Consider the following 56,675-nt stretch of genomic DNA (forward strand, 5'->3'; position numbering starts at 1 on the left):
TGGCGGTGACAGCGGGTCCAGTCGCCGGGGGTACCCCAACGGATCTTCGCGGAGCCTTCGCCGGCCTTCCAGTAGCTCTCAAGGCTGTTGGTCACGGTCGCGCTCCTTCACTGGCCGTGCGGGCCGCGCGGGATCTGGCGCATGAGGCGTTCGTACTCGCGGCGGCTGAGGTGGTAGCGCGGGTCCAGCTTGGGCTCGGTGCGTTGGGTGGTGGTCGTGGCAGTCACGTGGTGGCCTTCCTCGGCGGTGCCGGTTGGCCGGGTGCGGGGAGTTCGCGGAGGTCGTAGCGGACGTTCCCGCGGCCGGTGCCGTGCTGGGTGATGCGGCCCTCGTGTGCCCACCGGTAGACGGTGGCGGCGGGGCGGCGGCAGTAGGAGGCGGCTTCGTCGGGCCGTACGAGGATGGGGGCGCTCAACGCGCGGAACCTCCTTTGGGAAAGGCGAATGGACCGCCTCTCGGGGGTAGAGGCGGCCCATTCTGGTCTGCGCGCGATGGGACGGTGTGCCGCTGTGCGGTGACACGTCTTGCGCTCGTATCCGAAGCTATTTTCACAGGGGCTGGATTGTCAACCCATTACGCCGCCTCGGCGCCGATAGCCGGTTTCCTCATGGCGTCGGCGAGTTCGGCGAGTTGCGGTCCGCGCCATTGGGTGAAGCATGCACTGCAACGCGCGGTGAGGGTTGCTGGATTAGCCGTGATGCGTCCGCCGCACTCGCACGCGCCGAGCGGGACGCGAGGCGTGTCACCGTCGATGACGCGTTGGGCGCGGCTGTGAAGCCATGCGATCTCGTGGGCGAAGTCCCCGGCCGCCGGGTGGCGTTCGGCCGCCCATGGGAGGTTCACACGGAGCCGCTGAGCTGCGGTTGTAACGCGGTCGTGGGCGGTGCCCCACTGAGGCTGGTACCAGCCGAGGAGGTCGTACCAGTCGGTGACCCATGAGACGAGGATGTCGGGGATTCCGCCCGTGGCGGTGAGGTTGAGCGCGTCAATATTGCACGGCGCGGGAGCTTCTACGGCGGCGCTCTTTCCGGTGCTAGTCGGCTTTACGCCGATGATGCCCTCTAGCGTTCTGTAGAGCACGGGAATTTCGTCCAGTTGCTTACCCAAACGCTCTTCGCAGATATGGCACAGGCAGCGTTCACCGCGCACGCTCCTTGGACAGTTCTGGCAATCACTCATCACTCGTCACCCTTCGGCCATCCGTATTCGGTGATATCTGCGTAGTCCCCTTCAGTGAAGGGCTCGCCGACGTCGGGAAGCGCGGAGACGGAGCCCGAGCCGAAGTCACGCCGCGCTCCTCAACTGGCGCCGGAGGTCTGGGCCGTCGAGACGGACGATGCTGGCAGTCTGCGCGAGGCGGGATGCGAGACGGTCACCGAGACGGCTGACCAGGTCGGGCCCGCTCGGCCGGCCGGTCTCGTCGGGCGCGGCCCGGACGGGGAAGTTCGTGGTGACAACGAGCGGGAGGCACTGGTTGTAGCGCTCGTTGATGAGCCGGTAGGTGGCTTCCTCGGTCCACTCGGAGAGCTTCTCGGTGCCGAGGTCGTCGAGGAGCAGGAGCGGGACGCGGCAGAGCCGTTTCAGTTCGTGCTCGGTGCCGTGTGCGCTGCCGCCGGGACGAAGCCGCCCGTACATGTCGGGGGCGGTGGTCGCGATCATCTCGAAGCGACGGGGTCCAGCCTCGGCGATGCGGCGCAGGGCGCCGTAGGCCTGGTGGGTCTTGCCGGTGCCGATGCTGCCGGTGAGGACGAGGAATCCGGCGTCACGGATGTCGGTGGCGGCGCGATCAGCCCAGGCGAGCACATCGGGGTGGGTGGCGGTGGCCTCGCGGTAGCGGTGCGGGACGGCGGTACGCCAGCGGTTGAAAGCGAACGTGGCGCGCTGCCGGCGGTGGTACTCGGGGTGGCCGGGCTCGTCCGGAGTGGGCTCGTCCGAGAGCGGCGCGGCGGTGACGTCGGGGCAGTGCTCGGCGATGCCGGCCATGAGACGGGCGAGCAGGGAGGGCCGGTTCTGGGCGAGAGTCTGGGGTTCGGTCATGGGACGGGCTCCTCAGAATCCGAGGTCGTTTGCGTAGGCGGAGGGAGGCGGGCACGTAAAGGGCTGGTAGCCGCCGGAGATGGCGTTCGGCGGCTTGCTGGTGCCGGGCGTCGTCAGGGGCGGGAGTTCGCTCCAGCCGCGCAGGAAGTACCGGGCTGAGGCGACATCAGCGCGGGCGGCGGCTTTGGCGGCGTGGTCGACCATGGCCGGGATGCCAGCCTTCTCGATGAGGGCGAGGACCGGGAACCACTGGTCGCCTTGGAAGGGCCAGCGGACGATGACGCCCGCGGCGGTGAGCTGGTCGACGAGGGGGCGTGCTGCTTGGGGGATGCCGTACGCGTGACGGTCGGCAGCAGGGGTCTCTTGCTTGCTGGCTGAGGGGGTAGTTGGTGAGGGGTTAGGAGGGGTAGGGGTCCCGGTTTCCGGGACACTGGCGTCCCGGTTTTCGGGACACTGAGATGGTGCAGTGTTCTGGGTTCCGGGACGCTGAGCGGGGGTGTCAGTGTCCGCGTTTCCGGGATGCTGAGAGCAGTCAGTGTCCCGGGAACCGGCACTCTGAGACCGAGCGTCAGCGTCCCGGTCTTCGGGACGCTGAGGCGCGGCAGAGAACGTGGGAATCCGGTACTTTGCGGCGCCGTTCTTCTGGCCGGCGGCAACCCGTTCCAACGCGCCCTTGGCCGTGAGCGACTTCAGGACTACGTACATCTGCGACCGGGATACACAGGTGCGGTGCAGCATCTCGGGGCACTCGACGCTGTTCCAGGTGGTCCGGGTCTCGTCGTTGGCATCCTCGGCAAGCGCGACCAGGACGCGCGCCTCGCGGTGCGTGAGATCCCGCGGTGCGCGGTCCAGGACATCGACGATCAGACGGATTCCCACGTGCCTGCTTCTCTCCCTGTTCTGCTTACGACGCTGCGGTGGTCGCGCTGCGGTCGAGGAGCAACCGCAGCGCGGCGGCGGCCTGCTGCGGCACGACGCTATTGCCGAGCGCCTTGAGCTGCGCGGCCCGCGATAGGTCGGGGACAGCGGTCACGTGGCCGTCGGGGAGTCCCATGAGCCATTCGACGAGGGCGGGGTTCAGTCGTCCGCGGTCGTCCACGGGCTGTGGAGCAGACCGGGTGAACTCTTCCCATCTCTTGACGGCAGCGGCGTACGGTCCCCAGTCGATGCCGCAGCTCTGTGGCTCCATCGCGGCCGGCGGGGAGGTCAGCGACGTCATGACGTTCGACAGATACGCCTGATGTCCGGCGGCCTTCCGCTCCTCTGCCGTTGCGTAGTGCGAACCGTGTTCGCTGGCCGTCGGAGTCGGGAGCAGCCGCGCCGTCGCGCTGGAGAGGGTGAGATCTCCCTTACTGCCGCGCTGGTTGGGTCCACCCTTCTCGCCGTCCGAGGCGCGTGGCGTCGGCAGCAGACCGGCCACCGTGGTCAATGACGGGCCGCCCTTCCGGCCTGGCGCGTCGTGGCCTCGGTCGTCCGATGCCGTCGGCGTCGGGAGCAGCGACACCGCCGTACGAAGGTCTGGGCCGCCGTGGCCGTGTGTCCCGGCACCGTTGGTGTCCGAGTTGCGTGGTGTGGGCAGCAGGCGCACGGCGAGGCCGAGCGGTAGACCCATGTCACCCATACCGGGGTTTCTGGCCTTCGCGCGTTCACGACGCGCCTGCCAGACCTCGGGGGCGATGGTGTCCTGTATGAACGTGGCCGTTGGGGTGGGCATCAGGTGTTCCACCTCGTCAGCGAGCGTCGGCACCTGACCACCCGCGCGCCGCTTGTCCGGATGCTGTGAGCCCCCGTTCGAGCCGAGGTTCGAGGAGAGGGTTCTCAGCAGCAGGCCGCGCGATGATGAACACGCGCTCGCGGCGGTGGGCAGTGCCGATCTCCGACGCACGTACGCACGCCCATTCCGCGTCATACCCGAGGCCGGCCAGGTCGCCGAGTACGGCGCCGAGTGCTCGCAAAGGAGGTTCAGCGCTTCCGTCTCCCACACACCACGGGCACGGTTCCACGTCGCTATGGGCCGTCGCCGAGAGGAGGCCGCGGACATTTTCGATCACCGCCAAAGAGGGTCGTAGGGATTCGATGGCTCGGGCGACATGCAGCCACAGGCCCGAGCGGGTGCCGTCGGCGATGCCCGCGCGCTTGCCGGCGAGGCTGACGTCCTGGCAGGGGAATCCGGCAGTGAGCACGTCGACTGGCTCGACGTCGCGGAAATCCACGGCGGTCAGGTCGCCGAGGTTGGGTACGTCGGGCCAGTGGTGGGCGAGGATCTTGGACGCGTTCAGGTCCATCTCGCAGTGCCAGGCGACCGTACCGCCGAGAACGGCGATGATGCCCATGTCGAGGCCGCCGTAGCCGGAGCACAGGGAGCCGATACGGGGTCCGGTCACGCGTCCCCCGTTCCGTCCTCGTGATTGACGGTCCACAGCAGTACGTCAGCCTCCGTGGCCGCTTCGGCCTCATCTCCGATGAGAGCGTCGGCAACCTCCGGCTCCGGGTTAGAGGGTTCTTCCACAGCCGACTTGTTGCGTCGCCGTACAGTGCGCGTCGCGCTGGCCGTGCCATCGGTGAGTTCCTCGGCGGAGTACGGCACGCCGTGCAGGACATCGGAGGCGGTGAGCCGGCAGGCTTCGGAGGTGGCGCGAGCCAGCAGCATCGCCGTGGGCTGGCGCTTCCAGTTGTCTTTGCCGGTCAACTGGGCCTCGCGGGCACGCTCGATGGTCCATTCCGAGCGGTGGACCTCCGCCTCGCCCGCACGGCGGCCGCACACGACGGCACGCGTAGCGGTGGTCTCCTCTTCCCAGATGGCGTGGCCGTGGGACTGGATGAGGGCGCGCATGGCGTTCGCACGCATCGCTGGCGTTCCCTTGATGAGGTCGAAGGCCCGCACAGCGGCCATCGGGGACAGTCCCATTTCGTTGCCGGTGAGGATGGCGGCGGTGATCTCGTGCGCCTTGCCCCGGAAGGCCTCGGGCACGAACGACGTACGGGCGAGGGACTCGGCGATGGTGAAGGCGGCGCGGGCGGAGTCGGCCCACGCGACGAGCTCGGCGACGGTCCCGCGCTGCTCCGCGGGCGGGGCGGCGGCTGGGGCGTCGACGGTGGCCGGCAGGGTCTCGCTCATCGGCTGGTCTCCATAGTCTTGAGGAGGTGGGCGGGCGTTACCGGGGCGTGGACAAGGGTGCGGCGGGCTTTGTCGGCGCGGGCGACGGCGGCCACATCGAGGAAGAGCTGGAACGTTTCCTCGCTGGTGTCGAGCGGGACGACGGCATAGCCGTCCTCGCGCAGGTGCACGGCGTACGTGGCGGTGATGTTGAGCCGTGCCATGGGGGACTCGGTGCCGTCGTCGTTCAGGTGGAAGTCGGCATACCGGTAGGCGGCGAGCTGCAACGCGGTATCGGGCCAGACGCCCGACCGGCTCGTCTTGTAGTCGAACAGCGCCACCTGTCCGCCGGGCAGTTCGGCCACCAGATCGAGGGTCCCGGCGTACCCGTGGGCGCGCGAGCCCACCGGGGCTTCCCTCAGCAGTGGGCGGACGCCCCAGTCGTCGAGGAAGCCGGCGCACGCCGCTACGTACCCGTACAGCTCTTCGGGGACCTCGGTGTCCTCGTCGCGTGAGAGGGCGTCGGCGTAGCGGTGGACCTCGGTACCGCGGGCCGCAGCGGCGTTCCGTTCGCGGAACGGTGCGCGGCGGATCTCGTCGTACGCCGCGTCCGCCTCGCCCGAGGCGACGAGTGGGGCGAGAGCGCGCCAGTGGTCGACCGCGTACCGGGCGGCGGACTTCGCAGCCCACCCGACGAGTGCGGGCTTGGGCAGTCCGCCGCTGATGAGGGTGGTGACGCCGGGTGCCGGTTCGCCGTCGAGGGTGTAGGCGTGGCCTTTCTGGGTCTCGGTGCGGACGAGCGTCATCGTGCGGCCCTTTCCCGGATGCGCGCGGTCGTGCTCTGGGCGGCGTGGTGGTAGAGGTCGGCGGCGAGTAGGCGCGCGTCCCGCTCGGACATGGCGAAGTCGATGGACGGCAGGGAGTCCATAAACGTTTCGAGGGCGGCATCGAGTGCGGCGGCGGCCCCGTCGATGATGCGTTCGGGGATGTCCCGGGCCTCTTCGAGGTTCGCGAGTCCGTCGTAGGTGCGGCGCCGCGTCGCGATCTTTTCGAGCATGTCGGCGACGCCCTGCGGGTCGGCGGCGTACACGGTCGCGATGATCTGGGCGACGACTTCCGCGATGTCGTGGCCTTCGAGAAGCACATGCCGCCTGTCTTCATGCAGCCGGACCGTGATCATGCCGCCCCCTCGTGGCCGTCGGCGACGTTCACGGCGAGGTGGCCGGCCGCGAGGAGCCGTTTGCGGATGAGGTCGACGCCGCGCGGGGTGACCCGCAGTGTGTAGTGGGCGCACGGCCCCGTGATGTTGTGGCTGACGAGGGTTTCCGTTGCCCGGAAGTGCGGGCGGAAGTTGGCGTACATGTCCCAGAGCGGTGACCACACGGCGCGTACCGGGCGAAGATCAGGCCCTCGTCGACGAGGAATCCGCGCAGCCACGTTTCCCGGATGCCAAAGAGCTTGGCGACTTCGCGGATGAGGCGGTCCGAATCGTGCGCGGAGAGGTACGCGTCATGGGCGGCGGCCTTCGGTTCGAGCTCCCTCACGCGCGCATCCGCATCGACCAGGGCGCGGGCGGTGCTCAAGAATTGTTCGGCGAGCGCGAGCACGCCCGCGGGCTCCGTAAGGTCGGGCAGGGCCGGGACGGCACCGGGTGCGGCGTAGGCGCCGGTCCGGCGGATCTGCGGCAGCACCTCGTGAGTGACCCACCGTTTGAAGGCCCGTGCCTGCGGCTTGCGGGACCGCAGGATCAGCGAGTAGAGCCCCGGCTCGGTAACGATGTAGGCGTGGGGCTGTCGACGCCCGGTCGAATCGATGACTTCAGCAGTGCTGAACTCGTCTTCGTCCAGGCCACGCAGGGCTTCGGTGGGATTGACCAGGCCGAGGATGTCGAGGACGTCACGGGCGACCCACCACGGGGCGCCGTCGATCATGATGGTCCGTACGGTCTGGCCGGTGTCGGGGAAGGTGAACACGGCCGGGGTGGTCTCGCTGGTGTCGTGCGTCATCGCTTCTGCTCCCCTTCCGCGGTGACGGCCGCGCACTGCTCGCGCAGGGTTGCGGCGTGGGACAGGGCCGCCTCGGCCGCTCGCTCGATTTCGGCGGCGTACGTCGCTGCACGGTGCGGCGCGTGCTCGGCGAGTGCTTCGACCCATCGCGCCGCCTGCTGTGCCCGGCTGAGTACGTGGACCGCTTCTCGGGCCGTCAGGACCGAGTCGGCGGCGACGAGTCGTGTGGTGTGGACTTCGGTGTCTTGGCCGTCGCGGTGCGCTTCGACGTACGAACTCGCCAGGCGCCCCCGCAGCGCGACGAGTTCGGGTGTGTTCATGGATGCGTACGGCGTGGTCATCGCTCACCGCCCACGTAGCGGGCGTAGACGCGGTGTTCGCCGACCACGGTGCGTGCCGTCGCTTCGAAGGCTCCGGTTGGCCGGTAGGCGCGGAGCCGTCCGTCACGGATTGCTTGTGCCGCTGCGCCCGCCTGGTCGGAGGTCTCTGTCCTGCGTACCACGGCCCATTCGCCCGGTCGCTCCCTGAGTTGCCGGGCAGCTTCCACGTGGTCGGCGGATCTTCCCGGCACCGGCGGTGGCGGGCCTATGAACTCCGCGGCCGTGCTCACACTCCTCACTCCGCTTGCCCCCTGTCGTTTACTTGACCAATCGGTATGTTTTTCTATGTGAACACAGGGAGTTTTACATGCCACGAACTGCATGTCTACGAAAAAGAACAAGAGGGGGTGGAGGTAGCCGTCTCTCGTCTATAGTCGTGAACGATCTGTCTAGGGGAAGAACACCCATCTTTCCCGGGCGGCGTGCACGGGTCGGCACACCTTCATCAAAGGAGAGAACGTGTGCTTAGCAAGGTGGCGGGAGGCGCAGCATGGCTGACGAGCAGCGGGCGACACTTTCCGGCCTCGTACGGCGGCGGCGTGCCGAACTCGGCCTGAGTCTGCGTTCCTTGGCGAGTTGCTGCACCGATCCGGAGACGGGCGAGCAGCTGAAGTTCGGATGGCTGCACAAGCTGGAGAAGGAAGAGTCCGTCATCCCTCCGCAGCTTCCCGGACTGCGCGCGCTCGCAAGTGGCTTGAAATTGCCGTTGAAGCTCGTTCAGGAGGCAGCCGGGGCCCAGTTCATGGGCATCGTGTCGGAGGTCTGGAGCGAGGCCGGCGACGCGCGCGTCCTCGTGGCCTACTACGAGGAACTGTCCGAACCAGAGCAACGCCAACTGAAGGCCCTCGTTGAAGCGTTCTCCCGGAACCGCGGACGCGGAGACAGCCAGTCATAGCACCGAAGTTGACGGCCTTCGGCATTTTGCCGTAGTGGATTGTCATACCCCCCAGCTAGTGTGAATCGAGCCATCGCCCTTAGGGCTTCGATCGGTGCGCTTGCGCGCCAGACCCGCGCTGGGGGGCCATTTTGTCCACTCCTGTCGTTCGCATCGAGTTCAAAGACGACATGCCGTCCGGAAAGTACGCCATTCCCGCGGAAACCGACGGCGAACTGGTCTGGCACGTCCGCCGCGACGCCATACGCAAAGAGGCAGTCGATGAAGTCGCCGCGATCCTGTGCCACCTCGCCACACACGGATGGGGCCAGCACTGGGACGGTCGGCCCACGACCGCACCGCACCAGGCGGACAAAGCCGCTCAGGCCCCCGCACGCCCTTTCACCCTGCGCATGGAGACGCGCAACGACCTGCCCCGCAGCCGGAATGCAGTACTTCTGGAAGCCGACGGCGAACTGGTCTGGTGCGTCCGCCCCGGCGTGATGCTCAGAGAGTTCATCGAGGATGCCGCCCTGGCGCTGGGCTACCTCGTACAACACGGTGCGTGGGTCCAGCATTGGACCCCAGGCGACCACTGACAGGCATCAGTCGGCCAGCCGCACAGGCACGGGGCGCGGAGACAACCACTTCCCCCCGGAGCCGCCAACCCTCTCGGCCGCTCAGCATTCTCTGGCATGGGGTTCATCGGGACCGCAGAACACCCCCGGAATCATCAAAAGGTATTGCACAGCATCCCTTTCCGATGCAAAGATGTGCCGTATGAGCGCCCCACCTGGCGGCACGGGCCGCAGACTCACCAAGAACCCGCTCGGGCCTTCCGGGGATCAAGTACGCCGCAACATCACCCGTCTTCGCGAGGCCAAGGGGTGGGACAAGAAAGAGCTCGCGTGGCGCGTGACCGACTTGGGGCGCCCCATGCCCGAACTGGCCATCGGCCGTATCGAGGCCGGCAGCCGACGCGTGGACGTGGACGATCTCGTCGCCCTCGCCGTCGTGCTCGGGGTGAACGTCTCGGCGCTGCTGCTTCCACCGACTGACCACGACCGCGAGCAGTGCGGCGTGACCGGTGCGGGCGAGGTGGGCCAAGACGTGGCGTGGGACTGGGCGGACGGGCAACGCCCGCTGGCATACGGGAGCGACCCCGGTGCCACGCATCTCCAGTTCCTCATGCACGCGCGTCCCACCGGGCGCCGCATGACGGAGATGCCGCCCATGCCGAACGACGAGAAGGGGAAGGCGTGACCACGAAGGCAGATTCCCGCGGCTCAACGCGGCAGGAGCTCATGTCCATCGACGAAGTGGCCGCCTTCCTCCGGAAGCCGAAGAGCTGGGTATACGGGAACTGGCGCAGCGAAGGCATCCCCTTCAAGAAAGTCGGCAACCAACTCCGCTGCCGTCCAGCGGAATTGGACGACTGGCTCGACCGGCAGATCCCCTGATCACGCGCCGTCAGTCGAGCCCCTGAGATCCCACAGGCCGGGCATCCGCCCGGCCTGTCGGCACAGAAAGGACCGCGATGGCCAAGACGAGAACCAGCACCGCGCCGAAGCGCGGCAACGGCCTGGGCAGTACCCCGGTCGAGATCCCGAGGAAGGGAAGGCCGAACACCTGGGGCATTCGCACACCCCTCCACTTCGACAAGGCACAGGGCAAGAAGGTCCGCTACTGGATCGGACGGGAGTACGAGAACAAGACCAAGGCGGAACGTGCCCTCCGCAAGTGGATCAACGACTACGAAGCCGGCAACGTCGCCCCGAGGTCTGACATCAAGCTCGGGCAGTGGCTGGACCGCTGGTTCTCGAACGTCCAGGTGGAGGAGACCACCAAGGCCGGGTACGGGCCCAAGATCCGCCTCCACATCAAGCCGCACCTCGGCACCAAGAAAGTGCAGGAAGTCACAGACGACGACCTCGATGCCCTGTACAGGATGCTGGAGAGGACGCCGTGCCCCACGAAGCGCGACGGCAAGCCGCTCGGCGCATCCTCGGTGCGGAAGATCCACGACATCCTGTTCCAGGCTCTGGAAGCAGCGGTCGAAAAGGACCTGCTCACAAAGAACCCCGCGAGGACAGCCAACCCACCGACCGAGCGGAAGATCAAGGCGCAGGTCCCTGACTTCCCCACCCTCACCGACGAGGAGACCGCGGACTTCCTCTCCGGCATCTGGAAGCCCTGCGGGGACCGTGGATGTGGCGATTTTCACCACTGCACCCGAGACTCCGCGCTGTGGACCACATACGCCGCGAACGGCCCCCGCCGAAGTGAAGCGCTCGGAATGATGAAGGACCTCATTCACTGGGATGACTGCGCGATCGAGCTGGACTGGGTCGTCGTCGAAGTGGGCAACACCTACGTCCTGCGGAGACTGACCAAGGACGGCGACGACAAGCCCGTCATTTATGCAGATCAGGCCCTCATGAACGTTCTAAAGCGCCAGGTAGAGCGCGTGGAGATCGAGCGAGATCGGGCCGGGGACCTCTGGGTCGAACACGGGCTGATCTTCCCGCGGGACACCTACCGCCTCCGCAAGGATGGTCCACCGCCGGGCGGCCCGCAGGATCCGGAGAAGGTCTCCGCTCGCTGGCGACGGACCCGAGAGCGGCTGAAGCTCCCCGAGGACTTCCGGCTTCACGACTGGCGAGGAAGCCGGATCACGAACGACCTGGAAGCGGGCGAGAACCCCGTTGAGGTCTCGGCCAACGCACGGCATCACTCACCCGGCTACACGATGGAGCGGTATGGCCGACGCCGCCCTGACAACGCGCGCCGGCTGGCTGCCAGCGGCGCGAGCCGCATCGGGCTCACTCGGATCGCATGATCCCGGGCCGCTGGTCACGCGCCGAAGCAGCTGATGCGTTGGTCACACGGTTGGTCACGCAAGACCCTGAGAAATAGAAAAACCCCTGGTAACCAGGGGTCTCTCTGAGTGCGCGAGGGGGGAGTTGAACCCCCACGCCCTTTCGGGCACTGGAACCTGAATCCAGCGCGTCTGCCTATTCCGCCACCCGCGCATGGGTGCTGCCGGTTGATTCTCTCACAGGATCCGGGCTGTTCTGTCCGGGTCCGGTGCGAGCGCCTGCCGACATCCAGAACATTAGCACGCTGGCAGGGGTGGGTTCACACGCCCTTTCCCCGGCCCCCGGTCCCGGGCACCCGGGGCCGGTCGGCGGACCCGTACGTGCGATGCCGGCTCCGGCTGTGCGTCACCGCGTCCGGCCGCACGACGCCAGCTCCGGCCGTACCGTGTCCGACTCCGGCCCCCGCGCGGTCCGCGTGGTCGCCGGTTGCGGGACACTGTCACCGGGGCACATCTACGATCGCAGTGCGACGAGCAGTGCAGCGAGCAGTGCAACGAGCGATGGCGTGCGCAGCGCACGAGCAGTGGGTGCGCGCAGAACGCACCGGCGACGCGGTGCGCAAGCAGCAGTGACAGCAGTGACGCAGTAACAGCAGTGACAAGGAGCAAGCAGGCACCGGGCAACCTTGTGAGGGGCGACACTCGTCCTCAAGGCGGGAAAGGGGAACCAGCCGATTTCCCGACGCGTGGATACGATCAGTAAGCAGTATCAGGACGGGTACCAGGACGGCCCGAGCAGGACGACCCGGACGAGGACTGGGGAAGGAGGTGCCCCGTGGGAGTACTGAAGCGCTTCGAGCAGCGTCTCGAAGGTCTCGTCAACGGCACCTTCGCCAAGGTGTTCAAGTCAGAGGTACAGCCCGTTGAGATCGCCGGCGCACTGCAGCGCGAGTGCGACAACAACGCCACCATCTGGAACCGTGACCGCACGGTCGTCCCCAACGACTTCATCGTCGAGCTGAGCACTCCGGACTACGAGCGCCTGAGCCCGTACAGCGGGCAGCTCGGCGACGAGCTCTCGGGCATGGTCCGCGACTACGCCAAGCAGCAGCGGTACACCTTCATGGGGCCGATCAAGGTCCATCTGGAGAAGGCCGAGGACCTCGACACCGGCCTGTACCGGGTGCGCAGCCGTACGCTCGCCTCGAGCACCTCGCAGGAGCAGCCCGGCCAGGCGGCGGCGCACCGCGCGTCCGCCATGCCGCACGGCGGCCGGGCGGGCGGCGGTCATGTGAGCGCGCCCCCGATGCCGTCCTCCCCGCCCCCCGGCGGCGCACAGCCCGCATCCCGTACGGCACCGCCCGGTGCAGGACCGCAGCCCTACGCGCAGACCAGGCGCTGGATCGAGATCAACGGCACCCGCCACCAGATCTCGCGCCCCACGCTCGTGCTGGGCCGCAGCACCGACGCGGATGTACGGATCGACGACCCGGGAGTCTCCCGGCGGCACTGCGAGATCCGGGTCGGAACGCCCTCCACGATCCAGGATCTGGGGTCCACCAACGGCATCGTGGTGGACGGGCAGCACACCACCCACGCTAGTCTCCGCGACGGCTCGCGGATCCTCGTGGGCAGCACCACCATCATTTACCGGCAAGCCGAAGGGTGAAGCGGGGGCAATGTCAGAGCTGACCCTCACGGTCATGCGGTTGGGTTTCCTCGCCGTACTGTGGCTGTTCGTCATCGTGGCCGTCCAGGTCATCCGCAGCGATCTGTTCGGCACCCGCGTCACTCAGCGCGGCGCCGCCCGGCGCGGCGGGCAGGAAGCACGTACCCAGCGCCAGGCCGCCGCGCCCCCGCAACAGCAGCAGCGTCGCCAGGAACGCCGCCAGGACAGCGGCCGGGGCGGGCGTCAGCGCCGTGGTGCCCCCACGAAGCTGGTGGTCACCGAAGGCTCGCTGACCGGCACCACGGTCGCTCTCCAGGGCCAGACGATCTCGCTGGGCCGTGCCCACGACTCCACGATCGTGCTGGACGACGACTACGCGTCCAGCAGGCATGCCAGGATCTACCCGGACCGTGACGGCCAGTGGATCGTCGAGGACCTCGGTTCCACCAACGGCACGTACCTGGACCGGACCCGACTGACGACCCCGACACCGATCCCGCTGGGAGCCCCGATCCGCATCGGCAAGACCGTTATCGAGCTGCGGAAGTAGTACGACAATGAGCGAGCGGAGCGAGCGAGCCGCGACGGTCCACTCGGCGGACCGGGGCATGCTCCCGACCGGAGGGTGGGCAGTGTGGCTCGACGAGACCGGCTGTACCCCGAGCCGACGGGTGAGGTGCGCATGAGTCTGTCCCTGCGCTTCGCCGCCGGATCGCACAAAGGCATGATCCGTGAGGGCAACGAGGACTCCGGCTACGCCGGGCCCCGGCTGCTCGCCATCGCCGACGGTATGGGGGGCCAGGCCGCCGGCGAGGTCGCCTCCTCCGAGGTGATCTCCACGCTCGTTCAGCTCGATGACGACGTTCCGGGCTCGGACCTGCTGACCTCGCTCGGCAGCGCGGTACAGCGCGCCAACGACCAGCTGCGGGTGATGGTCGAGGAGGACCCCCAGCTGGAGGGCATGGGCACGACCCTGACCGCCCTGCTGTGGACCGGGCAGCGGCTCGGGCTGGTCCATGTCGGTGACTCGCGGGCCTATCTCCTGCGCGACGGTGTGCTGACCCAGATCACCCAGGACCACACCTGGGTGCAGCGGCTGGTCGACGAGGGCCGGATCACCGAGGAGGAGGCCACCACGCATCCGCAGCGGTCGCTGCTGATGCGGGCGCTCGGGAGTGGTGATCATGTCGAGCCGGACCTGTCGATTCGCGAGGTGCGGGCCGGCGACCGTTATCTGATCTGCTCGGACGGGCTCTCCGGGGTCGTCAGCCACCAGACGCTGGAAGAGACCCTCGCCAGCTACCACGGGCCGCACGAGACGGTGCAGGAGCTGATCCAGCTCGCACTGCGCGGCGGCGGACCCGACAACATCACCTGCATCGTCGCCGACGTCCTGGACGTGGACGGCAACGACACGATGGCCGGTCAGCTCAACGACACCCCGGTGATCGTCGGAGCGGTCGCGGAGAACCAGCACCAGCTCAACGACCCCAGCACGATGCAGACACCCGCCGCCCGGGCCGCCGAGCTCGGCCGGCCCGGCGGGCCGCAGCAGGCCGCTCCCGGCGGCGCGTTCGGCCCGCCCGGCAGCGGTGACCCGGAGGTCGGCGGTCCGCCGCAGGGCTCCTTCGGGGCGTTCGTGGACGAGGACTTCGTCAAGCCCCGGCGGCGCGGCACGTGGATCAAGCGGTCGCTGCTCATCGTGCTGGCGCTCGGCCTGATCGGCGGCGGCGCCTACGGCGGCTACCGCTGGACGCAGAACCAGTACTTCGTCGGCGCCAAGGACGACCACGTCGCGCTCTACCGGGGCATCAGCCAGGACCTCGCCTGGTTCAAGCTGAACTCCGTGGACCAGGACCACCCCGAGATCGAACTCAAGTACCTGCCCTCGTACCAGCAGAAGCAGATCAAGGCGACCATCCCCGCCGACAGCCGTACGGAGGCCGTGGAGCGGGTCACCGCGCTGAACCTGCAGGCCAGCGCCTGCCGCAGCAAGGAGCAGCGGGAGGCCGCCGAGCGCGAGGCGGCGCGCAACAAGGGCAAGGGGCAGGCGGGCACGCCGGCCAAGCCCGGTACATCCGGCGCGAAGCCCGGTGGCACCGACGCGGCGGACACCGCCGGCACCGGTACGGCCGGAGCCCTCGCGGCGACCGTGACCCCGACTCCCACACCCACTCCCAGCCAGGCCCCCTCCGAGGACCAGCTGAAGCTGGAAAAGAATTGCAGCACCCAGCAGTGAGGGCGTAGGGGGCCGGACATCTCATGAGCAGTACCACCAACACCACCACGATCGGCACCATCGGAGCCCCGAGCCGCCGCAACACCGAACTCGCGCTGCTCTTCTTCGCGGTGGTCATCCCGGTGTTCGCGTACATCAACGTCGGGCTCGCCAAGGAGGAGTCCGTCCCCGCCGGTGTGCTCGGCTACGCGGGCGGGCTGAGCCTGCTGGCGGGCGTGGCGCACCTCATCGTGCGCAAGTGGGCGCCGTACGCGGACCCGCTGATGCTGCCGATCGCCACCCTGCTCAACGGCCTGGGGCTGGTGTTCATCTGGCGTCTGGACCAGGAGCCTCAGATCACCACCAAGATCCTGGGCGGGCCGCTGGCGCCGGGGCAGCTGATGTGGTCGACGCTCGGTGTCGCGCTCTTCCTCGGCGTACTGATCTTCCTCAAGGACCACCGTGTCCTCCAGCGCTACACCTACATCTCGATGGTCGTGGCGCTGGTCCTGCTGATCGCGCCGGTCTTCTTCCCGGCGAAGTTCGGCGCGCGCATCTGGATCACCATTCCCGGTGTCGGCTCGCTGCAGCCCGGTGAGTTCGCGAAGATCATCATCGCGATCTTCTTCGCCGGGTACCTGATGGTGAAGCGGGACGCGCTCGCGCTGGCCAGCCGCCGCTTCATGGGCCTGTACCTGCCCCGCGGCCGGGACCTCGGCCCGATCCTGGTCATCTGGGCGCTCAGCCTGATGATCCTGGTCTTCGAGACCGACCTGGGCACCTCGCTGCTCTTCTTCGGCCTCTTCGTGATCATGCTGTACGTGGCCACCGAGCGCACCAGCTGGATCGCCTTCGGCCTGCTGCTCAGCGCCGCCGGCGCGGTGGGCGTGGCCACCTTCGAGTCACACGTCCAGACCCGTGTCCACAACTGGCTCAACCCGCTGGAGCTGGCGTCCAACGGCGGTGTCACCGAGACCGCCCAGGCCATGTACTCCTTCGGCTCCGGCGGCATCCTCGGCTCCGGCCTGGGGCAGGGCTACTCCCGGCTCATCGGCGGTATCGCCCCCAAGAGCGACTACATCCTCGCCACCGTCGGCGAGGAGATCGGGCTGGCCGGCCTGATGGCCATCCTGCTGCTGTACGGCCTGCTCATCGAGCGCGGCATCCGTACGGCGCTGGCCGCCCGTGACCCGTTCGGCAAGCTGCTGGCCGTCGGCCTCTCCGGCGCCTTCGCCCTCCAGGTCTTCGTCGTCGCCGGCGGTGTGACCGGTCTGATCCCGCTGACGGGTATGACGATGCCGTTCCTCGCCCAGGGCGGCTCCTCCGTCATCGCCAACTGGGCGCTGGTCGCGCTCCTGCTCCGGATCAGCGACACCGCGCGCCGCCCGGCGCCGAGCCCCGCCCCGTCCACCGACGCCGAGATGACCCAGGTGGTCCGCCCGTGAACAAGCCGCTGCGCCGGGTCGCGATCTTCTGCGGCCTGCTCGTCCTCGCCCTGCTGGTCCGCGTCAACTGGGTGCAGTTCGTCGACGGTGACCAGCTCAAGAACGATCCGAACAACCGCCGGGTGGCCATCGCGCGCTACAGCATCCCGCGCGGCAACATCATCGTCGACGGCAAAGCGGTCACCGGCTCCGCCACCACCGACAGCGGCGACTTCAAGTACAAGCGCACGTACAAGAACGGCACGATGTGGGCACCGGTCACCGGCTTCGCCTCACAGGCCTTCGACGCCAACCAGCTGGAGAAGCTCAACGACGGCATCCTCACCGGCACCGACGACCGGCTCTTCTTCAGCCGCACGGTCGACATGTTCACCGGCACCAAGCAGAAGGGCGGCAATGTCGTCACCACGCTGAACGCCAAGGCCCAGAAGGCCGCGTTCAAGGGGCTGGGCGGCAACAAGGGCGCGGTCGCCGCGATCAACCCGGAGACCGGTGCGATCCTGGCGCTGGCCAGCACCCCGTCGTACGACCCGTCCAGCTTCGCCGGGATGAGCGACAAGGACGCCGAGGCCTACAACGCGCTCCAGAAGAAGAACAACCCCGACGATCCGATGCTCAACCGGGCGCTGCGCCAGACCTACCCGCCCGGCTCCACGTTCAAGGTCGTCACGGCCGCGGCGGCGCTGGAGAACGGCCTCTACACGGACGTCGACGCCAAGACGGAGTCCCCGCTGCCCTGGACGCTTCCGGACACCAGGGGCTTCCAGCTGCAGAACGAGGGCAACATCCCCTGCGAGAACGCCAGCCTGCGGGAGGCGCTGCGCTGGTCCTGCAACACCGTGTTCGGCAAGATCAGCGCGGACCTCGGCAACAAGAAGATGAAGGCCGAGGCGGAGAAGTTCGGCTTCAACGATCCGAAGATCGACACCCCGGTCCGGGCCTCGTCGAGCATCTACCCCAAGGACAACCGCCCGCAGAACGCGATGGCGGGCATCGGCCAGGCCTCCAACCGCGCCACCCCGCTGCAGATGGCCATGGTCGCCTCGGCGGTCGCCAACAACGGCAAGCTGATGAAGCCGTACATGGTCGAGCAACTGGTCGCGCCGAACCTCAACGTGGTGCAGCAGCACACTCCGCAGGAGATGAGCCGCCCGCTCTCGCCGGAGAACGCGCAGAAGGTCCAGAGCATCATGGAGACCGTGGTCGAGAAGGGCACCGGAACCAACGCCCAGATCCCGGACGTCACGGTCGGCGGCAAGACGGGTACGGCCCAGCACGGCGAGAACAACAAGGACAACCCGTACGCCTGGTTCATCTCCTACGCGAAGACGGACAAGGGCTCCCCGGTCGCGGTCGCCGTGGTCATCGAGGGCTCCGACACCCTGCGCGACGACATCGCCGGCGGCAGGCTCGCGGCCCCGATCGCGAAGGACGTCATGGCGGCGGTACTCGAAAGCGGAAAGTGACCCGGGTCATGCCCATACCGGTCATGTATCAGGTTGCGGCTCCGGCCCGGTCCACCACGGCGTCCCGGGTACGGTAGCCCGGACAGCACACCGCCGGACCACACACGGGTGCGGTCGGGACTGACGGAGAGGGCTGGAGAAGCTTATGGAAGAGCCGCGTCGCCTCGGCGGCCGGTACGAGCTGGGCTCGGTGCTCGGCCGTGGTGGCATGGCCGAGGTGTACCTCGCACATGACACCCGCCTGGGCCGCACCGTCGCCGTGAAGACGCTGCGGGCGGACCTCGCCCGCGACCCGTCCTTCCAGGCCCGGTTCCGCCGTGAGGCCCAGTCGGCCGCCTCGCTGAACCATCCGTCGATCGTCGCGGTCTACGACACCGGCGAGGACTACGTCGACGGGGTCTCGATCCCGTACATCGTCATGGAGTACGTGGACGGTTCCACGCTGCGGGAGTTGCTGCACTCCGGGCGGAAGCTGCTGCCCGAGCGCTCGCTGGAGATGACCATCGGCGTGCTCCAGGCGCTGGAGTACTCCCACCGGGCCGGCATCGTCCACCGCGACATCAAGCCGGCGAACGTCATGCTGACGCGCACCGGCCAGGTCAAGGTCATGGACTTCGGTATCGCCCGGGCGATGGGCGACGCCGGCATGACGATGACGCAGACCGCGGCGGTGATCGGTACCGCCCAGTACCTCTCCCCGGAGCAGGCCAAGGGCGAGCGGGTCGACGCCCGCTCCGACCTGTACTCCACCGGCTGTCTGCTCTACGAGCTGCTCACCGTCCGGCCGCCGTTCGTCGGAGACTCACCCGTGGCGGTGGCCTACCAGCACGTCCGCGAGGAGCCGCAGCAGCCCAGCGCCTTCGACCCCGAGATCACGCCGGAGATGGACGCGATCGTCCTGAAGGCGCTGGTCAAGGACCCGGACTACCGCTACCAGTCGGCCGACGAGATGCGGGCCGACATCGAGGCGGCCCTGGACGGCCAGCCGATCGCGGCGGCCTCCGCCCTGGGCGCGGCCGGCTACGACCAGGACCAGCCCACCACGATGCTGCGGGCGCAGGATCCGGCGGGCCAGACCTCCCTGCTCCCCCCGGTGAACCCGGACGACGGCGGCTACGGCTACGACGAGCGCGCCGACCGGCGGGGCGGCGGCCCCCGGAAGAAGAGCCACACCTCGACGATTCTGCTGGTCGCCGCGGCGGCGCTGGTCCTGGTCGGTGCGATCTTCATCGGCAAGGCGATGTTCAGCGGCGGCAAGACGGGCGGCAAGTCCGCGGTCCCCAACCTCGTCGGGAAGACGGTGGCGGAGGCCAAGGAGTCCGGGGTGAACGGCGGCTTCACGGTCAACGTGAGCGACCGCAAGGCCTGCGAGAACGTCAAGAAGGACCAGATCAGCGCGCAGGCCCCGGAGGCCGGCACCCAGATCGGCAAGAACGAGCCGGTCAGCGTCACGGTCTGTACGGGAGCGGTCCAGATCACCATCCCCGACGTCACCGGCATCCCGTTCGAGGACGCGCGCAAGGAGCTCGAGAGCAAGGGCTTCAGCAACGTCGAGCGGAAACTCGAGGAGTCCGACCGCAAGGCGGGCATCGTCATCAGCCAGAGCCCCAATGGCAAGGCCGCCAAGGACACGGAAATCACGCTGACCGTGGCCCAGGCGGCGCCGAAGGTCACCGTCCCGTCCGTCGTGGGACAGGACTTCAACGCGGCGCAGAAGCAGCTGACCGACCTGGGCTTCAAGGTCGCCAAGGCCGAGCAGGAGACCTCCGACCCCAACCAGGTCGGCAAGGTGACGCAGCAGAACCCCGGGGCCAACTCCGAGGCGGAGACCGGCTCCACGGTGAACCTCACGGTCGGCAAGGCGGCGGCGCAGACGCCGGTGCCGGGTGTGATCGGCCGGACGGTCAAGGAGGCGAAGCAGGCGCTCCAGCAGGCCGGCTTCACCAACGTCCAGTTCGCGGCGGGCAGTTCGCAGGACGACAACGCCCGGGTGGTCACCCAGGACCCGGCACCGAACACCCCGGCCGACCCCAAGTCCGCCACCGTGACGCTGACCACCATCGGCGGTAACGGCGGCGATGACCATGGCGGGTTCATCGGCGGACCGTTCGGACGCTGACGACACGGCTGACGACACGACAGAGCCCCGGCCGCCCTGAGAGGGGGCCGGGGCTCTGTCGTGTGCGGCTTCTGCCGGAGGCGTACGGGGCGCCGGGCGGCGTCCAGCGCGGCTCCTTGGCCCTAGCGCAGCTCCTTCGGCGGGGTGCGGTCCGCGTCGACCTTCTCGGTGCGGACCAGTTCGCCCCAGACGATGTAGCGGTAGGTCGAGGTGTAGACCGGGGTGCAGGTCGTCAGGGTGATGTAGCGGCCGGCCCGGTCCTTGCCGGAGCCCTCGGGGATCTCGTCGAGTACGCCCACGTTGTACTTCGAGGTCTCCGGCAGCGTCGCGAAGACCTTGTAGACGTACCAGGTGTCCTTGGTCTCGAAGACGACCGGGTCGCCGTCCTTGAGTTTGTCGATGTTGTGGAACTTGGCGCCGTGGCCGTCGCGGTGCGCGGCCAGCGAGAAGTTGCCCTTCTTGTCGTTCGGCAGGGCCGACTTGACCGGCTTGGTGTAGTAGCCGGCCACCCCCGCGTTGAGGACCCCGGCGCTGGTGCCCTTCTTGACCAGCACCTCACCACTGGTCATCGCCGGTACGTGCAGGAAGCCGATGCCGTCCTTGCTGTCGAACTCCTCCGGCTTCTTGTCGGGCTTGCTGCTCGCCCAGTGCTTGCGGATCTCGTCACTCTGCCGGTGCGCCGCACGGTCGGCGAGGACGTTGGTCCACCACAGCGAGTAGGCGACGAAGAGGCCCATGATCAGGCCCGCCGTGATCAACAGCTCGCCGATGACGCTGATGACGGCGGCAATGGCCCTGCGTACCCGGCGCGGCGTGGGTGGCGGCGCGGACCGGTCGCATTCCCCTTCGGTTCCGGTTGCTGTCACCGCGTAGCACCCCTCTTGTCCTGTACTCAGCCGCCGAGCGCTTCCGGTTTGCCCTTGCTCCGCGGCCGCTCGTCGACCATCTTGCCCCAGACGATCATCCGAAAGGTACTGGTGAACTCCGGCGTACAGGTGGTCAGGGTGAGGTAGCGGCCCGGGCCGGTGAATCCCGAGCCGCGCGGTACGGGGTCGAGCACGCTGACATTGCCGGGAGACGTCTGCGGGAGGATGCTCTCCATTTCGTACGTGTAGTACGTGCTCTGCGTCTCAACGATGATCTTGTCGCCCTTGGTGAGCCGGTTGATGTAGCGGAACGGCTCGCCGTGGGTGTTGCGATGGCCCGCGACCGCGAAGTTTCCCTTCTTGTCCCAGGGCATCGCCGTCTTGAGGCCGCTGACCTTGTCGTAGTGCCCGATCATGCCGTGGTCCAGCACCGATTTCTTGGCGATGCCCTCGGCGATGGGTGCCTTCACGTCCAGCTTCGGGATGTACATGATCCCGAAGCGCTCACCGGCCGCGAGATTCTTCTTCTCCCCGCCGCCCTTGTCCCACTCGTGCTGCAGGGTGTTGGCGGCGCCACCCGCCTCCTGCTCGGCGCGTACGTTCGTCCACCACAGCTGGTACGTGACGAACAACAGCATCAGCACGCCGAGGGTGATGAACACCTCGCCCAGCGCCCGGCTGACGATCAGGCTCGGGCTGTCCTTGGCGGCACGTGCGGCCCTCCGGGCCTCCACGCGGGACATGGGGGCCGACGCCGACGGGGAAGCCGCGGCAGCGGACGCGGAGGTACCGGCCGCACCGTTGTGACGTGCGCGCCGCCCGTTGCGCTTGGCGGCCTCCTGAGCGGCCTTACGGCGCGCCGCACGGCCCCCGGTCGCCAGCGCCGGCACCGAAGTCGCTGTTTCACGTGAAACGGTCGCGTCAGCCGCGCTGGTTCCACGTGAAACGGCCACGTCGGCTGCACGCGTTTCACGTGAAACATCGCCCGCGCGCCGCTTCTCGGCCTGCCGCAGCGCCATGGTCTCGTCATCGTCCGGCCAGGGCGAAGGCACAGAGGGTGCAGAGGGCGCGGAGAGTGCGGGTTTCGACTCGACCGGCGCCGAGGACGAGACGGAGGGGGGAGGGACGGGCGAGACGGCCGGGGGCGATACCGGCCGGGGCCCCGAGGGCACCTGACGAGGCGGGGCGGGCCGCTCCGGCTCCTGGCGGGGGCGGAACCACGGCGAGCCATGGGACAGGCCCTCGTCGGCCGGCTTTCCCCGTCGGCGCCCGCGGCCCGGTTCGTCGAGCGGGCTGGTCATCGGCCGGGCGGACGGGCCGGCCACCGGACGGTCGAGCGGACGAGGCGAGGGCCGGTCGGGGCGACGGTGCGCGGGCTGCCGGGCGGGCCGGTCGGCCGTCGGCGTCGCCTGGCCCGGCAGCGGATCGTTCAGCGGGTCGTCGAGCTGCTCCACCGCGGCCTCGAACGCATCGGGCCGGCCGTGCGGGTCCGGTCGGCCGTACGGATCCTGGGACCCGTACTGCCGCCCCGGCTCGTACGGGTCGTAGGGTCTCCCGCCACGCTCAGGGCGCAGGGCAGTCATGCGCCGGCCTTGCCGACCACCGGGGCGAGCCCCGTCGAACGCTCCACAGCTCCCTTGTCGCCGCACTCGACGAGCCAGTTGGCCAGCATCCGGTGCCCCCACTCCGTCAGCACCGACTCGGGGTGGAACTGCACGCCTTCGACGGGGAGTTCGCGGTGCCGCAGGCCCATGACGATCCGCCCGCCGGGAGCGTCCTCGGCCTCCGTCCAGGCGGTGACGGCCAGTTCGTCGGGGACGGTGTCCGGCTCGACGGCCAGGGAGTGGTACCGGGTGGCGGTGAAGGGGGAGGGCAGGCCGGCGAAGACCCCGGCGCCCTCATGGGCGACGAGCGAGGTCTTGCCGTGCAGCAGCTCGGGCGCCCGGTCCACCACACCGCCGTACGCCACGGCCATCGACTGCATGCCCAGACACACGCCGAAGACCGGGATACCGGTGTCCGCGCAGTGCCGGACCATCTCGACGCAGACACCGGCCTGCTCGGGCGTCCCGGGGCCGGGCGACAGGAGCACCCCGTCGAAGCTGTCCTGAGCGTGCCGCGGCGCGACCTCGTCGTTGCGCAGCACCTCACACTCGGCGCCCAGCTGGTACAGGTACTGGACGAGGTTGAAGACGAAGCTGTCGTAGTTGTCGACGACGAGAATGCGTGCGGTCATCGGAGAGCTGCCATCCCTTGGTCGACCGTGACGTCATTGAAGGGGAGCAGCGGCTCCGCCCACGGAAAGACGTACTGGAAGAGTACGAAGACCACCGCCAGCACGAGCACGACTGAAATCAGCGTCTTCACCCATGTGTTGCCCGGCAGATGCCGCCAGATCCAGCCGTACATGCTGTCGCTGTCCCCTTGCCGATGCCGATGACGATGTCGATTGCGACACCAGAGTACGGGGCGAGGGCGGGCCCGGTGGGTCAGCCGGTCAAAGCGGGCGGCCTTCCCTGTGACACGGGTTGGGTGGCATCGAGGTGTGCCCAGACGACCAGCCGGTGACTGTGACCCCACTCCGGCTCGCATGTGGTCAGGGTGAGATAGCGTCCCGGGCCGGTGAAGCCGGATTTCCTCGGTATCGGGTCGATCACCCCGATATCACCCGGAAGCGTGGTATAGGGACGCTTGTCGATGCGGTAGGTGAACCAGGTCGCCCCGTCGGTCAGCACCACGGCGTCGCCCGGGCGGAGGCGCGGGAAGTCCTTGAACGGGTCGCCGTAGGTGCGGCGGTGGCCGGCGACGGCGAAGTTGCCGGTCCCGCCGAGCCGCCCGGTGCGGTCGTAGTGCCCGAGGCCGCGCTTGAGGTCATCGGTCGCGGTTCCTTCCAGGACGGGCTTGGCCCAGTCCGCCCCGAACCTGGGGATGTACATGACGGCGAAGGACGCGCCGGGTTCGTAGCGGCGGGACGGAGCGGACGGCCCGGGAGGAGACCCGGGGGATGGGGGAGACCCGGGAGATCCGGGCGACGCGGTGCTGCCGCCGGGGATGGGCCTGCTGTCCGGGCCCGGCTCGGCATCGGGGGCGGTGGTCGGCCCGGCCGACCACCGCTGCCGGAGCCTGTCGATCTCACCGTCCATCGCGCTGTCGGCCTGCAGGCCGGTCCAGAAGACGAGGTAGCCGACGAAGAGGAGAAGCAGCGCGCCGGTGGTGACGCAGACCTCGCTGAGCGTCCGTACGGTCCACCGCACCACCGTCCGGCCCCGCGGCGCCATCCGCCCCCGTGACGGCCTCCGGCTCAGCAGCGACATCCGCGCCCCTCCCGCCGCCCCGCGGCCCACGGGCTCGGACAGGCCCTACGGCCGCCGGACAGGCTGTGCGTCGTGGAGGTCCACTGTGCCGGAGTAGCCGGGAAGAGTCACCGCCTCGTGCTGGTCGACTTTCCAGCCCAATCCGTAGGCGTTCACGTACTGCAGATAGTTCTGGATCGCGGGGGAGGCGGTGAGCGCGTGGTTCAGGGCTTCGCGGTCGCCGACCGCGGTGACCTGGTACGGCGGGGAGTAGACCCGGCCCTGGAGGATCAGGGTGTTGCCGACGCAGCGCACCGCGCTGGTGGAGATCAGCCGCTGGTCCATGACCTTGATGCCCTTGGCGCCGCCCTGCCACAGGGCGTTCACCACGGCCTGGAGATCCTGCTGGTGGATGACCAGGTCGTTGGGCTGCGGCTCGGGCACCCCGGGAATCTTGGCGGTGGCGTTCGGCGGGGCATCGGTGAGCGTGACCGTCACGCCCTGGCCGGACAGCGGCTCGGTACCGGCACTCTTCTCCAGGGCCTCGAGCTTGGCCTCCTCGGCCTTGGAGCCGCGGTTGTCGCGCTGTGCGAGGGCGTCGACCTCCTCGCGCAGCGTGGCGTTGCGGTCGTTCTGGACGCCGTTCTTCTGGCTGCGCTCCTGGATGAGGTCGGAGAGCCGGAGCATGGAGTCGTCGGAGCGCAGATTGGTGCCGCGTGCGGTGTCGAAGCTGACCCAGAACAGCATCCCGGCGAGGGCGAAGACGGCCAGGGTGAGGAGCCGTGCGGGCCGCAGACGGGCACGGACCGGGCGGCCGGGGGAGTCGGCGGAATTGCTCAACGTACCCTTACTCCTTACGACGCCGCGGAAGGACTACGCTAACGGACGCCCGGGTAAGGAGTCCGCTCCCCACCGCGTCCGCAGCCGGGGCGCACCTCGTACCTCCCCCCGAGCGGCCGGACCCCCCGGCCGCGCGCGCCGTCGAGGGTGGGAGCAGCACATCGACAGGAGAGTTCCTCGTGCCGAAGTCACGGATCCGCAAGAAGGACGACTTCACGCCGCCGCCAGCGAAGACCACCAACCTGAAGATGAGCTCAGGTCGTGGCTGGGTGGCGCCGCTGATGCTGGCGATGTTCCTGATCGGGCTCGTGTGGATCGTGATGTTCTACGTGTCGGAGGGTGACCTGCCGATCGCGGCCCTGGGCAACTGGAACATCGTCTGCGGCTTCGGCTTCATCGCGGTGGGCTTCGGCGTCTCCACTCAGTGGAAATAGGGCATCCGGCGGGCGCGGGGCAAGCCTTGCCCAAGACCATCCACACAGTTATCCACAGTCGGGGAAAACTTCAGAAGATCTGTGGATAACCTTCCGGAGGTTGACGCCGGTGTGATCGGCTGCACCCACTCGCAGCACTCCTCCCTCCCCTGCTCTTCCAGCGGAAACACCGGTCGGAGCCGTCCGGGGAGGGGAGTTCCGCACAGCATGCACAAGATCGGCCACGCATTGTGGACAACGAGACGGAACGGTCCCTCAAAGGGGCCCTCGATCCGCACAGGGGACGATGCTGTCCGAGCGGACGGGCCCTCAGCCCAGCAGCTGAAGGGTCCGTACCCACACCACCGCGCCGATGGCGAGCAGCGCCACCGCGCAGGTGCCGGTCTGCACCAGCGTCCGGCGGTCCCGCGGCGCATGCACCATCCCGAACGCCACCGCGGCGCCCACGACGAGCCCGCCGACATGGGCCTGCCAGGCGATGTGCGGCCACAGGAAGGTGAAGACCAGGTTGAGGCCGAGCAGGATCAGTACCGGCTTCATGTCGTAGTTCATCCGCCGCAGCAGCACCGCGGTGGCGCCCAGCAGCCCGAAGATCGCGCCGGAGGCGCCCAGCGAGGGCTGGTTCTGCGCGGCGAGGAGGTAGGACAGGGCGCTGCCCCCCAGACCGGCGATCAGGTACAGCGCGATGAACCGCGCCCGGCCGAGCGCCGCCTCCAGGGGCGGCCCCAGCCACCACAGCGAGAGCATGTTGAACGCGATATGCGGGATCTCCTGGTGCAGGAACACCGCGGTGAGCAGGCGGTACCACTCACCCTCGGCGACCCCGACCAGCTGAAGGCTGCCGGGGTCGAAGGCGCGCCCCAGCATGTCGAGGTGGCTGATCAGCGGGCTGGTGCTCGCACCGGTCGCCAGGACGGCGATGAACACGGCGGCGTTGATGCCCAGCAGGATCTTGGTGACCAGCCGGGGGTCGGCCGCGATGGTGCCGCCGGCGATCGTGCGCGGCACCGTCGCTTGCGGCGCATGGCCGGTGCCGCTGCCCCCGCGTACGCAGTCCGGGCACTGGAAGCCGACCGAGGCGCTCACCATGCACTCGGGGCAGATCGGCCGTTCGCAGCGCGTACAGCTGATGCCGGTCCGCCGGCCGGGGTGGCGGTAACAGCCCGGCAGGCCGTCCTCGCCCCGCACGTTCCGCGGCTCCTGCGGGCTGCCTGGCACCTGGTCGTCCATCGATCCCCTCGTCCTCATCAGCGTCCGGACGCCGGACGTCCACTGCCGCCCGCGACACGTTTCGCGTGCCCTTGAGCAAGCACCGCGCCCCGCCCGCCCGTCTCCCGGCGACCGCCCCTCGACGAGCTTCGCGCCCCGCCTCCTGCTATACGACCGGGCGGGGCGCAATGGTTCCCCGGAGTGCTCCGGGGAACAGGACGGCTCAGCCCTCGCGGGTCTCGACGACCACCGACTCGATGACGACGTCGTTCACCGGACGGTCGGTGCGCGGGTTGGTCTGGGTGGCGGCGATGGCATCCACGACCTTCTTGCCCGCGTCGGTGGTGACCTCACCGAAGATGGTGTGCTTGCCGGTCAGCCACGCGGTCGGCGCGACGGTGATGAAGAACTGCGAGCCGTTGGTGCCCGGGCCGGCGTTGGCCATGGCCAGCAGGTACGGCTTGTTGAAGCTCAGGTCCGGGTGGAACTCGTCCTTGAACTCGTAGCCCGGACCGCCGGTACCGTTGCCCAGCGGGTCACCGCCCTGGATCATGAAACCGCTGATCACACGGTGGAAAACCGTGCCGTCGTACAGCTTGTCCGTGGACTTCTTACCGGTCGCCGGGTGGGTCCACTCGCGCTCGCCCTTGGCGAGCTCGACGAAGTTCTTCACCGTCGTCGGTGCGTGGTTCGGCAGAAGCCGAATCTCGATGTCGCCCTGGTTCGTCTTCAGGGTGGCGTAGAGCTGCTCAGCCACGATCAACCTTCCATAAGTCTTCGCTGACGGACCCCGATCCTCGCATGGACTCCTCCGGCCGTCGCCCGGCCACCACCGGCACCGGAACCTTCGCACTGATTTCTGGCCGGAACGACGAACCGCGGCACCGGCCGCCACGCCGCTGTCCACCGCACTGCCCCGGAGCAGCCCACACCGCTGCCCGCACCACCGTCACGCAGCCGTTCCTACGGCCGTCCAGGACACGGTCAAGTACCAGAAATATCGCGGAATATCCCTGATGACCCATATGCCCGCCCACGCATGCCGTACGCGCTGCGACCGGGCATGATCTCCAAACGGGTGGACAGGCGGCACAGCAGACCTGTGGCACCAATCCCCCAGGCCCCGGACACGCCACCGAGGAGGAGGATCCCGTGACCCGCAAGGACAGCGTGCGCGCCGCGACCGGTACGGCCAAGGACAGCGTGCGGCACGCCGCGGAGGTGGTGGCTCCGTATGCCGGTACGGCCAGGGACGCCGCCGTGCACTACGCCCATGAGGCCCGTAGCCGCATGGCGCCGAAGGTGGCGGAAGCCGCCCACCAGGCCCGTGCGCAGTACGACGCGCGGCTGCATCCACGTATCGAGCACGCCCGTGGCGCACTGCCGCCCAAGGTCGACGCCGCGGCGACCCGGGCGGCCTGCCGTACCCGCCATGCGGCCCGGCACGCGGCCGAGTACACCGCGCCCAGGCTGGAGCACGCGGTGAGCAGCGCCCGGGCCGTGGCCGAGCCGGTGCGCGAGGAAGCGCTCGCCCGTGGCAGCGCCGCGCTCGCCGCCCTCCGTGGTCAGGTGACGACCGCCGAGATCGCCAGGCTCCACAAGAAGCACTGCCGCCGGGCCAAGTGCGGCAGGCTCGCCAAGCGCCTCGCCGTCCTGGGTGTCCTGGCCGGCGGGGCGGTCGCCGCCTGGAAGTGGTGGGACAAGCAGGCCAACCCCGACTGGTTGGTCGAGCCACCGGCCCCCACCGAGGTCGGCGAACGCCGGCTCAGCGCCGTCGACGGCAGCCAGGGCGCCGCCCCCGACACCCAAAACGGATCCCAGCAGTCCGAGCCGGACTCCGGCGAACGCGGCGGCGGGACCACGGCCTGACGCGACCACGAGGCCGGCCGACGCCATGGGCCCCGGCCCCTGCCCGCTCCCCCGAAATCATTCCTGAATGATTCTTGTAGGGTCCACGTGACGGCTGCGGCGACTGTGTGACGACCGGGGACATCCCTGGCTCCGGGGGGAGGTTTCGGTGAGTCCGGTGAGCCCTGGCAGGAGCGCGCTGCTGCGCCTGGCCGACGTCAGCCGCAGCTACGGAGACAGCGATGTGCTGCGCTCGGTGACACTGGAGGTCGCACCGGGAGAGATCGTGGCCCTCAGGGGCGACAACGGATCCGGCAAATCGACTCTGCTGCGCCTGGCCTGCGGCAGGGAACGGCCGACGGCCGGTTCCGTACTGTTCGGCGACGAGCCGCTCGACGAGGACACACCGGCCGCCCGGACGCGCATCGCGACAGTGATGGACACCGGGGCGCACTACCCCGACCTGACGGTGCACGAGCACCTCATGCTGATGGCGTTGTCCCACGGGCTCGGCGCCGCTGCCGAGGCAGCGGTGGCCGACGTACTGGAGGAGCACCACCTGGCCGGCCACGCCGACGTCCTGCCCTCCGCGCTGTCGTCGGGGCAGCTCCAGGCGCTGGCGCTGTCGGCGGCGTTCGTACGCCCGCACGACCTGCTCATCCTGGACGAGCCCGAGCAGCGGCTCGACGTCCACGCCCGGCAGGAACTGGCGGACCGGCTCGCCGCGCACCGTGACGGCGGGGCCGCCGTCCTGCTCGCCACGCACCACGATGTGCTCAGCGCGGTGGCCGACCGGGTGTACGTGATGGACGGTGGGCTGCTGTCCCCGGCGGAGGCGGCGATCTCCCCGACGGGCAGCGGCTGTTGACCTTGTTCCCCGCACCCCGCCGGCCGGGTCGATGCACCGACGACACCGGTCGGCAGACCGCCGAAACGCTGGCATATCTGCACGGGATCCGGAGCGCGTTCCGTGCACGCAAGCGCAAGAGCGCGGCGCTGATGCTCTACGGCATCGCGCTGGTGAGCGCCGGCTGGGGCATCCCGCTGCTGGTCACCGCCGCCCGGGCGGGAGGCGCCTACTCCGGAAGCGCCCACTCCGGAGGCGCCCAGGCGGGGTGCGTCCAAGGGCCGCTCGCCGCGTCGACGGCATGTCTGCCGGCCGCCCTGCCGGTGGCCGTCCCGACCCTGACTCTGCTGGTGGCCCTGGTCATGGCACGCGGAGCGGTATGGCGCGGCCCCGTGCTGCTGGACCTGCCCACCCTCTCCTGGCTGTTGTCCACACCGTTGCTGCGGGCGCCGCTCCTGCTGCCCCGGCTGACCTCGGCCGCGCTGCTCGCGGGGCTGGCCGGCGCGGGGGCGGGCGGCGTGGCCGGATTCCTGCTCTCCGCATCGGGTACCGAGGCCTGGCCGGTCGCCGTGGCGGCGGGTGCCTGGGCGGGGGTGACCACCGCGCTCACCGGCACCGCCGCGGGCGCGCTCGTCGAACGCCACGACCGCTTCCTGGCCCGGCACGGGGCGCGGCTGTTCCGCGCCGCCTGGGGAATAGCCGCCGCGCTCCTCGCCGTCACAGCGGTGTCGGCGGTACGGGGGCTGCCCTCCTGGCTCGGCCAGGCATACCTGTGGTCGGGGCCGTGGGGCTGGTCGGCACAGCCGCTGGTCGCCGCGGTGGGGCCGCAGAACACACCAGCGGCGCCTTGGTGGTGGGCAGGTGCCGTGCTCTCGGCCGGCTGCACGGCGGCCGCGCTGCTGCTCGCCCGGCGGGCGACGCCGGACATCTCCCAGGACGCGCTGCGCCTCCGGGCGACGACGGCCGCGCGGCTGGGCGCGTCGCTGCTCGCGCTGGACCTACGGCAGGCCAGGGCGGGTATCCCCACGCTGCGGGAGCGCGGCGCACGTCCCGCGCTGCGGCTGCCCATGCCGCGCCGCCCGTGGCTGCTCATTCCATGGCGGGACGCCACGGGGCTGCTGCGCGCGCCCGGACGGCTGGTCTGGGCCGCCGTGTGGACCGCGCTCGCGGTGGTCCTCACCGCGCTCGCCCCGGACGTCCACGGCAACGCCCGGTCCTTCGCCGCGCTCGGCGGGCTCGCCGCCGCCTACCTCGCAGCGGCCCAACTCGCCGAGCCCGCACGGCTGGAGAGCGACGACCCGCGGCGCTCGGCCGGCCTGCGCTGCACGCCGGGGGCGCTGGCGCTGCGGCACGCGCTGGTACCGGCCGCCCTGCTGCTGGCGGGGCTGGGGGCGGGTGCCGGGGTGTGCCTGCTGGGCGGCTGGGCGCGGCCCGGGACGCTGGTACTGATCGCGGCCGTGCCCGCACTCGTGGCCGCGGCGCTGGTCAGCGCGTACCGGGGCAGCGTGCCGCTGTCCATGCTCGTCGGTGTCACCACCCCGATGGGCAACACCGCACCGCTCCAGACCACCGTGTGGTACCTGCGCGGCCCACTGGCCGCTCTCGCGCTGACGGCGCCCGTCGCCGTGGGCGTGGCGGGCGGCGGAGCGTACGGAGTCCCGCAGCTGGCCTGGCAGTTGGCGCTCGGGGCCGGTGGCCTGTGGTGGGGACGACGGACCGCGCACCGGCTGCACCGGGGATGAGCCCCGGGTGGGCCGGGAAGGCGGGCAGGGAACCGCTGTTCCCCGCCGCCCCTCACGTTCGTCACGTTCCCGTTGTTCTTGTGCGCGACCCCGTTGCTCTTGTGCGCGACGTCAGCTCAGAAACCACTTGAGGGCATCGCCGAACAGTGTCACCGCGAGGTTGACCCACTTGTCCACGTCCTCACACCTCCTCCCCTTCTTCCCTTCTTCCCTTCTTCCCTTCTCCCTGAGAAGTGCCTTATGAATGCGGGTACTTGACCGCCGATGACGGGAACCACGCCCGGGAGCACCTTCCTGCCGCCCGGGTGGCAGGAAGGTCATGCTCGCGTGCCGGGCCGTTACCCGTCGCGTTCGGGATTTAGCTGATGCCCCACTTGACGAGGTCGGACAGGAGCGTGGAGGCGAGCTGAAGGAGGCTGGAAAGCATCTCCGGATACCTTTCTTTCCGCGTGAGCACCGGTGCGTTTCAGTGACGAACTGATCGTCTCCGGCACGGTTGGCGCGGTGCATCCGCACAAGTCCGCAACGTTCTTGCGGGTTATCCGCAGACAGTTGAATGTTGATTCTTCTCGGAGAGAAATGACCGCCCCATTACCCGTTATGACTGCCGTTGGTTGACAAACCGGGCCGGACCGTCGGATCGTGATCACCCCCGTGAGGGGGTTGCGGGCGGTGGCGTTTTCCCGCGACTTCTGGAGAGGCACTGAACGATGGACGAACCACTACGACCCGTACGTGTGGTCCTGGTCGACGACCATCCGACCGTGCGCGCCGGGACCCGGACACTCCTGGAGCCGGAGGGCTTCGCCGTAGTGGGAGAGGCCGCCTGCACACGCACCGCGCTCGCCGTCGTGGTTCATCAGCACCCCGATCTGCTGATGCTGGACATGCGGCTGGAGTCCGGATCGGCACTCGACGCGATTCCCGGCCTTCTGGCGGCCGCGCCCGGGGTACGGATTCTGGTGCAGAGCATGTACGCGGAACCCGCACTCGTCCGCGCGGCATTGTCCGCCGGCGCATCGGGCTATCTGCTGAAGAGCACGCCGGTTTCCGAACTCGTCGCGGCGGCGAGGACAGTGGCGGCCGGCGGGAAGTATGTGCAGCCGTCACTGGGAGTCGGGCTGGCGCACGCCGTGCTACGGGAGCAAGAACTCCCCTTGCGGGAGCGGCAGGTTCTCGGCCTTCTGGCCGACGGCCACACCAACCGCGAGGTGGCGAAACGGCTGGCGGTCAGCGTCCGTACGGTCGAGAGCGTCAGAGCCGCCCTGCGTACCCGGCTGGGCCTCGCCACCAGAGCGGATCTCGTCGCCTACGCCCGGCGGCACCACTCCGCCCAGGTATGAATTCCCCCGGCGACGAAAATGGTTTTCGAAGTTACCGATTACCGGATGCCGCCTATCGAATTCCGTACCGCACCCACCACCCGCGACCGCTTTCCGCCCGAGCGCACCGAATATCTCCGCGCGCTTCACCTGAACGTCCGCCAGAAGTTATCCACCGGCAATTTGGGCGTTTTGGGGGATAAATTCCGTGTAGTTGACAAAGACTGCCGTGCGTCGGATGGTAAGGGCAGGCATATGAGGGAGTGCACGCATTTGCATGTGATTCACGCGTGAATTCCTGAAAGGGGAGGCAGCCGATGGGCGGAAGCACCGCACGGACCGTGCTGGGCCGGCTGCAGACCCTGGGCCTCGCCCGCGCGCTGTGCCTGGGACTGATCGCGCTCGGTACGGCCACCTACGCCACGGAGTTCTTCGAACTCGAACCGCTGCCGTACCGCACCGTGGCGGCGATGGCCGTGGTCTCCGCCATCGGGGGGCTGGTCCTCCCCCTCGGGACCGCGCCCCAGGTCCGCTGGCTGCTGGTCCTGGTGTCCGGCAGCTTCACGGTCGTCGCGCTGAGCCCCCGGCTGTCCGCCCGGGTCGGGCATCTGATCCTCGCGTTCCTGCTGGCGGGAGCCTTGTGCTCAGTGGTGGTCTGGTCCAGGCCGAAAACCCGGCTCGAACGGGAGAAGCTCCAGGCGCTCATCGTCGGCCAGGAGCACTACGCCACGCTGATGGCAGGGGAGTTGCACGACGAGGTGCTGCAACTCCTCGCGCTGACCCGGCGACAGCTCGACGCGGCCCGGGCCAAGGAGGATCCCCATGCCTGGTACGAGGCCGTCGATCTGGCGGTACGCAGGCTCGACGAGCAGGAAGCCGTGCTGCGCGGCGTCATCGCCAGCCTGCACCCGGTGGCCCTGCGCGGAACGGGCCTGACCGCGACAGTCCGTTCACTCGCCGACCGCGTGGCCGCCGACAGCGGACTGACGGTACGCGTGCACGTACAGGGGGACACTCTCGACGAACCGAAGCCCGACGACGGGGTGGCCCAGACCGCCTACCGCATCGTCCAGGAGTCCCTCAGCAACGTGGTGAAACACGCGGACGCCGGGCACACCAGAGTGACCCTGGCCTACCGGCGCGGCTACGTGGGTGTCACCGTCGCCGACGACGGACGCGGCATTCCGCGGAACTCGCGGCTGATCGAGTCGGGCTACGGGATTCCGGGCATGCACTGGCGTTGCGAGGCGTACGGCGGCACGCTCTCGGTCCTGTCCCCGGGCACCGGCCTGGGAACCGTCGTCCGAGCCGTCCTCCCCCGGGAACCGCGCCGCCCCGAAGCCCCCGGCCAACCTCCCCAAGCACGAAAAAAGCTCCTCTGACCTGCACTTTCCCAGGTCAGAGGAGCTTTTGAAGGGTGGAGCCTAGGGGAGTCGAACCCCTGACATCTGCCATGCAAAGACAGCGCTCTACCAACTGAGCTAAGGCCCCTTCGCGGACCAGGGTACCTGGTGTCCGCGTGCTTTCCCGACCGGGTATCGCCGCACACCCCGGCTCTCCGTAGGATGCTTCGCGAGATTCGCGGCAGCGAAGCGATGGGGAGAGTGGGGAGACGGCATGGACGCAGCACAGCAGGAAGCCACCGCGCGGGCCCGGGAGCTGCAGCGCAGTTGGTACGGGGAGCCGCTGGGCGCGCTGTTCCGCCGTCTCATCGACGACCTCGGGCTCAACCAGGCCCGGCTGGCCGCCGTGCTCGGGCTGTCCGCGCCGATGCTCTCGCAGCTGATGAGCGGACAGCGCGCAAAGATAGGCAACCCGGCCGTGGTGCAGCGGGTCCAGGCGCTGCAGGAGCTGGCCGGTCAGGTCTCGGACGGCAGTGTCAGCGCCGCCGAGGCCACCGAGCGCATGGAAGAGATCAAGAAGACGGCGGGCGGCTCGGTGCTCAACAACACCGCACAGCAGACGTCGTCGACGGGGGCGACCACGGTGCGGCGCGTGGTCCGTGAGATCCAGTCGCTGCTGCGGTCGGTCTCGGACGCCGGGGACATCATCGACGCTTCCCACACCCTCGCCGCCACGCACCCCGAACTGGCAGAGTTCCTCAGGGTCTACGGTGCCGGCCGTACCGCGGACGCGGTCGCTCACTACGAGGCGCATCAGAGCTAGTGCCCCGGCAGGCGCGAGGGACGGTCCGAGGGGTCGGGGCCCGTCGGCCTCGGCGCCACGGCGGGCCGGGCCGCAGGGGACGTTTCGAGTTCAGGGGGCGGACGGGGCGCGATGGGTGAGATCTTCGCCGGCCGGTATGAGCTGATCGACCCGATCGGGCGGGGCGGGGTGGGAGCCGTATGGCGCGCCTGGGACCACCGGCGACGCCGCTATGTGGCGGCCAAGGTGCTTCAGCAGAGCGATGCGCACACGCTGTTGCGCTTCGTCCGCGAACAGGCACTGCGGATCGACCATCCCCATGTGCTGGCCCCGATGAGCTGGGCCGCCGACGACGACAAGGTGCTGTTCACCATGGATCTGGTGAACGGCGGCTCGCTGGCCCATCTCAGCGGCGACTACGGGCCGCTGCCGCCGCGGTTCGTGTGCACGCTGCTGGACCAGCTGCTGGCGGGGCTGACCGCGGTGCACGCGGAGGGGGTGGTGCACCGCGACATCAAGCCGGCGAACCTGCTCCTCAAGGCCACCGGCACCGGCCGACCGCATCTGCGGCTCTCGGACTTCGGCATCGCGATGCGCAAGGGCGAGCCGCGGCTCACCGAGGCCAACTATGTGGTGGGAACGCCCGGTTACTTCGCCCCGGAGCAGATGTTCGGCGCCGAACCGGACTTCCCCGCGGACCTCTTCGCGGTCGGTCTGGTGGCGATCTACCTGCTCACCGGGGTCAAGCCGGACCCCGATGCGTTGATCGGGCACTTCGAACACGGCGTCCCCGACGCGCCCGAGGGCATACCGGAGCCGCTGTGGCAGGTGCTGGCGTCCCTGGTGCACCCGAACCCGGACTGCCGGTTCAAGACAGCCACGGGGGCGCGTAAGGCGGTGCTGTCGGCGGCCGAGCTGCTGCCGGAGGCGACGATCGAGGAGGAGGTCGTCGAGGTCTTCGACCACATCGGTCCGCTGCCGGCCGGGTACGGGCCGGACGGGCCGCTGAGGGGCGCGGAGCCGGACCCACCGCCCAGGCCCCCGGCCCACGGGGCGGCCGCCGCTGCCGCCGGGCACGGCTCCGTGTGGGGCTCCGGCAGCTTCCCTCCCGCGCCTCCGGAGCCGGGCACTCCGCCGACGCCCACCCCCACCCCGGCGCCTGCTCCCATGCCGATGCCGATGCCCGTACCGGCCCCGCCTCCGCCCCCGGTGCCCGCATACGAGCCGACGACCGGCGTCCGGCCGCAGAGCCCCGCGACCCGTCCCTACACAGCGGGCCCGCACCCGGTCCCCGGGCAGCGGCCGGCGGCCGAGGGGGCCCTCGCCTTCCCGGTCGCCGCACCGCCCACACCGCCCGCTCCGCTCAGAAGACCGGGACCGCCCCCGAAGGTCGCGGTCCCGGTGCTGATCGTGGCGCTGTTGTGCATCGCGATCGGGGTCTGGGCGCTGCTCTCGGCCTGACGCCCGCTGCCGGCCGGGCGCCGCCGGTACGCCCGCTACCAGCCCTGGGGCGGCCCGAACCGCTGGTGCTGTTCGCCCTGTTGCCCCGGCTCACCTCGGTCGCGCTGCCCGCCCCGCCGGCCCGGTGGGCCCGGCGACGCGGACCGCCGCGCCAGCAGAGTCCACGCTCCCAGGCCCACCAGCAGCGCCGCACCGGTGCCGATCCCGGCGTAGCCCACCGTCGTCAGAGTGCCGCTCCGTTCCGCTTCCTGAGCGGTCCGGCCGTCGCGTGCCGTCTCCCGGTCCTCGGGCGTGACGGAGAAGATGCCGGCCGGTTCGGCGTAGCCGGGTCCGGGCTTGGCGGTGCCACGGACGTCCACCCCCAGCGTGAGATCGGTGCCGTCGGGGAAGTACCGCGCGGTGTCGGGGTGCAGGCTGACCTCGAGGTAGTACCAGCCGGCGAACCGCATCGCACTGACCGAGTGGCTCGGGTGGAAGCGGTTGCCGTAGTCGACGGGCGCCGTGAACTTCCTGGCGGTGGCCTGCTTCCCCCTGTAGGCGACGAAGCGGTCGGTGCTGACCGCGCCTCGTGCCGGGTTGTAGACACTCAGCCCGAGTGCGTCGGTGATGAAGGCGGACGAGGCGGCAGAACGGGGCGAGGAGGGCGACGTAGGCGAGGAGGGGCGGGAGGATGCGGAGGGTCGGGAGGATGAGGTGGACGGGGCGTGGGACACGTCGGCGCTCAGGTTGAGGCGCTGGCCCCAGTCCACGGGTACGCGGTAGAAGCGGGTCTCGCCCGGCCTGATGTGGTCCTTCCAGACTCCGGGGCCGACCGAGCCGGCGTCGTTGAAGCCCGTGCCGCCTGCGACGGTGCGCCGGGTGGTACCGGTACGTGGGGCGGGCGGCGCCACGGTGCTCCAGGTGCCCTTGCCCGGCCGGGCGGGGGCGCTGCCTTTGAGCAGCGGTTCGTTGACGTAGTCCAGCTCGATCGGCCAGGTGCCGGGCCCGGACGTCACCGCTCCCTTCCGGGTGACCACGACGTGGTACGGGCCGGCCTGCTGGCAACTCGTACGGTCGGCGCCGATGCGACGGGTGGCGTAGTCGGCGATGGGGTACGCCATACCGCCACCGTTGAAGGTCGGCGACGCGTCCGCGCTACAGGTCCGGCCCTCGTGGTTCTGGACGCTGATGGTGAGCTCGTCCTTGTAGTCCTCGACCTTCGTGCCGGGGAGGGGAGCGGCGACCACCGAGAAGTACGCGCTGTGCCGGTCGTCCAGGGTGACCGCGTAATGCTTCTGCTCACCTCGCCGGATGGCGTCGGTGTGCAGACCGGGATGGAGCTGCGGGGCGTCGTCGGCTCCGGGCGTGCCCTTGACCGCTGTGGCGCCGTCCGCCATCCGGTAGGCGGGAATGGTGTCGGCCGAGGCCGTGCCCACCGTCCCGGGCAGCAGCGCCACCGCACCGAGCACCGCCAGTACGGTGACCGCCCCGCGGCCATGTTTCACGTGAAACATGGCCCGAGCCATCAGACGCCCCGTCACCATGACCCACCCCTCCTCGGATCCGCATTGCCTTCGGCAGCAGCAGGTGTACAGCGGACCTGAGGGCCGGCGATAGCCCCGCCGGGCGACCCATCGGCCGCCTGCGTCGCCGGCGTGCCGCGCCGTGCCCCCTCACGGACAGCGACTTTGCTGCTGCAATTCGAAGATGTGCTAAGGCAAACTCATCAGGAGCCTGGTCACGAGCGTGGCCCCGCATCGCCCGCATCGTGCCCCGCCCGCCCCCGGATATACGAAACCCCGATCACCAGGGGCGATCGGGGTCCGTACGAACCTGCTGCGTTTATGGGTCTCAGACACCCGAACCTGCGGGCACGGAGTCGGTCGCCTCCGTCCACAGATCCTGCTCGGCGCGATCCGCCTGGATCTGGCGGTACACGAGGAGCCCGCCGATGGCGGCCAGTGCGACCAGGAGAAGCTTCTTCACCGCGCGACCTCGTCTTTCGTTGACGTAGGGGACCTATGTCGGCCGATGATACACACCGGCCGATATCGATCGGTTACCTAGCCCGCGGTCGGCAACGCCGTAGGCGCGGCACCCGCCGCGAGCCAACTTCCGTTCCCTACAACGCATCGGCCCGGCCGGGAAGTTCCCCGGCCGGGCCGATTGTGCAGTGCGGCTACCAGGACTTGAACCTGGGGCCTCTTCCTTATCAGGGAAGCGCTCTAACCGTCTGAGCTATAGCCGCGCGTTCGCTGCACCGAAAGATTAGCGCACTTCAGAGGTGTTCCCAAAATCGGATCCCGCGGGCCCGCCGGAACCCTCACTCGTCCTCAGCGAGGGTGAGCTCCACACCCCCGGCGAGACCCGCCGACAGGTTGTAGATGAAGGAACCGAGCGTGGCCAGCGCGGTGGCCAGCACCACATCGATCACCGCGATGATCGACGTGAACAGCAGCACCCGCGGCAGCGACAGGAAGGACTGCAGGTCGAAGCCGCCGCCCTCGCCGGAGCCGGTGGCCTCGCTGACCGCCCCGCCCACCGCGGCGAAGACACCCATCGCGTTCATGACCATCCACAGCACCGCCACGGCCACGACCGTGCAGATGCCCAGCGCGATGGAGAGCAGAAAGCTGACCTTCATCACCGACCACGGATCGGCCCGCGCCACCCGCAGCCGGGCCTTACGCGTCCGCGGGGCCGTCCTGGCGCCCGTACGCGGCCTGCGGACCGCCTGCCCGCCGCCGCCCTGCCCACCGGCGGTGGCGTACGCCTGGGGCGGCTGGTACGGCTGCTGCCGGCCGCCATGGGCCGACCGGTCCTCTCCGGACCGGGCAGGGGACTGATGGCGCTGATGAGGCTGTGGCTGCGGTTGACGGCTGTCGGTCACGGGTCCCCCCTGGTGTGCGCCCTCGTCTCGGGGGCCGTTGTCGGAAATGGCGGAGCCACGGGCGCTGTCCGTCACGGTCGCGGACCCGAGCAGGAGTACTCGGCTCCCGCTCGACCCGCTGTAGCGCCCGTGGCTCCACTCACGACCTGCTCCTCGTGCTACTCCGCCGCGGGCTCGGTTCCCTCGGCCGCCGCGGGCTCCGCGGTCTCCCCGGGCGCCTCGTCCCCGTCGACCTCTTCGGCCTCGCGACCGGCCTCGGCGTTCCGGGCGATGCCGACGACGGCATCACGCTTGCCCAAGTTGATCAGCTGGACGCCCATGGTGTCACGGCCGGTCTCCCGGACCTCGTTGACCCGCGTACGGATCACGCCACCGCTGAGCGTGATCGCGAGGATCTCATCGGTCTCCTCGACGACCAGCGCGCCGACCAGCGACCCCCGGTCCTCGACGATCTTGGCGGCCTTGATGCCCAGACCACCGCGGCCCTGGACGCGGTACTCGTCGACCGCGGTGCGCTTGGCGTAGCCCCCGTCCGTGGCGGTGAAGACGTAGGTGCCGGCCCGGACCACGTTCATCGACAGCAGCTCATCGCCCTCGCGGAAGCTCATGCCCTTCACACCGGAGGTGGCCCGGCCCATCGGGCGCAGCGCCTCGTCCGACGCCGTGAAGCGGATCGACTGCGCCTTCTTGCTGATCAGCAGCAGATCGTCGGCCTCCGACACCAGCTCGGCGCCGATCAGCTCGTCGTCCGTGCCGTCCTCCTGCTCGCGCAGGTTGATCGCGATCACACCGCCGGAGCGGGGCGAGTCGTAGTCCTTGAGCGGGGTCTTCTTCACCAGGCCGGCCTTGGTGGCGAGCACCAGGTACGGCGCGGCCTCGTAGTCGCGGACCGCCAGGATCTGGGCGATCTGCTCGTCCGGCTGGAAGGCGAGGAGGTTGGCCACGTGCTGACCGCGGGCGTCCCGCCCCGCGTCGGGCAGCTCGTACGCCTTGACGCGGTAGACCCGGCCCTTGTTCGTGAAGAACAGCAGCCAGTGGTGGGTGGTGGAGACGAAGAAGTGGTCGACGATGTCGTCTTCCTTGAGCTTAGTGCCCCGGACGCCCTTGCCGCCGCGCTTCTGCGAGCGGTAGTCGTCGGTCTTGGTGCGCTTCACATAGCCGCCGCGGGTGATCGTGACGACGATGTCCTCCTCGGCGATCAGGTCCTCGATGGACATGTCGCCTTCGAAGGGCACCAGCTTGGAGCGCCGGTCGTCGCCGAACTTCTCGACGATCGCGGCGAGTTCCTCACTGATGATCTGGCGCTGCCGCTCCGGCGAGGCCAGGATCGCGTTGTACTCGTCGATCTTGCGCTGCAGCTCATCGTGCTCGGCGGTGATCTTCTGGCGCTCCAGGGCGGCCAGTCGCCGCAGCTGCATCTCCAGGATCGCGTTGGCCTGGATCTCGTCGATCTGCAGCAGGCCCATCAGGCCCTCGCGGGCGATCTCGACCGTCTGGCTGCGCCGGATCAGCGCGATGACCTCGTCGATCGCGTCCAGCGCCTTGAGCAGACCGCGCAGGATGTGCGCCCGCTCCTCGGCCTTGCGCAGCCGGAACTTCGTCCGGCGGACGATGACCTCGACCTGGTGCGTCACCCAGTTGCGGATGAACGCGTCCAGGGAGAGCGTGCGCGGCACGCCGTCCACCAGGGCGAGCATGTTCGCCCCGAAGTTGGTCTGGAGATCGGTGTGCTTGTAGAGGTTGTTGAGGACGACCTTGGCGACCGCGTCCCGCTTGAGGACGATGACCAGGCGCTGGCCGGTACGCGAGGAGGTCTCGTCGCGGACGTCCGCGATACCGCCGATCCTGCCGTCCTTGACCAGGTCGGCGATCTTCTGCGCGAGGTTGTCCGGGTTGACCTGGTAGGGCAGCTCGGTGACCACCAGGCACTGGCGGTTCTGGATCTCCTCGACTTCGACCACCGCGCGCATGGTGATCGAACCACGGCCGGTGCGGTAGGCCTCCTCGATGCCCTTGCGGCCCACCACCAGCGCGCCGGTGGGGAAGTCCGGGCCCTTGATCCGCTCGATCAGCGCGTCCAGCAGCTCCTCGTGGGAGGCCTCCGGGTGCTCCAGCGCCCACTGGGCACCGGCGGCGACCTCGCGGAGGTTGTGCGGCGGGATGTTCGTGGCCATACCGACGGCGATACCGGCCGAGCCGTTGATCAGCAGGTTGGGGAAGCGGGACGGCAGGACCGTCGGCTCCTGGTTGCGGCCGTCGTAGTTGTCCTGGAAGTCGACGGTCTCCTCGTCGATGTCCCGGAGCATCTCCATCGACAGCGGCGCCATCTTGCACTCGGTGTACCGCATGGCCGCGGCCGGGTCGTTGCCCGGGGAGCCGAAGTTGCCGTTGGAGTCGACCAGCGGCATCCGCATCGACCACGGCTGCGCCAGGCGCACCAGCGCGTCGTAGATCGAGGAGTCGCCGTGCGGGTGGTACGTACCCATGACGTCACCGACGACACGGGCGCACTTGTAGAAGCCCTTCTCGGGGCGGTATCCGCCGTCGTACATCGCGTACAGGACGCGGCGGTGGACCGGCTTGAGGCCGTCCCGTACGTCCGGCAGCGCACGCGAGACGATGACGGACATCGCGTAGTCGAGGTAGGAGCGCTGCATCTCCGTCTCGAGCCCGACGGGCTCGACGCGCATCCCGACGCCTTCGATGGCGGCGGGCGCGCCCTCGGCGGTCACGCCGTCCGGGGTCACAGGGGGGTTCTCGTCGGCCATGGTGGTTCAAAGTCCTTTCGAGCTGCGGCTGTTGGAAGGGCCGACAGGGCTCAGATGTCGAGGAAGCGGACGTCCTTGGCGTTGCGCTGGATGAACGAGCGGCGTGCGTCGACGTCCTCGCCCATCAGCACCGAGAACAGGTCGTCGGCGCGGGCGGCGTCGTCCAGCGAGACCTGGCCGAGCACGCGGTGGTCGGCGTCCATGGTCGTCACCCGCAGCTCCTCGGCGTTCATCTCACCGAGACCCTTGAACCGCTGGACCGAGTCCTCGCGGATCCGCTTGCCGTTCTGCTTGCCGAGCTCGATCAGCTGGTCCCGCTCGGGGTCGGAGTAGGCGTACTCGAAGTCGTCCCGGCCCCACTTGATCTTGTAGAGCGGGGGGCGGGAGAGGTAGACGTGGCCGGCCTCGACCAGCGGACGCATGAAGCGGAAGAGGAACGTCAGCAGAAGGGTGTTGATGTGCTGGCCGTCGACGTCGGCGTCCGCCATCAGGATGATCTTGTGGTAGCGGAGCTTCTCGATGTCGAAGTCCTCGTGCACACCCGTGCCGAACGCCGAGATCAGCGCCTGGACCTCATTGTTCTGGAGGATCTTGTCGACCCGGGCCTTCTCGACGTTGAGGATCTTGCCTCGGATCGGCAGGATCGCCTGGTACTCCGGGTTACGGCCGGACTTGGCCGAGCCGCCGGCGGAGTCACCCTCGACGATGAAGATCTCGCACTTGGTCGGGTCGTTGGACTGGCAGTCGCTCAGCTTGCCCGGCAGCGACGCGGTCTCCAGCAGGCCCTTGCGGCGGGTCAGATCGCGCGCCTTACGGGCGGCCACCCGGGCGGTCGCCGCCTGGATGCCCTTGCGGATGATGTCCGCGGCCTCGTTGGGGTTGCGGTCCAGCCAGTCCGTGAGGTGCTCGTGGACGACCTTCTGGACGAAGGTCTTGGCCTCGGTGTTGCCCAGCTTGGTCTTGGTCTGGCCCTCGAACTGCGGCTCACCGAGCTTGACCGAGATGATCGACGTCAGGCCCTCGCGGATGTCCTCACCCGTGAGGTTGTCGTCCTTCTCGCGCAGCAGCTTCTTGTCACGGGCGTAACGATTGATCAAACCCGTCAGCGCCGCACGGAAGCCCTCCTCGTGCGTACCGCCCTCATGGGTGTGGATGGTGTTCGCGAAGCTGTAGACACCCTCGCTGTACTGGGTGTTCCACTGCATCGCGATCTCGACCGAGATCATCCGCTCCTTGTCCTCGGCCTCCACCGAGATCACCGAGGGATGCACCAGCTCGCCCTTGCGCGAGTTCAGGTACTTCACGAAGTCGACGATGCCGCCCTCGTAGTGGTAGCGGACCGCGAGCGGGTTGCCCTCCTCGTCCACGTGGTCCGGGCGCTCGTCGCGCAGCGCGATCGACAGGCCCTTGTTGAGGAACGCCATCTCCTGGAAGCGCCGGGAGAGCGTCTCGAAGCTGTAGACCGTGGTCTCGAAGATGTCGCCGTCGGCCCAGAACGTCACGGACGTACCGGACTCCTCGGTGGCCTCGTGCTGGGCCAGCGGCGCGGTCGGCACACCCTGCTTGTACTCCTGCGTCCAGCGGTAGCCGTCGGTCTTGACCTCGACCGCGACCCGCGTCGACAGCGCGTTGACGACGGAGACACCCACGCCGTGCAGACCACCGGAGACCGCGTAGCCGCCACCGCCGAACTTGCCGCCCGCGTGCAGCACGGTGAGCACGACCTCGACGGCCGGCTTCCCCTCGGAGGGGATGATGCCCACGGGGATACCGCGGCCGTTGTCGACCACCCGTACCCCGCCGTCGGGCAGGATCGTCACATCGATGGTGTCGGCGTGACCGGCCATCGCCTCGTCGACGGAGTTGTCGACGACCTCCTGCACGAGGTGGTGCAGACCACGCTCGCCGGTCGAGCCGATGTACATGCCGGGGCGCTTACGGACCGCGTCCAGGCCTTCGAGGACGGTGATCGCGCTGGCGTCGTACGACTTCTCCACCAAGGCGTCGCCCATGGAGCCGGCCGGAACCCCCTCTTCAGTCGAAGCCGTGTTGTTCTCGTTGAGGTCGCCGGAGTCGGCCACGAAGCGCCCTTTCTGGCAGCGCACAAGCCCTTCCGCGCCAGTGCGGGGTCACCCCAGGAGGACAGGCGGGAGCGGCTGCGTCGTTCTGTGTTAGTCGACGTATCCCGCGAGCAAGCGGGATTGCTCACCAGTGTACCGGTGGCGCCGACACTCATGGGGGTTTGCAGGCACCTGAGTCGTCATGTGCCGCCCTGAACTGCCGTCCGCCGAATCCCCATATCCGAGAAGGGGCCTCAGGACGCTCACACGGGCACTCAGCGCTTCCGGCTGTCAACCGGCGGCTACCGTGACCGGAGTCTCATCCGCACCAGGGGTTGACCGGCGTCCTCGGTGTCATCCGTAGGTGTCCCCGGGCCCCCGGCTGCCGGGCGCGCGCAGCGCTCCGTACCGGCGGGCCGGGCCTCCGGGGCCCAGCACCTTGAGCAGCTTCACGGTGCCGTGGCCCAGGTCCTCGTTGAGCCGGGCCACCAGCGTCGGGGCCAGCAGCCGCAGCTGCGTCGCCCACGCCGTCGAATCGCACTGCACCGTCAGCACCCGGGCGTCCTCGTCGTACCGCTGCGGCTCGCAGTGCTGCGCCACCTCGGGCCCCACCAGCTGCGGCCAGCGCCCCATCACCCCGCCGACCGCCGCCGGGGTCTCCCAGCCGCGCTCCGTGATCAGCCGGTTGATCGCCGCACCGAGCGGCAGCGGGTCGCGCCCGTCCGCCCGCGCGCCGGAGCGCAATCCACCGCGCCGGGCCTGCTTCTTCTGCTGCGCTGCCGCGCCCCGGGCACGCGCCTGCTCCTTGGCCGCCACCAGCGCCTGCCGAGCCAGATCCACACCGGACAGCTCCGGAGCCTTGGACTGGTCGGGCCGCTCCTCGGTCACGACGTCACCTTGCTCACGGAATCACCTTGATCATGGAGCACCTTGATCACGGGGCCGCCTTCTCCACCTTGCCGCCGGACACCGCGTAGCGCGCGCCGGCCAGCATCTTGGGCACATCGTCGGCCACCGCCGCGGTCACCAGCACCTGCTCGCCCGGTGCCACCAGCTCCGCCAGCCGCTCCCGGCGCCGCGCGTCCAGCTCGGCGAAGACGTCGTCGAGGACGAGCACCGGCTCGCCCGCCCGTCGCCCGCCACCATCCCCAGTGGAAGGCCCTTCGGGCCCTATGGGACTCTCACTCCGCAGCAGATCGTACGAGGCCAGCCGCAGCGCCAGCGCGTACGACCAGGACTCGCCATGGCTGGCGTAGCCCTTGGCCGGCAGCTGCCCCAGCTTCAGCACCAGATCGTCGCGGTGCGGGCCGACCAGCGTCACCCCGCGCTCGATCTCCTGCTTACGGGCCTCGCCGAGCGCGGCCAGCAGCGCGCCGTACAGCTCCTCGCGGGTCGCCGCGGCGGCCATCGCCTCGCCCGCCGAGCCGCGGTACTCCAGCGCCAACGGGCCACCGCCCGGTGCCAGTTGCTCATAGGCCTTGTCGGCGAGCGGCTGCAGCGCGGCGATCAGGTCGAGGCGCTGCGCCAGCAGCTCGGCGCCCGCGCGGGCCAGGTGCTGGTCCCACACGTCCAGCGTCGACAGGTCCAGCCGGCGGCCGCCGTGCCGCCGGGCCAGCGCCGCGGTCTTCAGCAGGGTGTTGCGCTGCTTGAGGACGCGGTCGTAGTCCGCACGCACCCCGGCCATCCGCGGGGAGCGCGCGGTGATCAGCTCGTCCAGGAACCGCCGGCGCTCGCCCGGATCGCCCTTGACCAGCGCCAGATCCTCCGGCGCGAACAGCACGGTCCGCACGATGCCGAGCACATCACGCGGCCTGACCTGCGAGGACCTGTTGATGCGGGCGCGGTTGGCCTTGCCCGGGTTCAGCTCCAGTTCGATCAGCTGCTGCCGGTCGCCCTGGACGACGGCGGCCCGGATGATCGCCCGCTGGGCGCCCATCCGCACCAGCGGCGCATCCGAGGAGACCCGGTGGCTGCCGAGCGTGGCGAGGTAGCCGACCGCCTCGACCAGGTTGGTCTTGCCCTGCCCGTTGGGGCCCACGAACGCCGTGACGCCCGGGTCCAGCGGGACCTCGACCCGGGCGTACGAGCGGAAGTCGGCGAGCGACAGATGCGATACGTGCATGGCGGTGCGCCGACCTCCCCCGGCTGCTTTCTGTTCCTGCTGCGTGCTTCTCGTTACTTCTTGCTGCTTCTTGCTCTTGACTCGTTACTTCTTGTTCTCGACCGCGTGGCCGCCGAACTGGTTGCGCAGCGCGGCGATCATCTTCATCTGCGGCGAGTCCTCCTGGCGGGAGGCGAAGCGGGCGAAGAGCGAGGCCGTGATCGCGGGCAGCGGTACCGCATTGTCGATGGCGGCTTCCACAGTCCACCGGCCCTCGCCGCTGTCCTGTGCATAACCGCGCAGCTTGTCCAGGTGCTCGTCGTCGTCCAGCGCGTTGACCGCCAGGTCGAGCAGCCAGGAGCGGATGACCGTGCCCTCCTGCCAGGAGCGGAAGATCTCACGCACGTCCGTGACGGAGTCGACCTTCTCCAGCAGCTCCCAGCCCTCGGCGAAGGCCTGCATCATCGCGTACTCGATGCCGTTGTGGACCATCTTCGCGAAGTGGCCGGCACCCACCTTGCCCGCGTGCACCGAGCCGAACTCGCCCTCGGGCTTGAGCGCGTCGAAGATCGGCTGCACCTTGGCGACGTCGGCCGCCTCGCCGCCGTACATCAGCGCATAGCCGTTCTCCAGGCCCCAGACGCCGCCGGAGACGCCGCAGTCGACGAAGCCGATGCCCTTGGCCCTGAGCTCCTCGGCGTGCTTCTCGTCATCGGTCCAGCGGGAGTTGCCGCCGTCCACGACGACGTCGCCCGGCGAGAGCAGCTCGGCCAGCTCGTCGACCGTGGACTGGGTGGCGGCGCCGGCCGGAACCATGACCCAGACGACGCGGGGGCCCTGCAGCCCGTCCACCATCTCCTTCAGGCTGTGGACATCCGCGAGATCCGGATTGCGGTCGTAACCGATGACCGTGTGGCCTGCGCGGCGGATGCGCTCGCGCATATTGCCGCCCATCTTGCCGAGACCGACGAGACCGAGCTCCATCAGAGACCCTCTTTGCACATAGTCGTTGCCCTTGAATCCTGACCTACGACGAGCCTACGCCCGGGCACGCACGCACACCTGTGGGCTCAGCCGCTCATTCGCCGCAGGTCAGAGGCGCGGCTGAGGGCGGCCGGTCGGCTGCGGCCGCCCCCTTGGCCTGCCAGCCGTCAGCCCGACAGCCGCACGGGCATGATCAGGTACTTGTAGGCGTCGTCCGCCTCGGCTTCCTTGGCCGGGCGGCCGCTGAGCAGCGCGGGCTTGGTGGACGTCGTGAAGGAGAGCTGGGCCACCGGGGAGTCGATGGCCGACAGGCCCTCCAGGAGGAAGCCCGGGTTGAAGGCGATCGAGATGTCATCGCCCTCCAGGTCGGCGTCGACCCTCTCCACAGCCTGTGCATCGTCGCTGGAGCCGGCCTCCAGGATCAGCACACCCTGCTCGAAGCTCAGCCGGACCGGGGTGTTCCGCTCGGCCACCAGCGCCACACGCTTGACGGCCTCCACGAACGGGGCGGTCTCGATCACGGCGACCGAATTGAACTCGGTCGGGAAGAGCGTGCGGTACTTCGGCAGGTCGCCTTCGAGCAGACGCGTGGTCGTCCGCCGCCCGGCGCCCTCGAAACCGATCAGGCCCTCGCCCTGGCCCGAGCCGGACAGCGCCAGCGTGACGGTGTCACCGCTGCTCAGCGACTTGGCGGTGTCCAGCAGCGTCTTGGCGGGGACCAGCGCGACCGCGGAGGCGTCCGGGCTCTCCGGCTTCCACAGGAACTCGCGCACCGCGAAGCGGTAGCGGTCGGTGGAGGCCAGGGTGACCGTGTCGCCCTCGATCTCGATCCGTACGCCGGTGAGCACCGGGAGGGTGTCGTCACGGCCGGCGGCGATGGCCACCTGGGAGACGGCCGACGCGAAGACCTCACCCGGGACGGTGCCGGTGGCGGTGGGCATCGTCGGCAGAGCCGGGTACTCCTCCACAGGGAGGGTGTGGAGGGTGAAGCGCGAGGAGCCGCAGACGACGGTCACCCGTACACCGTCGGTGGAAATCTCCACCGGGCGGTTCGGAAGCGCCCGGCAGATGTCGGCGAGCAGCCGGCCGGAGACCAGGACCGTGCCCTCGTCCTCCACCTCGGCCTCGACCGAGACCCGTGCGGAGACCTCGTAGTCGAAGCCGGAGAGGCTCAGCGCGCCCTCCTCCGCCTTCAGGAGCAGGCCCGCGAGGACGGGCACCGGCGGACGGGCCGGGAGGCTCTTGGCCGCCCAGGCCACTGCCTCCGCGAGTACATCGCGCTCCACCCGGATCTTCACCGGAAACCGCCTCCTGCTGTTGCTGGCTCTCGCCCTGCTGGTCTTCTTCGTCGGCTGAGGTGCCGGAGACCAGTCTGACGTACGCCACCGACAGTCGGTGCGGCTCGGGGTCAAGTCGGCTCGGCCCGCTCCGGAGGCCTCGGAGCCGACTTGTGCACAGGCCCCGTTTCCGAGCGAGTTCCCCGGTAGATATCCGTGGTCGTAGTAGTAGGCCTTGTGGAAACCGTGGACAACTGCTTCGGCGCAGGTCAGCACGGATTTTTTATCCACTGCCCCTGTGGGTGGCAGCCGTGGAAAACCCGGTGTCGCTGTGGACCGACGAAAGTTCTGCACACCCCATGCACAGGGGACGGCCACTTCTCCCCAGTGCCATCCCCAGCTTTACCCCGGTTCCCCACAGCCCAACCCAGCAACTTGATGTGACGGCTTTCACTCGGCGTGGTGAGGGCGGGTGTTGTGTTGCCGAACAGTGGACAGCGGTGTGGAGAAGCGGCAGATCGCTGGGGACAACCGCGGCTCAGCTGTGGGCGACCGGTGGACAAGCCGTCCACGGCCCTGTGGACGAAATCGTTGTCCACACCCTGTGGAAACCGTTTGGCCACAAATCCCCAACCCGCTGACCTCGTCCGATGCCCCGTCAGCCGACCGGCCTGTGGATCCCACAGGGATAACTTTCCTCTCCCCAGGGTGTGGACGGAAGATTCTTGCCCAATCTGTGGAGAGAGGCCGTGACCAGGCACGGAATCGAACAGAGTCGGCGCGCTCCACAGGTTCGGGACAGGGCGCGGAAGGCGCCGGCCGCCGGCTCCGTACGACGAAGGGCGCCCCGGGAGCGGGTCCCGGAGCGCCCTGGATGCGCCTACGGCGGCGGCCTCAGCCGTTCTTGATGCGGTTGGTCAGCTCGGTGACCTGGTTGTAGATCGAGCGGCGCTCGGCCATCAGCGCGCGGATCTTGCGGTCCGCGTGCATCACGGTCGTATGGTCCCGGCCGCCGAACTGCGCGCCGATCTTCGGCAGCGAGAGATCGGTCAGCTCACGGCAGAGGTACATGGCGATCTGCCGGGCGGTGACCAGCACCCTGCTGCGCGAGGAGCCGCACAGATCGTCGATGGTCAGCCCGAAGTAGTCGGCGGTGGACGCCATGATCGCGGTCGCGGTGATCTCCGGTGCGGCGTCCTCGCCCCCGGGGATCAGGTCCTTCAGGACGATCTCGGTGAGCCCCAGATCCACCGGCTGCCGGTTGAGCGAGGCGAACGCGGTCACCCGGATCAGCGCACCCTCCAGCTCGCGGATGTTGCGCGAGATCCGGGACGCGATGAACTCCAGCACCTCCGGCGGCGCGTTCAGCTGCTCCTGCACCGCCTTCTTGCGGAGGATCGCGATCCGCGTCTCCAGCTCGGGCGGCTGGACGTCGGTGATCAGACCCCACTCGAAGCGGTTGCGCAGCCGGTCCTCCAGGGTGACCAGCTGCTTGGGCGGCCGGTCGGAGGACAGCACGATCTGCTTGTTCGCGTTGTGCAGCGTATTGAAGGTGTGGAAGAACTCCTCCTGGGTCGACTCCTTGCTCGCCAGGAACTGGATGTCGTCGACCAACAGGATGTCCATGTCGCGGTAGCGCTTGCGGAACGCGTCCGCCTTGCCGTCGCGGATGGAGTTGATGAACTCGTTGGTGAACTCCTCCGAGCTCACGTACCGCACCCGGGTGCCCGGATACAGGCTCCGTGCGTAGTGCCCGATCGCATGCAGGAGATGGGTCTTGCCGAGGCCCGACTCCCCATAGATGAACAGGGGGTTGTACGCCTTGGCCGGCGCCTCGGCGACGGCGACCGCGGCGGCGTGCGCGAAGCGGTTCGAGGCCCCGATGACGAAGGTGTCGAAGAGGTACTTGGGGTTCAGCCGCGCGGTCGGCTCACCGGGGCCGGTCGCCGGCGCGGGCTGTGCGGCGAGCGGGCCGGGCGCGCCGCTGGGCGCGGAGGGGACGGCGCCGGGGCCGGAGCGGCCGTTGTGGTTGCCATGGCCGTTGTGGCCACTGGGCTGGTGCTCGGGGAGCTCGCGGCGCTGCGGCTCGTACGAGGGGTGCGGGGCGTCGGTGTGCGGCGGCGGCCCGCTGTGCTCAGGTGCCTGCGGGCGGTAGTCGCTCGGTGCCTGCTGGTGCTGCGGCTGTCCGGAGGCGGACGGCGCACCGTAGGGCTCGCGCCACTGCTCCGGGGCCGATTCGCGCTCGGGGAAGCCGCCGAGGTGCTGCTGCTGCCAGCCGTAGTCCTCGCGGGGGCCGGGGCCGCCGGCCATCGTGCCGGAGTGCTGCGGCCAGGCGCCGGGCTCGTGCCGGGGCTGCTGGTACTCGGGGTAGGCGGGCCGGACGTTGGGCAGGTCGTCGCCTTGGCGGCCGTACCCCTGCCGGGTCTCGTGCCGGGGCTCGTAGTCGTAGGCGTCGTGCTGCTGCGGTGCCGGCCGCTGCTGGTGGTGCGGGGGCTGCTGCGGCGACTGGGGCGGCTGGGGCTGCTGCGGCGCGGCCGGGGACGGTGCCGAGGGGGCCTCGGACGAGTCGTCCACGGTGATCGCGATCCGGATCGGGCGGCCGCACTCATGGCTGAGGGCCTCCCCGATCAGCGGCGCCAGCCGGCCTTCGAGCACGCCCTTGGCGAATTCGTTGGGGACGGCGAGCAGCGCGGTGTCGGCCACCAGCGCAAGCGGCTGGGTGCGCTTGAGCCAGTCCTGGTCCTTGGGCTTGAGGCCGTCGGCCTCCGCGCGAAGGAGATGATCGAGGACGCGGGGCCACACTGCGGCAAGATCAGCAGGTACATCAGCCACAGGGCACGCTCTCTCACAGTCCCACGAATGTGTGATTCTCAGGACGGGCGGGAAGGAAATGGAGTTCAGCCACGGTAGTCAGGGCGGGCCTGGGGATTCAAGTTGTTGTCCACAGGCTGTGCATACTGTGTCCTGACAAGGGCCCGCTCGGCCTCCCGGGGAGCGGGTTTGACCGGATGGCGTAGCCGCGCGTACCGTGACCAGGTCGAGTTGTCGATGGCTGCTGCCGCCTGCCTCCGATGGGCAAAGATCGCGCACTGGGCGATCGTGAAGCGGTGCACTCGGGCGTTGCGAGCTACTCGTGGGCGCACGGTGACAGCCAACGACGCCCCACATCTGTCTCATCCCTGAGACAACAAGCATTCCTGGAGCCCCCGAGTGAGCAAGCGCACCTTCCAGCCGAACAACCGCCGTCGCGCGAAGACCCACGGTTTCCGTCTGCGCATGCGGACCCGTGCCGGCCGCGCCATCCTCGCGTCGCGCCGCAGCAAGGGTCGCGCCCGCCTGTCGGCCTGAGCAGCCTGACCCTAGGTCCATGACGTGCTGCCTACCGAAAATCGGCTGAGGCGGCGCGAGGACTTCGCGACCGCGGTACGCCGGGGACGCAGGGCCGGGCGCCCGCTCCTTGTCGTGCATTGTCGTAGCGGTGCAACGGACCCGCACGCGCCGGGGGAACAGATCCCCCCACCGCGTGCGGGTTTCGTCGTGAGCAAGGCCATTGGCACCGCGGTCGTGCGCAACAAGGTCAAGCGGAGGCTGCGCCACCTCGTGCGTGACCGGCTGGACCGGCTTCCCGCCGGTAGCCTGGTTGTCGTACGGGCCCTGCCCGGCGCGGGTGACGCGGATCACGACCAGCTGGCCCGTGACCTGGACGCCGCCCTCGGGCGGCTGCTGGGAGGGGCGCCGAAAGGCTGCAATCCCCCGGGGGCCGCGACCGGCAGCGGCCGCGCCGCGGGAACCCGGAACCCCGGACGGGGCCCGGGAGGGAGCGCACAGTGAAGTACCCGCTGCTGCTTTTGATCAAGATCTACCAGTGGACCATCAGCCCCCTGTTGGGCCCGGTCTGCAAGTACTACCCGTCGTGCTCGCACTATGGCTACACGGCCATCGACCGGCACGGCGCGGTGAAAGGGACTGCGCTGACCGTCTGGCGCATCCTGCGCTGCAACCCGTGGTCGCTCGGTGGCGTCGACCACGTCCCTCCCCGGAAGCGTCCGGTCTGGCATCAGCGGCTGAGGAGCCGCCTGGGTGGGACCGCTGTCCATGAGCCCGCCGCCCAGCCCGAGACTCAGCCCAACGCCCAAGGAGCCTGATTCGTGGACACGATCCTGAATCCTCTCTATTACGCCGTTTCCTGGATCATCGTCCAGTTCCACTCGTTCTTCAGCCTGATCTTCGACAGGAACAGTGGCGCGGCGTGGGGTCTGTCCATCGTCTCGCTGGTGGTGCTGATCCGGATCTGCCTGATCCCGCTCTTCGTGAAGCAGATCAAGGCGACGCGGAACATGCAGGCGCTCCAGCCGAAGATGAAGGCGATCCAGGAGCGCTACAAGAGCGACAAGCAGCGCCAGTCCGAAGAGATGATGAAGCTCTACAAGGAGACGGGCACCAACCCGCTCTCGAGCTGTCTCCCGATTCTGGCGCAGTCCCCCTTCTTCATCGCTCTGTACCAGGTCCTGAACCACATCGCGAACAACGAGAAGGTCGGCGTCATCGACAAGGCGCTGCTGGAGAGCGCGCAGAAGGCGCACATCTTCGGCGCTCCGATGGCGGCGAAGTTCAACGACACCGCGGCCAAGCTCGACGCGCTCGGCGCCTCGCTGACCGACGTCCGGGTCGTCACGGTCATCATGGTCGTACTGATGTCGCTGTCGCAGTTCTACACGCAGCGCCAGCTGATGACGAAGAACGTCGACCTCACGGTGAAGACGCCGTTCATGCAGCAGCAGAAGATGCTGATGTACGTCTTCCCGGTCATGTTCGCCCTCTTCGGTCTCTTCGTCCCGGGCTTCCCGGTCGGTGTGCTCGTCTACTGGCTGACCACCAACGTGTGGACCATGGGTCAGCAGATGTTCGTCATCCGTCGTAACCCGACTCCGGGCAGCAAGGCCTTCACGGAGCGCCAGGAGCGGCTGCGGGCCAAGGGCAAGATCGTGGAGAGCCCGGCCGAGATCGAGGCGAAGCAGGCCGCCGAGGAGGCGCGCCAGAACCGTCAGCAGCCCAAGCGCCAGACGAAGGCCAAGCGGCAGGCCGGCGGCGCTGCCCCGGCCGGCGGGCAGCGGACGCGGGCGCGCTCCGGTCAGGGCGCTGCGGAGAAGCAGTCGCTGGAGAAGAAGGACGCGCAGGAGGGCAAGGAGAAGGGCGGCGCCTCCGGGTCTCGTACCGCCAAGTCCGGTCAGCGCAAGGGCCAGCAGCGCCCCAAGCACCCGTCCAAGAAGTAAGAAGGAGTCCTTTCGTGACGGACACGACCCCTGCCGCCGAGGGCACCGACACCCTGACCCGCTTGGAGCAGGAAGGCGAGATCGCGGCCGACTACCTCGAGGGCCTGCTGGACATCGCCGACCTCGATGGCGATATCGACATGGACGTCGAGGCCGACCGCGCCGCAGTGTCGATCATCGGTGATTCGGCCAGCCGTGACCTGCAGAAGCTTGTGGGGCGCGACGGCGAGGTGCTGGAGGCGCTGCAGGAGCTGACCCGGCTGGCCGTGCACCGGGAAACCGGGGACCGCAGTCGTCTGATGCTGGACATCGCGGGCTACCGTGCGCGCAAGCGCGAGCAGCTCACGAAGATCGGCGCGAAGGCGGCGGAGGAGGCCCAGGGCACCGGTCAGCCGGTGAAGCTGGACCCGATGACGCCGTTCGAGCGCAAGGTCGTCCATGACGCGGTGGCGGCGGCCGGCCTTCGGAGCGAGTCCGAGGGCGAGGAGCCGCAGCGCCGAGTGGTTGTCCTCCCGGCCTGACCGCTCAGCGCGTCCGTTTTCTTGGCCCCGTCTGCTCGCAGGCGGGGCCAAAAGTTGTCAGCGTTCTGTGTTATTCCGGGTGCGTAGGCCGGCGTAGGCCCGGTTCCCGACAGGAAAAGCAGTCCAGAAGGAAGGGCGGTTCCCGTGGCGGAGGCAGCAGCAGAGCTCCCTCCTGCGCCGAAGGCGGCGCAGGAGGTATTCGGCGAGCGCTTTCCGGAGGCTGTGCGGTACGGCGAACTGCTCGCCGACGCCGGTGTGACGCGAGGGCTGATCGGCCCGCGTGAGGTGCCACGGCTGTGGGAGCGGCATCTGCTGAACTGCGCAGTGCTCTCCGAGGTGGTGCCCGAGGGCGTCTCGGTCTGTGACGTGGGTTCGGGGGCCGGGCTGCCCGGTATCCCGCTGGCTCTGGTGCGTCCGGATCTGAAGATCATGCTCCTGGAGCCGCTGCTGCGGCGGACGACTTTCCTGCAGGAGGTCGTCGAGCTGCTCGGCCTCGACCATGTCACGGTCATGCGGGGCCGGGCCGAAGAGGTCATGGGGAAGATCCCGCAGGTGCATGTGGTGACCGCGCGTGCGGTCGCCCCGCTCGACCGGCTGGCCGGCTGGGGCGTCCCGCTGCTGCGGCCGTACGGGGAGATGCTGGCGCTCAAGGGCGATGCCGCGGAGGAGGAGCTGAAGGGTGCCCGGGCGGCGCTGAGCAAGCTGGGCGTGGTGGCGACCTCGGTGGTGCATGTCGGCGAGGGGATTGTGGATCCGCCGTCGACCGTGGTGCGGGTCGAGGTGGGCGAGAGCCCTGGTGGTGTGCGCTTCGCGGCCAAGCGGGCGAAGGCCGCACGGGCCAGCCGTGCGTCCAGGGGGCGCCGGCGCTGAAGCCCTCGGGCCGGAGAAATCCGGCCCGGCATGGTGGTGAGATGCGCTCCGTTCCGCGAAACAGGGGAATGAGCGAATTTCATAAACCCCATCAAACGACACAAGACGGAGTGTCGCGGCTTATTCAGACGCGACGCTGGCATCGTGTTTCACGTGAAACGTCGTTCTCTGCTGCATGGGATCATCGGCCGCGGTCGCGCGGCCGCCGCGCCGCGCGACCGTAAACCCACACGGGTCACGGGACTGTCCACAGACGTGGAGTTGTCCACAGGAGAACGGACCTCACTGGTTCACGGCACCGAAAGCATGGCAGGCTCTGAGCATTGCGAGCCAGATGTCGAGGAGAGTGAATCCGTGCGGTCCGACGCCAACATCGCGGGACCGATGACCGATCCGGTCCCCGGTCCCCGTAGCGAGCCGTTCGGGGATGACGTTTCACGTGAAACGGTGCCCCCGACGGATGACACCCCGATCGGTCGTGCAGCTCAGCTGGCGGTGGAGACATTTGGCCGCGCAGGTGAGGGGTTGCCCAGACCTGAACAGACGCGGGTCATGGTGGTCGCCAACCAGAAGGGCGGGGTCGGTAAGACCACGACGACGGTGAACCTGGCGGCCTCGCTGGCCCTGCACGGGGCCCGGGTGCTGGTGATCGACCTCGACCCCCAGGGCAACGCATCGACTGCGTTGGGGATCGACCATCACGCCGAAGTGCCGTCGATTTACGACGTATTGGTGGAGAGCAAGCCGCTCGCCGATGTGGTGCAGCCGGTCGTGGATGTGGAGGGACTGTTCTGTGCGCCTGCCACGATCGACCTGGCCGGTGCCGAGATCGAGCTGGTCTCGCTGGTAGCACGCGAAAGCCGGCTGGACCGGGCGATCAAGGCGTACGAGCAGCCGCTGGACTACATCTTCATCGACTGCCCGCCCTCACTCGGCCTGCTGACCGTCAACGCCCTGGTCGCCGGAGCCGAGGTGCTGATTCCGATTCAGTGCGAGTACTACGCGCTGGAAGGGCTCGGCCAACTGCTGCGGAACGTCGATCTGGTGCGGGGGCATCTCAACCCCGGGCTCCATGTCTCGACGATTCTGCTCACCATGTACGACGGGCGCACCCGGCTGGCCTCGCAGGTGGCCGAAGAGGTACGCAATCACTTCGGCCATGAGGTGCTCCGGACGAGCATTCCGCGCTCGGTCCGCATCTCCGAGGCACCCAGCTATGGGCAGACCGTGCTCACCTACGACCCGGGGTCCAGTGGTTCGCTCTCCTATCTGGAAGCGGCCCGAGAGATCGCGTTGCGTGGGGTCCCGCAGACCGGGGGCCAGGGCCTCAGCGTCAACTATGAAGGACAGCACAGCATCCCGGAGGGGACCCAGTGAGCGAACGACGTAGAGGCCTGGGCCGGGGGCTCGGTGCGCTGATCCCCGCGGCCTCACAGCGCACGGACCCTGCCGGACCCGCGGTGGGACCGGGGGCGACATCGCCGTCGGCCGTACCCGTCCTGGCGCAGGAGCGAGGAGTGGCAGCCGCCAAGGTGGCATCGCTGCCGGTGCGCGATGTTTCACGTGAAACAGAAGCGCCGGCCGGAGCCGACACGACAGCGGATCTGCCGACGGTGGCGGGCGCGCACTTCGCCGAAGTGCCGTTGGACGCGATCACACCGAATCCGCGTCAGCCGCGTACAGAGTTCGACGAGGACGCGCTGGCGGAGTTGGTCGTCTCCATCCAGGAGGTCGGCCTGCTCCAGCCGGTGGTGGTCCGTCAGGCCGGCCCGGAGAAGTATGAACTCATCATGGGCGAGCGTCGCTGGCGGGCGTC

56 protein-coding genes, 3 tRNA genes and 1 pseudogene (2 of these 60 cut by a window edge) are annotated in these 56,675 nt (G+C 69.1%); 27 read left to right on the forward strand and 33 right to left on the reverse strand.

All coding sequences use genetic code 11. The features are described from left to right. From AZE13_RS09740 to AZE13_RS36790, 12 genes are all read right to left on the reverse strand, one after another. Nucleotides 1-95, reverse strand: partial view of a hypothetical protein gene (locus AZE13_RS09740; protein WP_066929088.1) — the start only. It extends 100 nt beyond the left edge of the window; 95 of the gene's 195 nt are visible here — the first part of the coding sequence; the start codon lies at nucleotides 93-95; its stop codon lies beyond the left edge, outside the window. A 128-nt stretch (nucleotides 96-223) separates the two neighbouring features. Beyond that, complete coding sequence (locus tag AZE13_RS09745; protein ID WP_066929090.1) at nucleotides 224-415, reverse strand: helix-turn-helix domain-containing protein; 192 nt, start codon at nucleotides 413-415, stop codon at nucleotides 224-226. Nucleotides 416-573: 158 nt separating this feature from the next. Then, the gene (locus AZE13_RS09750; RefSeq protein WP_147264631.1) at nucleotides 574-1,149 is read right to left on the reverse strand and encodes a hypothetical protein; all 576 of its coding nucleotides are present in this window, start codon (nucleotides 1,147-1,149) and stop codon (nucleotides 574-576) included. Nucleotides 1,150-1,284: 135 nt separating this feature from the next. Next, nucleotides 1,285-2,037: an ATP-binding protein gene (locus AZE13_RS09755; RefSeq protein WP_066929093.1), complete on the reverse strand. Its 753-nt coding sequence runs from the start codon at nucleotides 2,035-2,037 to the stop codon at nucleotides 1,285-1,287. 12 nt (nucleotides 2,038-2,049) lie between these two features. Next, nucleotides 2,050-2,916: a hypothetical protein gene (locus AZE13_RS36275; protein ID WP_147264632.1), complete on the reverse strand. Its 867-nt coding sequence runs from the start codon at nucleotides 2,914-2,916 to the stop codon at nucleotides 2,050-2,052. A 25-nt stretch (nucleotides 2,917-2,941) separates the two neighbouring features. Continuing rightward, nucleotides 2,942-3,751 (reverse strand): hypothetical protein, encoded by an 810-nt coding sequence (locus AZE13_RS37925; RefSeq protein WP_258527678.1) that lies wholly within the window; start codon nucleotides 3,749-3,751, stop codon nucleotides 2,942-2,944. Nucleotides 3,752-3,767: 16 nt separating this feature from the next. Next, complete coding sequence (locus AZE13_RS37515) at nucleotides 3,768-4,421, reverse strand: DNA cytosine methyltransferase (RefSeq protein ID WP_258527679.1); 654 nt, start codon at nucleotides 4,419-4,421, stop codon at nucleotides 3,768-3,770. Beyond that, nucleotides 4,418-5,155 (reverse strand): hypothetical protein, encoded by a 738-nt coding sequence (locus tag AZE13_RS09775; RefSeq protein ID WP_066929099.1) that lies wholly within the window; start codon nucleotides 5,153-5,155, stop codon nucleotides 4,418-4,420. The genes AZE13_RS37515 and AZE13_RS09775 overlap by 4 nt, the downstream gene beginning before the upstream one ends. Then, the gene (locus tag AZE13_RS09780; protein ID WP_066929100.1) at nucleotides 5,152-5,940 is read right to left on the reverse strand and encodes a hypothetical protein; all 789 of its coding nucleotides are present in this window, start codon (nucleotides 5,938-5,940) and stop codon (nucleotides 5,152-5,154) included. The genes AZE13_RS09775 and AZE13_RS09780 overlap by 4 nt, the downstream gene beginning before the upstream one ends. Continuing rightward, nucleotides 5,937-6,314, reverse strand: coding sequence for a hypothetical protein (locus AZE13_RS09785; RefSeq protein ID WP_066929102.1), 378 nt, complete (start codon nucleotides 6,312-6,314; stop codon nucleotides 5,937-5,939). The genes AZE13_RS09780 and AZE13_RS09785 overlap by 4 nt, the downstream gene beginning before the upstream one ends. A 28-nt stretch (nucleotides 6,315-6,342) precedes the next feature. After that, a complete protein-coding gene (locus tag AZE13_RS09790; RefSeq protein WP_181690296.1) occupies nucleotides 6,343-7,107 on the reverse strand; it encodes a BRO family protein in 765 nt (254 codons plus the stop codon). 29 nt (nucleotides 7,108-7,136) lie between these two features. After that, a complete protein-coding gene (locus AZE13_RS36790; protein WP_181690297.1) occupies nucleotides 7,137-7,460 on the reverse strand; it encodes a hypothetical protein in 324 nt (107 codons plus the stop codon). Between the two features lie 550 nt (nucleotides 7,461-8,010). On the opposite strand from AZE13_RS36790, the gene AZE13_RS09800 reads away from it, so the two are divergent. The 5 genes from AZE13_RS09800 (at nucleotide 8,011) to AZE13_RS09815 (ending at nucleotide 11,233) form a co-directional block, all read left to right on the forward strand. Next, nucleotides 8,011-8,415 (forward strand): hypothetical protein, encoded by a 405-nt coding sequence (locus tag AZE13_RS09800; protein ID WP_066929109.1) that lies wholly within the window; start codon nucleotides 8,011-8,013, stop codon nucleotides 8,413-8,415. 131 nt (nucleotides 8,416-8,546) lie between these two features. Next, complete coding sequence (locus AZE13_RS09805; RefSeq protein WP_147264633.1) at nucleotides 8,547-8,993, forward strand: hypothetical protein; 447 nt, start codon at nucleotides 8,547-8,549, stop codon at nucleotides 8,991-8,993. A gap of 181 nt (nucleotides 8,994-9,174) precedes the next feature. Further along, entirely contained in the window at nucleotides 9,175-9,657 is a 483-nt protein-coding gene (locus tag AZE13_RS36795) for a helix-turn-helix domain-containing protein (protein WP_181690298.1), read from the forward strand. Between the two features lie 41 nt (nucleotides 9,658-9,698). Then, complete coding sequence (locus AZE13_RS33865; RefSeq protein ID WP_079123852.1) at nucleotides 9,699-9,854, forward strand: helix-turn-helix domain-containing protein; 156 nt, start codon at nucleotides 9,699-9,701, stop codon at nucleotides 9,852-9,854. A gap of 77 nt (nucleotides 9,855-9,931) precedes the next feature. After that, nucleotides 9,932-11,233 (forward strand): tyrosine-type recombinase/integrase, encoded by a 1,302-nt coding sequence (locus tag AZE13_RS09815; protein WP_066929114.1) that lies wholly within the window; start codon nucleotides 9,932-9,934, stop codon nucleotides 11,231-11,233. A 109-nt stretch (nucleotides 11,234-11,342) separates the two neighbouring features. On the opposite strand, the gene AZE13_RS09820 is transcribed toward AZE13_RS09815, so the two are convergent. After that, nucleotides 11,343-11,426: transfer RNA gene (locus AZE13_RS09820), tRNA-Leu, on the reverse strand. A 621-nt stretch (nucleotides 11,427-12,047) separates the two neighbouring features. Here AZE13_RS09820 and AZE13_RS09825 point away from each other — a divergent pair. From AZE13_RS09825 to pknB, 6 genes are all read left to right on the forward strand, one after another. Continuing rightward, entirely contained in the window at nucleotides 12,048-12,881 is an 834-nt protein-coding gene (locus AZE13_RS09825) for an FhaA domain-containing protein (RefSeq protein ID WP_066929116.1), read from the forward strand. A 10-nt stretch (nucleotides 12,882-12,891) separates the two neighbouring features. Continuing rightward, the gene (locus tag AZE13_RS09830) at nucleotides 12,892-13,431 is read left to right on the forward strand and encodes an FHA domain-containing protein (protein WP_066929118.1); all 540 of its coding nucleotides are present in this window, start codon (nucleotides 12,892-12,894) and stop codon (nucleotides 13,429-13,431) included. Nucleotides 13,432-13,563: 132 nt separating this feature from the next. After that, nucleotides 13,564-15,120: a PP2C family protein-serine/threonine phosphatase gene (locus AZE13_RS09835; protein WP_066929120.1), complete on the forward strand. Its 1,557-nt coding sequence runs from the start codon at nucleotides 13,564-13,566 to the stop codon at nucleotides 15,118-15,120. Between the two features lie 23 nt (nucleotides 15,121-15,143). Continuing rightward, entirely contained in the window at nucleotides 15,144-16,544 is a 1,401-nt protein-coding gene (locus tag AZE13_RS09840) for an FtsW/RodA/SpoVE family cell cycle protein (RefSeq protein WP_066929122.1), read from the forward strand. Continuing rightward, nucleotides 16,541-18,010 (forward strand): peptidoglycan D,D-transpeptidase FtsI family protein, encoded by a 1,470-nt coding sequence (locus AZE13_RS09845; RefSeq protein ID WP_066929124.1) that lies wholly within the window; start codon nucleotides 16,541-16,543, stop codon nucleotides 18,008-18,010. The genes AZE13_RS09840 and AZE13_RS09845 overlap by 4 nt, the downstream gene beginning before the upstream one ends. Before the next feature lie 145 nt (nucleotides 18,011-18,155). Further along, the gene (gene pknB, locus AZE13_RS09850; RefSeq protein WP_066929126.1) at nucleotides 18,156-20,129 is read left to right on the forward strand and encodes a Stk1 family PASTA domain-containing Ser/Thr kinase; all 1,974 of its coding nucleotides are present in this window, start codon (nucleotides 18,156-18,158) and stop codon (nucleotides 20,127-20,129) included. Between the two features lie 122 nt (nucleotides 20,130-20,251). Here pknB and AZE13_RS09855 read toward each other — a convergent pair whose 3' ends face one another. The 6 genes from AZE13_RS09855 to AZE13_RS09875 form a co-directional block, all read right to left on the reverse strand. Continuing rightward, complete coding sequence (locus AZE13_RS09855) at nucleotides 20,252-20,995, reverse strand: class E sortase (protein ID WP_066929128.1); 744 nt, start codon at nucleotides 20,993-20,995, stop codon at nucleotides 20,252-20,254. Between the two features lie 26 nt (nucleotides 20,996-21,021). After that, nucleotides 21,022-22,578: a class E sortase gene (locus AZE13_RS09860; RefSeq protein ID WP_066929130.1), complete on the reverse strand. Its 1,557-nt coding sequence runs from the start codon at nucleotides 22,576-22,578 to the stop codon at nucleotides 21,022-21,024. Next, the gene (locus AZE13_RS09865; RefSeq protein WP_066929132.1) at nucleotides 22,575-23,231 is read right to left on the reverse strand and encodes an aminodeoxychorismate/anthranilate synthase component II; all 657 of its coding nucleotides are present in this window, start codon (nucleotides 23,229-23,231) and stop codon (nucleotides 22,575-22,577) included. Before AZE13_RS09865 ends, AZE13_RS09860 begins: the two co-directional genes overlap by 4 nt. Next, nucleotides 23,228-23,404, reverse strand: coding sequence for a hypothetical protein (locus AZE13_RS36800; RefSeq protein ID WP_181690299.1), 177 nt, complete (start codon nucleotides 23,402-23,404; stop codon nucleotides 23,228-23,230). Before AZE13_RS36800 ends, AZE13_RS09865 begins: the two co-directional genes overlap by 4 nt. Before the next feature lie 80 nt (nucleotides 23,405-23,484). Then, nucleotides 23,485-24,273 (reverse strand): class E sortase, encoded by a 789-nt coding sequence (locus tag AZE13_RS09870; protein ID WP_066929134.1) that lies wholly within the window; start codon nucleotides 24,271-24,273, stop codon nucleotides 23,485-23,487. 81 nt (nucleotides 24,274-24,354) lie between these two features. Continuing rightward, entirely contained in the window at nucleotides 24,355-25,128 is a 774-nt protein-coding gene (locus AZE13_RS09875) for a DUF881 domain-containing protein (protein WP_066929137.1), read from the reverse strand. Nucleotides 25,129-25,307: 179 nt separating this feature from the next. Between AZE13_RS09875 and crgA the strand changes: the two genes are divergently transcribed. Continuing rightward, nucleotides 25,308-25,562: a cell division protein CrgA gene (gene crgA / locus AZE13_RS09880; protein ID WP_066929139.1), complete on the forward strand. Its 255-nt coding sequence runs from the start codon at nucleotides 25,308-25,310 to the stop codon at nucleotides 25,560-25,562. A gap of 309 nt (nucleotides 25,563-25,871) precedes the next feature. Here crgA and AZE13_RS09885 read toward each other — a convergent pair whose 3' ends face one another. Both AZE13_RS09885 and AZE13_RS09890 read right to left on the reverse strand, forming a co-directional pair. Then, nucleotides 25,872-26,792, reverse strand: a complete 921-nt coding sequence (locus AZE13_RS09885; RefSeq protein ID WP_066929141.1) for a rhomboid family intramembrane serine protease — start codon at nucleotides 26,790-26,792, stop codon at nucleotides 25,872-25,874. Between the two features lie 202 nt (nucleotides 26,793-26,994). Then, nucleotides 26,995-27,528: a peptidylprolyl isomerase gene (locus AZE13_RS09890; RefSeq protein ID WP_066929143.1), complete on the reverse strand. Its 534-nt coding sequence runs from the start codon at nucleotides 27,526-27,528 to the stop codon at nucleotides 26,995-26,997. Between the two features lie 395 nt (nucleotides 27,529-27,923). Here AZE13_RS09890 and AZE13_RS09895 point away from each other — a divergent pair, with 395 nt between their 5' ends. The 5 genes from AZE13_RS09895 to AZE13_RS09915 all read left to right on the forward strand — a co-directional run bounded on the left by AZE13_RS09895 (nucleotide 27,924) and on the right by AZE13_RS09915 (nucleotide 33,912). Then, a complete protein-coding gene (locus tag AZE13_RS09895; protein WP_066929145.1) occupies nucleotides 27,924-28,640 on the forward strand; it encodes a DUF5324 family protein in 717 nt (238 codons plus the stop codon). A gap of 157 nt (nucleotides 28,641-28,797) precedes the next feature. Then, the gene (locus AZE13_RS09900; RefSeq protein WP_309302179.1) at nucleotides 28,798-29,487 is read left to right on the forward strand and encodes an ABC transporter ATP-binding protein; all 690 of its coding nucleotides are present in this window, start codon (nucleotides 28,798-28,800) and stop codon (nucleotides 29,485-29,487) included. Nucleotides 29,488-29,489: 2 nt separating this feature from the next. Beyond that, a complete protein-coding gene (locus AZE13_RS09905) occupies nucleotides 29,490-31,208 on the forward strand; it encodes a hypothetical protein (RefSeq protein WP_181690300.1) in 1,719 nt (572 codons plus the stop codon). A gap of 710 nt (nucleotides 31,209-31,918) precedes the next feature. Next, nucleotides 31,919-32,551, forward strand: a complete 633-nt coding sequence (locus AZE13_RS09910; RefSeq protein ID WP_066929151.1) for a response regulator — start codon at nucleotides 31,919-31,921, stop codon at nucleotides 32,549-32,551. Nucleotides 32,552-32,847: 296 nt separating this feature from the next. Beyond that, on the forward strand, nucleotides 32,848-33,912 hold the full coding sequence (locus AZE13_RS09915) for a sensor histidine kinase (RefSeq protein WP_066929153.1): 1,065 nt from the start codon (nucleotides 32,848-32,850) through the stop codon (nucleotides 33,910-33,912). A gap of 36 nt (nucleotides 33,913-33,948) precedes the next feature. Here AZE13_RS09915 and AZE13_RS09920 read toward each other — a convergent pair. Further along, nucleotides 33,949-34,021: transfer RNA gene (locus AZE13_RS09920), tRNA-Ala, on the reverse strand. A gap of 126 nt (nucleotides 34,022-34,147) precedes the next feature. Here AZE13_RS09920 and AZE13_RS09925 point away from each other — a divergent pair. Continuing rightward, nucleotides 34,148-34,696: a helix-turn-helix domain-containing protein gene (locus tag AZE13_RS09925; RefSeq protein WP_066929155.1), complete on the forward strand. Its 549-nt coding sequence runs from the start codon at nucleotides 34,148-34,150 to the stop codon at nucleotides 34,694-34,696. Between the two features lie 111 nt (nucleotides 34,697-34,807). Next, nucleotides 34,808-36,136, forward strand: coding sequence for a serine/threonine-protein kinase (locus tag AZE13_RS09930; RefSeq protein WP_066929157.1), 1,329 nt, complete (start codon nucleotides 34,808-34,810; stop codon nucleotides 36,134-36,136). A gap of 35 nt (nucleotides 36,137-36,171) precedes the next feature. Here the strand turns inward: AZE13_RS09930 and AZE13_RS09935 are convergent, their stop codons facing one another. The 11 genes from AZE13_RS09935 to dnaA all read right to left on the reverse strand — a co-directional run bounded on the left by AZE13_RS09935 (nucleotide 36,172) and on the right by dnaA (nucleotide 51,027). Continuing rightward, nucleotides 36,172-37,629: a hypothetical protein gene (locus tag AZE13_RS09935; protein ID WP_066929563.1), complete on the reverse strand. Its 1,458-nt coding sequence runs from the start codon at nucleotides 37,627-37,629 to the stop codon at nucleotides 36,172-36,174. Between the two features lie 337 nt (nucleotides 37,630-37,966). Then, the gene (locus tag AZE13_RS37520) at nucleotides 37,967-38,101 is read right to left on the reverse strand and encodes a DLW-39 family protein (protein WP_003958712.1); all 135 of its coding nucleotides are present in this window, start codon (nucleotides 38,099-38,101) and stop codon (nucleotides 37,967-37,969) included. Between the two features lie 188 nt (nucleotides 38,102-38,289). Next, a tRNA-Ile gene (locus tag AZE13_RS09940) sits at nucleotides 38,290-38,363 on the reverse strand. A 75-nt stretch (nucleotides 38,364-38,438) separates the two neighbouring features. Next, on the reverse strand, nucleotides 38,439-39,005 hold the full coding sequence (locus AZE13_RS09945; protein WP_066929159.1) for a DUF3566 domain-containing protein: 567 nt from the start codon (nucleotides 39,003-39,005) through the stop codon (nucleotides 38,439-38,441). Between the two features lie 158 nt (nucleotides 39,006-39,163). Further along, on the reverse strand, nucleotides 39,164-41,773 hold the full coding sequence (gene gyrA, locus AZE13_RS09950; RefSeq protein WP_066929161.1) for a DNA gyrase subunit A: 2,610 nt from the start codon (nucleotides 41,771-41,773) through the stop codon (nucleotides 39,164-39,166). A gap of 50 nt (nucleotides 41,774-41,823) precedes the next feature. Beyond that, nucleotides 41,824-43,878, reverse strand: a complete 2,055-nt coding sequence (gene gyrB / locus AZE13_RS09955) for a DNA topoisomerase (ATP-hydrolyzing) subunit B (RefSeq protein WP_066929163.1) — start codon at nucleotides 43,876-43,878, stop codon at nucleotides 41,824-41,826. A gap of 309 nt (nucleotides 43,879-44,187) precedes the next feature. Next, nucleotides 44,188-44,721 carry a DUF721 domain-containing protein gene (locus tag AZE13_RS09960; protein WP_066929165.1) on the reverse strand — a complete coding sequence of 178 codons (534 nt, stop codon included), beginning with the start codon at nucleotides 44,719-44,721 and terminating at the stop codon, nucleotides 44,188-44,190. Between the two features lie 46 nt (nucleotides 44,722-44,767). Then, nucleotides 44,768-45,955, reverse strand: coding sequence for a DNA replication/repair protein RecF (gene recF, locus AZE13_RS09965; RefSeq protein WP_066929167.1), 1,188 nt, complete (start codon nucleotides 45,953-45,955; stop codon nucleotides 44,768-44,770). An 84-nt stretch (nucleotides 45,956-46,039) separates the two neighbouring features. Continuing rightward, nucleotides 46,040-46,918, reverse strand: a complete 879-nt coding sequence (gnd, locus tag AZE13_RS09970; RefSeq protein WP_066929169.1) for a phosphogluconate dehydrogenase (NAD(+)-dependent, decarboxylating) — start codon at nucleotides 46,916-46,918, stop codon at nucleotides 46,040-46,042. A 167-nt stretch (nucleotides 46,919-47,085) separates the two neighbouring features. Continuing rightward, nucleotides 47,086-48,216 (reverse strand): DNA polymerase III subunit beta, encoded by a 1,131-nt coding sequence (dnaN, locus tag AZE13_RS09975; RefSeq protein WP_066929171.1) that lies wholly within the window; start codon nucleotides 48,214-48,216, stop codon nucleotides 47,086-47,088. Nucleotides 48,217-49,089: 873 nt separating this feature from the next. Next, the gene (dnaA, locus tag AZE13_RS09980) at nucleotides 49,090-51,027 is read right to left on the reverse strand and encodes a chromosomal replication initiator protein DnaA (protein WP_066929174.1); all 1,938 of its coding nucleotides are present in this window, start codon (nucleotides 51,025-51,027) and stop codon (nucleotides 49,090-49,092) included. A 378-nt stretch (nucleotides 51,028-51,405) separates the two neighbouring features. Between dnaA and rpmH the strand changes: the two genes are divergently transcribed. From rpmH to AZE13_RS10020, 8 genes and pseudogenes are all read left to right on the forward strand, one after another. Further along, complete coding sequence (gene rpmH / locus AZE13_RS09985; protein WP_003956500.1) at nucleotides 51,406-51,543, forward strand: 50S ribosomal protein L34; 138 nt, start codon at nucleotides 51,406-51,408, stop codon at nucleotides 51,541-51,543. Between the two features lie 24 nt (nucleotides 51,544-51,567). After that, nucleotides 51,568-51,936 (forward strand): annotated as a pseudogene (gene rnpA / locus AZE13_RS09990) (ribonuclease P protein component); the annotation flags it as partial. Between the two features lie 86 nt (nucleotides 51,937-52,022). Continuing rightward, nucleotides 52,023-52,340 (forward strand): membrane protein insertion efficiency factor YidD, encoded by a 318-nt coding sequence (gene yidD / locus AZE13_RS09995; protein WP_066929178.1) that lies wholly within the window; start codon nucleotides 52,023-52,025, stop codon nucleotides 52,338-52,340. A gap of 3 nt (nucleotides 52,341-52,343) precedes the next feature. After that, nucleotides 52,344-53,468, forward strand: coding sequence for a membrane protein insertase YidC (yidC, locus tag AZE13_RS10000; RefSeq protein ID WP_066929180.1), 1,125 nt, complete (start codon nucleotides 52,344-52,346; stop codon nucleotides 53,466-53,468). Between the two features lie 14 nt (nucleotides 53,469-53,482). After that, complete coding sequence (locus tag AZE13_RS10005; protein ID WP_066929182.1) at nucleotides 53,483-53,989, forward strand: protein jag; 507 nt, start codon at nucleotides 53,483-53,485, stop codon at nucleotides 53,987-53,989. Nucleotides 53,990-54,133: 144 nt separating this feature from the next. Continuing rightward, entirely contained in the window at nucleotides 54,134-54,859 is a 726-nt protein-coding gene (gene rsmG, locus AZE13_RS10010; RefSeq protein ID WP_066929184.1) for a 16S rRNA (guanine(527)-N(7))-methyltransferase RsmG, read from the forward strand. A gap of 306 nt (nucleotides 54,860-55,165) precedes the next feature. Further along, nucleotides 55,166-56,236, forward strand: coding sequence for a ParA family protein (locus AZE13_RS10015; protein WP_079123856.1), 1,071 nt, complete (start codon nucleotides 55,166-55,168; stop codon nucleotides 56,234-56,236). Beyond that, nucleotides 56,233-56,675, forward strand: partial view of a ParB/RepB/Spo0J family partition protein gene (locus tag AZE13_RS10020; protein WP_079123857.1) — the 5' end (the start) only. 655 nt of this gene lie beyond the right edge of the window; only the first 443 of its 1,098 coding nucleotides appear in the window; its start codon is at nucleotides 56,233-56,235; the stop codon falls past the right edge of the window. Before AZE13_RS10015 ends, AZE13_RS10020 begins: the two co-directional genes overlap by 4 nt.

Source organism: Streptomyces sp. NBRC 110611, from assembly GCF_001590865.1.
Classification (GTDB): domain Bacteria; phylum Actinomycetota; class Actinomycetes; order Streptomycetales; family Streptomycetaceae; genus Streptomyces.

Bases quoted from the DNA above. Each gene is read 5' to 3' on its own strand.
- AZE13_RS09865 (WP_066929132.1), bottom strand. From the start codon at position 23,231: ATGACCGCACGCATTCTCGTCGTCGACAACTACGACAGCTTCGTCTTC.
- AZE13_RS09835 (WP_066929120.1), top strand. From the start codon at position 13,564: ATGAGTCTGTCCCTGCGCTTCGCCGCCGGATCGCACAAAGGCATGATC.
- recF (WP_066929167.1), bottom strand. From the start codon at position 45,955: ATGCACGTATCGCATCTGTCGCTCGCCGACTTCCGCTCGTACGCCCGG.
- AZE13_RS36800 (WP_181690299.1), bottom strand. From the start codon at position 23,404: ATGTACGGCTGGATCTGGCGGCATCTGCCGGGCAACACATGGGTGAAG.
- AZE13_RS09930 (WP_066929157.1), top strand. From the start codon at position 34,808: ATGGGTGAGATCTTCGCCGGCCGGTATGAGCTGATCGACCCGATCGGG.
- AZE13_RS09775 (WP_066929099.1), bottom strand. From the start codon at position 5,155: ATGAGCGAGACCCTGCCGGCCACCGTCGACGCCCCAGCCGCCGCCCCG.
- pknB (WP_066929126.1), top strand. From the start codon at position 18,156: ATGGAAGAGCCGCGTCGCCTCGGCGGCCGGTACGAGCTGGGCTCGGTG.
- AZE13_RS09870 (WP_066929134.1), bottom strand. From the start codon at position 24,273: ATGGCGCCGCGGGGCCGGACGGTGGTGCGGTGGACCGTACGGACGCTC.
- AZE13_RS09925 (WP_066929155.1), top strand. From the start codon at position 34,148: ATGGACGCAGCACAGCAGGAAGCCACCGCGCGGGCCCGGGAGCTGCAG.
- AZE13_RS10015 (WP_079123856.1), top strand. From the start codon at position 55,166: ATGGCAGGCTCTGAGCATTGCGAGCCAGATGTCGAGGAGAGTGAATCC.
- AZE13_RS09885 (WP_066929141.1), bottom strand. From the start codon at position 26,792: ATGGACGACCAGGTGCCAGGCAGCCCGCAGGAGCCGCGGAACGTGCGG.
- gnd (WP_066929169.1), bottom strand. From the start codon at position 46,918: ATGGAGCTCGGTCTCGTCGGTCTCGGCAAGATGGGCGGCAATATGCGC.
- gyrA (WP_066929161.1), bottom strand. From the start codon at position 41,773: ATGGCCGACGAGAACCCCCCTGTGACCCCGGACGGCGTGACCGCCGAG.
- AZE13_RS09935 (WP_066929563.1), bottom strand. From the start codon at position 37,629: ATGTTTCACGTGAAACATGGCCGCGGGGCGGTCACCGTACTGGCGGTG.
- AZE13_RS09800 (WP_066929109.1), top strand. From the start codon at position 8,011: ATGGCTGACGAGCAGCGGGCGACACTTTCCGGCCTCGTACGGCGGCGG.
- AZE13_RS36790 (WP_181690297.1), bottom strand. From the start codon at position 7,460: ATGAACACACCCGAACTCGTCGCGCTGCGGGGGCGCCTGGCGAGTTCG.
- AZE13_RS09815 (WP_066929114.1), top strand. From the start codon at position 9,932: ATGGCCAAGACGAGAACCAGCACCGCGCCGAAGCGCGGCAACGGCCTG.
- AZE13_RS09785 (WP_066929102.1), bottom strand. From the start codon at position 6,314: ATGATCACGGTCCGGCTGCATGAAGACAGGCGGCATGTGCTTCTCGAA.
- AZE13_RS09780 (WP_066929100.1), bottom strand. From the start codon at position 5,940: ATGACGCTCGTCCGCACCGAGACCCAGAAAGGCCACGCCTACACCCTC.
- AZE13_RS36795 (WP_181690298.1), top strand. From the start codon at position 9,175: ATGAGCGCCCCACCTGGCGGCACGGGCCGCAGACTCACCAAGAACCCG.
- AZE13_RS09915 (WP_066929153.1), top strand. From the start codon at position 32,848: ATGGGCGGAAGCACCGCACGGACCGTGCTGGGCCGGCTGCAGACCCTG.
- AZE13_RS09755 (WP_066929093.1), bottom strand. From the start codon at position 2,037: ATGACCGAACCCCAGACTCTCGCCCAGAACCGGCCCTCCCTGCTCGCC.
- AZE13_RS09830 (WP_066929118.1), top strand. From the start codon at position 12,892: ATGTCAGAGCTGACCCTCACGGTCATGCGGTTGGGTTTCCTCGCCGTA.
- AZE13_RS09840 (WP_066929122.1), top strand. From the start codon at position 15,144: ATGAGCAGTACCACCAACACCACCACGATCGGCACCATCGGAGCCCCG.
- AZE13_RS33865 (WP_079123852.1), top strand. From the start codon at position 9,699: ATGTCCATCGACGAAGTGGCCGCCTTCCTCCGGAAGCCGAAGAGCTGG.
- AZE13_RS37925 (WP_258527678.1), bottom strand. From the start codon at position 3,751: ATGCCCACCCCAACGGCCACGTTCATACAGGACACCATCGCCCCCGAG.
- AZE13_RS09910 (WP_066929151.1), top strand. From the start codon at position 31,919: ATGGACGAACCACTACGACCCGTACGTGTGGTCCTGGTCGACGACCAT.
- AZE13_RS09860 (WP_066929130.1), bottom strand. From the start codon at position 22,578: ATGACTGCCCTGCGCCCTGAGCGTGGCGGGAGACCCTACGACCCGTAC.